Consider the following 57,671-nt stretch of genomic DNA (forward strand, 5'->3'; position numbering starts at 1 on the left):
TAGCTCTACTTGATGCACGATTAGATGTGCTTGATAAAAGAAATTTTGAGCAAGAGTAATGATAGCTAATAAGTAGTGTTTGTTGTTTGGTTGAGTAAAGGTAAAAGGCTTATCTATATTTTACTAATGAGATCTACTCTTTTTTTGTTTTTAAATTTTATTTAATGGCTTTATTTAAGCTAGAAATTGCACGCAACATACATTCATGACTACATATTACTTCTTTATATCCTACAATATGTAATATACTTGATTTAAACTTTCTTTGTGGTGTAATGAGATAAGCTATTTTTATGGGTTTGCTCAATAAAAGCAGTGCTTTTAAATATTAAGTTATTCTGCATAAGCAATAATTTAATCATATATGCAGTAATAAAGCCATAACTTGTTATTTAAAAACACAAGTAGATATTATGCAAAAGGTAAGATTTAAAATCTCAATAACTTTAATAGAGCTTAGAATTTATTGAAGGCTATTATATCAACAATACAATACGAGTCATATCTGTGTTAATACAGCTATCAACCTCTTGATATTATTGAAAAATGAAATAGAACAACTAATGCAACATATATATCCAAACAATGTTGCAGATCGGCCAGAACAGAAAGTAAATGAGAATTTTACAGCTTTTCTTTTTGCTTTTTATGATACAGGGCAATGTGGAGTTCCAACACCTCAAGACTTGCAGGAGTGATGCCACTAATTAACTTTGCTTCCTTGAGTGTTTTTGGTTTAGCACGTGTGAGTTTTTCTATTACTTCAAGGCTCAAGCCAGAAATGCCCTCATAATTAAAATCAGATGGGATCTCGATATATAGATTCCTCTCACTTCGTTTTATCTGTTCGCTTTGCTTCTCAATATAATTTTGATATTTTGCATGGATTTGAATCTGCTTTAGGGCTCTAGCACTCAATCCACTAAAACGAGAATCAAGTTTACGCATTTTTGCAGGTCTCATACTATCTCTACCAAGTATCAAACCAAAACGGCATTTATTCTGAAATCCCTCTTCACCTATACGTGTTAATCGTTCAAGATTTTGCTTATTAGGTGTATAATCCTCATTAAGCATTGGCAGACATTCTTCTATGTGTGCCAAATCTATTTCAAGCTGATTTAAAATCTCTTTACTAAGCAGTCCGAGCTCACGCGCATAAGGCAACATGCGAAAACACGCATTATCTTCACGTAAAAGCAATCTATATTCTGCTCTACTTGTAAAGACTCTATAGGGCTCATTTGTCCCTTTTGTTACTAAGTCATCAACCATAACACCAATATAACTCTCTTCTCTAGACAATACCAAAGATTCTCGTTTGCTTTTGCCTTGTGCATACAAAATACTTAATGCAGCATTAATCCCAGCCAAAATCCCTTGTGCAGCTGCTTCTTCATAACCTGTTGTTCCATTAATCTGCCCTGCTAGATAAAGACTTTTGACAATTTTAGATTCTAAAGTATGGAAGAGATTTGTAGGTTGGCTATAGTCATATTCGATCGCATAACCATAACGCGTAATAATGGCATTTTCTAAACCTTCAATAGAATGAATAACTTGCTCTTGTACTTCATAGGGTAAACTTGTTGAAAGCCCATTAACATAATATTCACCCGCACTATATGTTTGTGGCTCCAAAAAAAGCTGATGTCTTGGTTTATCTCGGAAGCGATTAATCTTATCCTCAATACTTGGACAATAACGCGGTCCAACACCTTGTATCTGTCCTGTAAAAAGTGGAGCACGATAAAAATTCTCTTCTATAATCTTATGCGTCGTCTCATTTGTGTATGTAACAAAACATGGCAGTTCTCTTGGGCGAAAATAGCCATACTTTATACGTTTTTCAAGAAATTTTGAAATAATACTCTCATGATTGTAGAGCAAATAATCATGTGTTAAAAGGCTAAAGTAAGGTGCTTCAGTATGATTTGTCGCAAATAGTTGTTTGAAATCAAGGCTGTCTTGCTCTCCTTGACTACTATCTTGTGAGACCTGTGTAAAATCTTGCTGCGAAATTGTATTAGAAAATTCGCTTGATTGGAAGCTAAGATTTTCTTGCACAAAATGCTGAAACTTATTCCATTCATGCAAATCACTATGTTTTAAGGCATTTCTAAAGAGCGAATCTTGCTTCTTTGATATATCATTTCGTTCCATATTTTGATTAGATTCTGTAGTATTTTGTTTGTTCATATTGCGATATTCATCAGTTAAAAGATTTGCTGTGTGTAAATCACTTAGGTTATGTATTTCATCATAATGTGCATCGCCATAATGCTTTTCAAGCGTTGTATGATTGATACTAGATCCAAGTATTCGCGGACAAGTCCCTGTTTTTAATCTTGAGAGTGGGATACCTAATTGTTTGAGGCTTTCGCTCAATTCATTGCTGCTTATCTCGCCAGCACGTCCGTTTTCACTTTGGTTTTCACCAATATGTATTAAACCTTTAAGAAAAGTGCCTGCTGTAATGACTACTTTTTTTGCAAAAAATTCCTTTTGTATGCTTAATCTTACACCTATGGCTTCTATCTTTTTTTCCCGCACTTCAGATAGAATTTTTATAACATTTCCTTGCATGACATGTAAATTCTTTGTGTTGAGTAAAATATCTCTTGCATGCTTACGATACAAATCCATGTCAATTTGTGCACGTGTACCACGTACCGCAGGACCCTTTGAGGCATTTAGGATTCTATATTGTAGCCCACTAATATCAGTGATTGCCCCCATGAGCCCACCAAGACTATCAACTTCTTTTGTAAGATGCCCTTTACCTAAGCCACCGATAGCAGGATTGCAACTTGCAAGAGCAATATTATCGATTAAATGAGTAATAAGTAGGGTTTGTAAACCCATTTTCGCACAGATATGGCTTGCTTCTACACCAGCATGACCGCCACCAACTACAATTATGTCGTAATTATTTCTCATTTTTTATCCTAATATATTTTTTTTTAGTAGAATTATAACACCAAGTTGTCAATATGGAGTGTCATTATGGTTGAGAAAGTTAAGGCTATTGTTATGCAAGATTTCAAGCGTTTTTGGAGTGGTGTTGCAATGATTGTTTGTCTTGCTGTTGTGTTTTTTATCAATAATACAACACTTACATGGGCACTTATGGGTGTATTATATCTCATTGCATTTTTTGAAAGCACAAGGCTTTATCAAATTAGTTTTCACCTATTGGGATTGTTACTTGCCATTTTAATTTGGATTGGCATTTATTACAGCCATGAGGCACTTGTTATTGCACTTTTTGGACTTTGCATTGCCTCATTAACTCTTATTGTAAGTGATGGGAATCCAAAATACACCCTTCCTTTTATTTACCCGACATTACCATTTGTATCACTTTTTGTATTATATACTGCATATGGAGTTGGCTATCTTATTTGGCTCATCTTAATTGTTGCTTTAGCTGATATTTTTGCTTATTATGGTGGTAGGCAATTTGGCAAAACAAAACTTTGTGCAGCTTCGCCAAAAAAGACTATAGAGGGGGCTTTGTGTGGGTTTATTGGTAGTGTTATGGTTGGTTCTGTGACAGGTATTGGAATTTTTGGCAATTTCTATCTTTCATTACTTGCGAGTGCTATCATTGTTGTCATTTCCATTATTGGTGATCTTTTTGAAAGTGCATTAAAACGCAAGGCGGATTTAAAAGATTCTGGTTCTATTTTGCCTGGACATGGTGGTATCCTAGATAGAATGGATGCAATTTTATTTGGTAGCATCGCTATGCTTATGTATCTGTCATTCCTTGAGATGTATCAGATCTAATTTGCTGTTTACATTGTTAGACAGATTGAGAGCTTATGTGTGTATCAGGCATATAATCTATCACAATAGCATCATAAAATACTAAGTGAGGATAGTAAGGCAGATATGAAATCTAAATATACAGATTCTAAGAAGATAGATGAAAAGGATTCTAGACAAAATATACTTTCCAATGCAACAACCAATCATATCAAATGTGATAGGGCACCAAACTTAGATTCTACGCACAATACAGATGGAACTCTCAAAGAGGCGGCTTGTGTAAAAAAAGATGAAATCTTTTTACAAGATTCTATGCAAATCATGCCAAAATTCGAATTCAATGAAATAGTGGCGAGTGTATTTGATGATATGCTAGAGCGTTCTATACCTTTTTATGATGAGGTGATGAATCTCTCAATTTTTTTTATACAACAATACTTACAAACATATACACAACAAGCAAAAGAGGAACCAGTGATCTATGATCTTGGCAGCTCAACTGGTAATCTTTTATTAAAACTTGCAGCAAGTTTAGAAAAGCAGAAGATATCAGCACATCTGTATGGTATAGATAGTGCTCTTGCAATGATTGAGCGTGCACAGCTAAAAAGTGCTGCTATGGGATTTAATATTGATTTTTTACAAGCAGATTTTCTTACATTTGATTTTAAGCCAACACATGTTTTCCTTGCGTTTTATACGATGCAGTTTGTGCGTCCATTACAAAGAAAAGACATGATACAAAAGATTTATGATTCACTCTATGATGATGGGATTTTTTTGTTTGCAGAAAAAGTGATTAGTGATGATTCTAGGCTTGAAGGGCAAATGATTGAGTGTTATTATGACTATAAAGCAAAGCAAGGTTACACACATAAAGAGATCTATAAAAAACGTGAAGCATTAGAAAATGTGCTTGTCCCTTATAGTGTGAAAGAAAATTATACAATGCTTCAATCTTGTGGTTTTAGGCATATTGAAATTCTCTTCAAATGGGTAAACTTTACACTTTTCCTAGCACGTAAATAATTTGTATTCTCTATTAAGAGAAAACACTACCTGTATAACACACTAATAATTTAAGCCATATTTGCAATGTTTTTTGGCTTTGTGATGTGCTTTAGTTTTTTTGATTCCTCTTACACACTATATATAAAAAATATTTGATAGCATGTTTTAGATTCTCTTGTCTTTTTTGGAATCCTTAAATGTTTTTTTGTGTAGTGAGTATATAAAAATGCGCACTATGTTATTTCAATTTATATCAAATGTTTAAGTCTAAATGTTGCATGTGATTATCTTTGTTGCTGTGGTGTGCATAAAGGATTAATACATGAAAGGCTTTGGGTTTGCAATCATTTAGCATGCTGCTAAATGACTTAGAGATTCTGCAAATATGAAGCAATGACAAACACTTAAACGAGTTGTCTTTGGAAGACATATTTAGCAAAAATCACTTTAGATTCTAAAAGAATAGAAGCCAAGTTATATCTAGCCTTATCTAAAAAAGATAAACTAGGCACAAGGATTAAATATTACAATGATGTAACTTCTGTTTTTACATTATTATCGATGACATCAAATATCACTTTACTTTGTTCATTTAACTCTTCATTAAGAATTAAGTCCGCAAGTCTATCTTCAACTTCTCTCTGCACTGCTCTTTTTAGAGGTCTTGCTCCAAATATAGGATCAAAGCCTATATCTGCTAAATAGTCTTTCATGGAATCTGTTAGAACAAGTGTGATATTTCTATCCTTGAGTTTTAGAGTAACTTGCTGTATCAAAATATCAATAATGTTTCGAATATCATCTTTATTTAGCGCATTAAAAATAATCTTGTCATCAAGTCTGTTTAAAAATTCTGGCCTAAAGAACTTCTTCAGCTCTTGCTCGATTTTTTCCATTTGACTAGCTTGTTGCACCTGCAATAAATTATTAAGAATCTCTTTTTCACTTGCTAATTTTGCTTCTTTTTGTGTTATTTCAGATTCACTCCCACTATTTTCTTTTATTGCTTTTTGCAGTGTAGCAATATCTTCTCGCTTCATTGCTATTTCCTTGGAATCTTCGCAAATAAATTCGCTTCCAATATTGCTTGTTAAAATAATAATTGTGTTTTTAAAATCTACAACCACACCCTTATTATCCGTTAATCTTCCATCATCTAATACTTGTAAAAGCACGTTAAATACTTTTGGGTGAGCCTTTTCAACCTCATCAAAAAGCACGACACTATAAGGTTTTCTTTTGATTGCTTCAGTCAAGATACCACCCTCTTCATAGCCAACATATCCTGGTGCTGCTCCTGTGAGTTTTGTGGCATCAATCTCTTGCATATACTCACTCATGTCAAGCCGCACAAGCTCTCTTTCGCTATCGAATAAAAACTTTGCCAAGGCTTTTGCACTCTGTGTTTTACCAACACCGCTTGAACCTAAGAATAAGAAACTTGCAATAGGGCGATTTGTATCATTTAATCCAGCTTTATTGCGTTTGATGGCACGGGCTATGCTTTCAATCGCTCTATCCTGTCCTACCACACTTGCTTTTAAATTCTCTTCAATATGCAAGATTCTGTGTTTTTCTGTTTCAAGCATTTTTCCTACTGGAATCTGCGTCCAACGTGATACGATTTCTGCAATACTTTCTTTGGTGACTGCATGTTTTAAAAGTGAACCTTGCTTTTGCAGCTCTTGCCACTTTGTCTCAAGCTTTTTTAGCTCATCTTGTGCTTTTGGAATTCTTCCATGTTCAATCTCACCTGCTTTTGCATAGTCACCACTGCGGCGTGCTACCTCACTTTCTCTACGCAAAGATTCTATATCATTTTTAACTTTTGCAATATCGCTAAAGATTGCCTTTTCATTTTCAAAGGCACTTTGCAATCCACCCAACTTTTCTTTAGAGTCTATAAGTTCTTTCTCTATTTCTTGCAAACGCACATTGTGTTGTTCATTTTTATCAAGGTTTAGAGCAACTTTTTCAACTTCTAGGGCTTCAATGTCGCGTTTTGCTTTTGCAATAGCTTTTGGTTCAGATTCTATTTGCATTTTAAGCTCTGCAGCTGCTTCATCAATTAAGTCAATAGCTTTATCAGGCAAGTAACGATTTGTAATATAGCGACTTGATAATTTCACACTTTCCACCAATGCACCATCAGTAATACTTACATTATGATGTGCTTCTAGGCTCTCTTTAATACCACGCATGATCTGCAAAGCCTCATTTTGACTTGGCTCATTGATATTAATTGGTTGAAATCTCCTTGCAAGTGCGGCATCTTTTTCAAAATATTTTCTATATTCTTTGAGTGTTGTAGCTCCTATTGTTCTTAGTTCTCCTCGTGCTAATGCTGGTTTTAGAATATTTGCCGCATCCATACCACCCTCGCTCGCACCTGCTCCAACAATGGTGTGAATCTCATCAATAAACAATATGATTTCATCATTATTTTTTACTTCATCAACAACTGCTTTTAATCGTTCCTCAAAATCACCACGATACTTTGCCCCAGCCATTAATGCTGTCATATCAAGAGCTATGACTTGCTTATTTTGCAAAGATAAAGGCACCTCTTTTTTTGCAATTTTAATAGCTAGTCCCTCTACAACTGCAGTTTTACCAACCCCTGGTTCTCCTAAAAGGATAGGATTATTTTTAGTTTTTCTAATTAGAATCTGCATCATGCGTTCAATCTCTTCATTCCTGCCAATTACTGGGTTTAGCTTATTTTGCGCAGCAAGTTTGCTAAGATTTATGCCATATTTATCCAATGTTTCAAGTATATCATCACTGCTTTGAGAATCTATCTTCATTCCTTTTCGCATATTTTTTAAGGTATTAATAAGCTCCAATCTATCAATATTTTTCAGTAAATCTTTGAAGTGAGAATCAAGGTTTGCTCTTACAAAACTATCTACACCAATAAAGCTATCACCTTCTGTCGTAGCAAGGCTAAATGCGTTTTGTAATGCTTCTTGCAATGATTTGCTAAGCGACATGTTTTGAGCATTTGCATTGCTTACCTTAGGTAGTTTATCAATTTCAAGTGTCAAGTTTTGAATCAAGGCATTAATGTCTTCATTATTTTTTTGCAACGCTTGATATAAAAGCATATTGGAATCTGCGAGCATAGCAAGCAGTGTATGGATAGGCTGTGTTTCATTATTTTTATGCGTAATTGCAAATTGCGCCGCATTATTTAATATCTCTCTCATTTGGTTTGTCAGTTTATCAAATATATTCATAAGAAACTCCTCATATAAGATATGCTGGAATCATAGCATAAATTTAGCAATATTTATAAACAAGTGCTAAATTTTTTATAATTTTATATTATTTATATAATAAAACTTTAGTCAATTTGTATAAATTTATATAAATATATGTTACTAAATTAATGCAAATTAATGCAATTCTTTCTTGCCATCATTCATCATTAAAAAATATAGAATCTCGCGAGATTAAAAAGTATGTGGGTAAATAAGAATTAACAAAATTTCAGCTTAAATATTATATGATTGTGATTATAAAATCATTTTGAAAACTCAAGGGATTGCCATGACTTTAGATGAATATAAACAACATATGGAAAAAGATCCTGATTACTCACCTGGTTGGGAAGCTATTGAAGATTCGTTTCGTATTATTTATGGTGATCAAAAACCACGTCATTATGCTACACACCTAACCTCTCGTGCAAATCTTGGTGGTGATCAATACCTTGATGGTTATAGTATTTATAGTTCTATGAATGAATATCAGCATATTGTTACCTATGGTATGAGCGAATTATATGCAAATGAAGAATCTTTTGGTGGTGAATGGAGCGGTTGGGGCTATGAGATGACATTTAAGCTTGTGGCAAATAAACCTGAAGAGTGTCTATGGGTATTAAATACACTTGCAAACCTCGCATTTTTCACAAACACACAAGAGAGTTATTTAGAAAATTTACAATTTATTGCGGGTGATGGCAAACCTCTTAACCGCGATGATAAATCCTTAATTACTGCTATGATTGTGACACATGACACTGAAATACAAAGCATTACAACCGCACACGGCAAGCTTCAATTCTTACAACTTATAGGCATTACACAAAAAGAGTTAGAGTGGATTATGCGATATGAAAATGTGGAAGACAGCAAAAAACACATACAAGAGCTCATTTATAAGATGCAAGATGATAATCCCTATCTTGCAACTGATATGAATAGGCAAAAAAACTATGTATAAATGTTTTTCAATGTTCTAAATATTAGTGAATAGCATTACACATATGAAGAAACAATTAAAGTAGTTATATGTAAAAATCTTGCATACATATTTGCCAAAGCAAACAAAAGAACGCATACGATTTAACATAGTCAGTTATATAAAGTATAAAAACATAGCAATAAAACTTACATATTTATATATTCCTTATACAAAAATATAAAAATATCTAAGACTTACTGAATGAACTTTATAACCTTCTTATGTATAAAAATTATTCGAACAACATAATCCCTTATAATATGCTTTATTAAATAGCTTTTTTATATGTAGTTTTGGAAGTTTCAAAAAGAAACTTTAACACAATCTACATTCATTCTTCTTTTTGCAAAATTAACTTTAAATAGCATAGAGATTATCTAGTGTGATCAATGTATCTTTATTACTTATGTAAATCCTGCAATAAAAATAAAACATTAATCTCTATTACAGCGACTATCTTATCTCTGCAAATAAAAAAGTCACAATACATCAAATCTCTACTTCATCACTTCTATTGCTTTTTTACATTCATTTATTAGTGAAAAAAGACTTTGCGAGTAAAGTGTCTTTAGTGCTTGTATAGGTATATTATTTTTATCTTGTTTAGAATACGACTTTTTAGATTCTGTGGTGTGTATAGTTTTTGCAAAAAGCTGTGCGAGTAAATGTGTATAGCTTAAGTGCATAATGCTACCCTCAAGCAAGATGATACTTTTACGCATAGTTCTATCATTAATGCTTTTTTGCAGTAGATTAAAAACATCTTGTGTGAGGTCAAAAATCTCTTGAATCGTGTGTATATTTTTTGCTAGAATATCTTGTAATGCCCTACAAAAAGCATTAAGTGAAATTATCATTTCCTGCGTATCTAAGGTAAGATTATAGGCGGTAAAATTCTCTTTAAAACGTGCAATCTCTTTTTGTTTATCAATAGGTTTTAGCATAAAGTCATCTTCATTAAGACTCATTGTATGTTGCAAACGCATTCCATAACCAAGATTAATAACACGATTGGGTTTATATAGCTTTATTGCTTGTTCGATATTTTTTGCACTTAAATAAAATAAATCGTTACTAAATACTTGTAGATTTTTATTACCCTCTACTTGAAAACAATCATTTGGGATTTGTGTATCCTCCTTGCCATAAAAACTATGTTGAGCATGCTTACTATAGCCTAAAATATAACCACAATCTACACCACATAATATCACATCACTTCCAAGCAGGGCTGCGATACTCACACCCGCATTGCCAACAAAAGGTGCACTAAACTCTAATGGTGTATATGTTGAATCTAAGTATGCACTACTACTCCCACCCCGCAAAAATCCATATCTTTCTTTGGCTAACTTACATGCTTTTATATCTGTAGTTTGTGCAAATAATAATGGAGTATCACCTAAGTTTGCCTCCTTTAAAACTTCTGCTAGATATGGTACTCTTTCAATCTCTATTTGAAAATCAGGGCTTATACCATGATGTCGCAATACCTTTAATGCTGTTCCACAACTAAGCAAAATCATAGAATCTTTATAGGCTTTCAAAAAATCGATACATAAATCAAGGCTAGCTCCATTGCCAATAACACAAATTGGTGCATTTACACGTTTTGGTTGCATACTCAATAATCTAGAATTCCTAAGATTCAAACAAGCATTTTTGAAACCTATAAGCTCATCTTCAAAACTACCCCAACCACGCATAATTGCCTTTTTTTCTTTATAGATAAAATCTTTTAATAAAGACACATTGCTTGTTGTGTAATGCGTAAGACTAAGACTTAAGAAATTATTTGTTAGCTTTTTTGTATGTAAAAAAGCACTCACGATTTCTAGCGATATGTCTTTTATGATAATAAAGCAAGATTGCTCTCCCACACATCTAAATAACTTTTCATAATCAACAAAATAAAGTGAAACACGAAATAAGTCAATGTGTTCTTCATAAATTAATAAAGAGTAAAAATGATAGCCCTCATCTATTAACTCTTGTAAAAACATACCACCTATCAGCCCATATATATTTGTTTGTGGGAGAAACTTGGAATCACAAAAAGATTCTATGAGATTTTGATAAAGTGTTAGTGTGCTTTGCTTTTGGATATCAATTTGTTCTAACCTATTGGTATCTATATGAGAATATGTTGTTTTTGCTTTATTGTTTAAATCTGATTGATCTTGGGCAAATAGGGTTTCGCAGTTTACATCACTAGAAACTTCTTCTACAGCAACTTTATTGCTGTCTTGTGTAGAATCTAGATCTCTGCTATATAAATCCGTTTTTAACAAGGAGACATTTGTATTTAAATCTTGTTTAGAATCAAATGTTTTGTTGCATTCAGTCTGGCATATCGTTTCACGGGTTTTAAGCCCTATTTTTACACTTTCTTTTAATAAGGTATTGCAAAGTTTGCCTGTAATGGCAAGTTTTTCTTCATTAATAAAATGTGCATTTGGGGTTAATGGATGATTGCTGAAAAGCTCCCATTGTGGATTTTTCATAGGATTTTTAGCAAGCTCTTTGTGTGTGTCTTGCATACTTGTCTTATGTGTTGGAGCATTTTTATCATCTGTGGTGTTAGCTATAAGCGGATATTGCATGGTTTGAGTTGGAAGATAGATAATATTGTATCCATAAGAATCGATATGCAGGTTATAAAGAGTGGGTGCTTTAGCGAGTGCATGAAAAAGCTTTGGATTAAAATCACGAAAAAACTCCATATTTTTATAGTAAGTAACTTGTAGTTGCCTTTCTCTCTCACCTGTAATATGTTGTGTTTGCACGAGTATCCTTACTCACTCTTTTGTGTGAAAAATTTATAGAATCCATTAGGATAATTTACCTGCTTACTTCTAGCAAGAGATAGACTACCTTCTTCTATATTTTTAGTAATAGTGCTACCTGCACCAATGAGAACATTATCTGCAATATTTACTGGTGCGACAAGTTGGCAATCACTCCCTATAAAAACATTTTTACCAATATGAGTTTTATGTTTTTTCATACCATCATAATTACAAGTAATCACACCTGCACCGACATTACTCCCACTGCCTATTACACAATCGCCAAGATAGCTTAGATGTCCCGCCTTGATTCCCTCTAAACTTGCATTTTTGCATTCGACAAAGTTTCCGATATGAGAATCTTTGATATTTGAATTGGGTCGTATATGTGCGTGTGGTCCAATATCACTTTGCGTAATCTCACTTTCTTCTACTACACTATGTGCCTTAATATGGCTATTTTTAATATAGCTTTTCCCTGTAATCCTTACTCCATTTTCAAGCACGCATTCTCCCTCAAAACACACATCAGATTCTATATAGATGCTCTCTGGAATCTGCATAATAACACCTTGCTCCATTGCCTTATTGCGTAGCCTAGTTAAAAGGATTTGCTCTGCTTGTGAAAGATGTAGTTTTGTATTGATACCAAGCATATTTTCCTCACAACACATAAAAGCAAAGATATCTCTAGAATCCGCATTTGACTTCAAATCTTTGTTTTCCCCAAAATCTCTACTTGCAAGTTCTATAACTTGTGTGAGATAATATTCTTGCTGTGCATTATTAGAATCTAGTTTTGGTATATAATCTTGTAAAATCTTCCTCTCAAAGCAATAAATTCCTGCATTCACAACATCAATCTGTTTTTGCGTTATATCGCAATCTTTCTCTTCAATAATGCCTTCTATTGCAAAACATTCTTCTTTAGAGCCTGTATTTTGTGTTTTCTTTATAATCCTGCCATAACCATAAGGATTTTGCGTTTGAAACACGCAAAGATTTATCGCTCCACCCCCATTTACTAACTTTTCTAAATCATTGCATGTTACCAAAGGAGTATCGCCACTAAGGATCAGCACTTTTGTGCCTTTTATATCAATTAATTGTTTATTTTCCTGCATTAAAGCCCCACCAGTGCCGGGATACTTATCATGCAATTGTGTATGAAAAGTGATTTTATCAGCAATATACCATGCGTATTTATCTTGCAAGAATGCTTGTATTTTCTCTTTTTGATTATAAAGCACAACATGCACATCAGAGCTTATTTGCAATGCAGTATCAATCACATACTCAATCATGCTTTTACCACACAATGTATGTAGGACTTTTGGTGTATCTGATTTCATCCTTGTGCCAAACCCAGCTGCTAAAATCACCACTGATACCATCTTTTTCCTTTACAACAATATAGATAGAACACTAGAATTATATATTAATTAGTGCGTATTTATGCAAAAAGTAATTAACTTCTCAAATATCATCAAGGCTATAAAACTCAAATAAATTTATTTGCCAAGATTTATTATTTATAAAATGATAAGTTCTTGTATCTAGGGCTTTTGCACTCAAATATTTCAATCCATAAGAAATCCTATGAATCTATTACTCTCAATTGGCAAGGTTTTATCCTTACTCGTATAAAAGTATACTTCTTTCTCCCAAATATGCAAAAATTATATTTATTTATCTAATCGTTTCAATAAAAACTTCAAGATATCGCTCTAATCCTTAAGGCAATCAAATAAAAAACAACGACAACTTTGCATTTTTATCATACAATGTAATAGCAGGGATGACAAAAGATAAAATTGATAAAAGACTTAATAGGTAGAATATGGCAGCATTACATAATATAAAACATAGTTTGTGTGATTATACACATACCAATCAAGCATTAAATCCTATAGGTTGCCTTAAGACACATATGCTTTTTTATATCATTTTATTATTAGATGTAGCTCTACTTTGCTTTATGGTTGATCAAACAAGCATATACATTAAGGAAGCATATATTTTTTTTGATAGAGATTCTCTACCAAGCTACCTTGCTAATTTTGCTGTATCTTGTGTGCAATATTTTTTTCATGATCCCTTATTAAATGATTATGGAATGCGTCTACCTTTTATATGCCTACACATACTTAACTGCATCTTGATGTATAATATTTCATTGCATATTTTGCGTAAAAATACTGATTCTATTTTGAGCGTCGTGCTCTTTATGGCAATACCTGGTGTATCCGCACAAGCCCTCGTTCTCTCTTATATGGGGATTTTAACATTTTTATGCTTACTTATTGTCTATATTCAAATACGTTATAAGCGTATTGCCTATGAATTATTTATTATTGCTGTGTTCTTAGATTCTGGGAGCGCTATTTTATGTTTAGCACTCTTTTTCTATGCATTGTTAAAGCGAAAAACCTATACAATTGTTTTTAGTATGGTGTGTTTTGGTATTAATATGTATCAGTTTTCGCCCATACATGGTGTTCCACATTCATACGTATTGGATACACTAGGACTTATGGCCTTAGTTTTTACACCTGTATTTTTTGTATATTACATTGCTGCTACTTACAGCTACACTTTCAAAAAATCTCCATTGTTACTAAATCTTATACCATTTGTTGGATTTTTATTTATTATGCTGTTTTCAACTAGACAAAAAATCGAAATTGAAAGCTTTTTGCCACCATTATGTGTTGGGATTCCATTTTTTATGCAAAAGATTCTCTTTGATGTACGTTCCCGTCTGCCACAATTTAGAATGCGATATAAAATTCGTATTTATGGACTTGTTTTATTTTTATTATTTGGAAATATAGTGCTTTTTGGTAATAAACTTACTTACTATGTGAGCGATGTGCAACATAACTTTGCATATTCTTTTTATGAAGCAAAAGACTTAGCAAAAGAACTATATAAGAGAAATATAACACATATTAATGTGTCAAATAGCGACTTGGCTTTGCGACTTAACTTTTATGGAATCAATACAAGCATAAAACCTACTTTGCCAAAATACGCATTGGTGGAAAGCAATAAAGGCTCGATTGTAATCACTTACGGCAATATTAAGGTTTCACAATATGCCATTATTTCTTATGATTATAATACCACCCACAATAAATAACACAACTTTTACTCTACAACATTACTTATGATTATCAAAATTATGGGTTAACTAGATAGTATCATATATCATATATCATATAACTATATGTATTCTTACTAAGTTATAGTCATATATGTAGAAAATTAGCCTAAACACATTTTAAAGATTCTTTTATACCTTAAGGATTATTCATAATACAATATTTGTAAGATTTTACCTTTCAAGTAACCATTTAGGTATTTCTATGGAGGATGCATACTTGCTCTTTATTGTTTCATTATTTAGATTCCGCACTTGTAATTGAAATTTAATATATAAAAACTTCATTAACACATTTTTTGGTATTAAGTTTAAGATATAGCTTAACTTCACTTTTTTCTGTATTGAGAATAGGTGTTAATTTATCAAAGTTTTATCAGCTTATTTTCAAGTTACACGCCCTCTAAAGTAAGATTAGAATCTAGCTCTTATAAAATCACATATAAAGTAAAAACAATACAGACAAAAGCTTTCAAATCAGCATTAATCTTGTGTGTTTATTTTACCAACAGCTTTAATGCTTGACATACCATAGATGTGATTTGCTGCACTGATAAGCTCTTTTGCTACATTATGAATAAAAGATAAGTCATTCAAAAGCGATGTGCCATTTGCAGCATTAATTGCCTTCTCTTGTATCAGCTTTTCTACTACATCAAAGGCATCTTTATCTTGTTGTTTAAAAAGCTTCTTTTGTTTTTTAAGATCATCTTTTAATGCTTCTAAACTCTCTTGTGGTGCATGTTTAATCTCTTCAATCATACGTAAAAGCTGTCCTAAATCTAAACGCATATCATCATATTCTTTTTGTAACGCAGGGTTATTGCCCATCGCATGTTTTTTCATATTGGCTTGCAATAAACCGATGTTCTTGGTTGCTTCTGCAATCTTTCTTGATGCAATTTGTAATGCAACAATACGCTCAACATATTGCGTTTCATCTACAAAAGTTTGTAATTTTGTAGAAAAATCCATAATCGCATTAAATAAGACTTTTATTTGTGTATTATAAAGCTCTGTAACATTGAAAGTTCGTTTAAACCAATCTTTATTATTTTTTATTTCATTAAACTCTTTTGCAGACCGAATGTCAGCCCTTGAGAATCCTATGGTATGTGAAATAATTGCAAATGCATTGTCATAGAGATGTCTGACTTCATTGTCAAGTGCTTCAAGTGCCGTATCTTTGTATGGCAATATGCTATCATTGATAAATAATGGCACACTTTCCCCTGTAGTATTCCCTTTCAGTGTTTTAGTGAGAAAATCAGCGATTTTTGGTATAAATGCAATAAGCAACACAACACCAAAGAGGTTAAACAATGTATGAAATACAGCAAGTCTTAAGATAGAATTTTGTCCCAATCCAATAACATCAGAAATCATATTATTTACTATGACAAAATAATCAAAAAATATTGCGACAATTAGCACGGTTGTAAAATTAAAAATACAATTTGCAACCGCCAATCTTCTCCCCTCTATATTTGTGCTAAGTGAAGCTACAAGAGCAGTTACTACTCCGCCAACGCTTGTGCCAAGTACAGCAGCTAAGGCTTGTTCATATCCTACCTGCTGCTCAAGATATGCGGTAATAATAATTGCAAGTGTAGCATGTGAGCTTTGGATAATAGAAGTAATCAATGCACCTATGAAAAGAAAACCAATAACTGCCTTATAACCCTCAAGTTGATACTGCGATAAATCCATGACATGCTTAAAGCCCTCAAAACCTGCTTTAATATAAAACACACCAAGGAAAAAGAAACCAAGTCCTGTTAGAATTTTACCCACACCTTTGTAAATTAAGTTATTCTGAAAATTAAAAAGTAAACCACCAACAATAAGTGGCAAGGCAAGAGATGAGATATTAATTGAGGATGCTCCAGCAATAAGCCATGAGCCCGTCGTATTGCCAAGATTTGCCCCAAACATTACGCCAATACCTTGCACTAATGTGATTAAAGAAGCACTAACAAATGAGATAGATAAAACAGAAACAAGGCTTGAAGACTGCATAAGAGTAGTAACAATCGTGCCAAACATGACACTGCGAAATGGAGTTTTTGTAGAATTTGTCAATGTTTTCTCTAAAAATCCACCAGAAAATGCCTTAAACCCATCACCTAAAAACAGCATACCAAAAAGCAAAATAGCAACCCCAGCACACAATTTCCCAAGTTGCTCATTCACAGAAAGCGCATAGATTACGACAATTACCATTATAGTTATAGAATATTGTCTTATTAAAGATTGAAATCTAGCCAACATAGCCATACCACCATTATTAAATCACATATAGTCATAAAGCCGTCATTATATCAAATTTTTTGTAATGATTACTTGAATCTCTTATTGGATTGCACTACATGTAACTTATAAATTCTATTTTACAATCCTTTGTCATTTGTCAAAATTTTATTACTATGCAAATATTACTAATGGAGTTCATAATATGATTTAGATATAAGTCTGCATTTGTAAATTTAAAAAAAAAATGGATATTATACGAAATTCGATAAAAGTGATATAATTTCATGGAATCTATAGAACTTAGCCAAAACTCTTCAAAAGAAAGAAGATGTAACTTTAAGGAAAAATATGAAAAAGTATGCAATATGTTTTATCGCATGTTGTGCTTTAATAAATAGTATAAATGCCCAAACACTCACATTTTTAGAACTTAATCCACAATATAAATCGTATATGGAACATGCAGTACTGCAAAATTATATGGAACATTCCATATTGCTAAAACAACTCAAGCATAAATGGAAAAGGCGAAAGGATTTGCGTATTCGTGTGTTTGGTGATTCTCATGTTGCTAGTGATTTTATCACAAATGAATTGCGAAATATATTGGGTAATATTAATGCAATAGGTTTTACTTATCCACTCATGCCCTCATATCATCAAACATTACTTTTAGAATATCAAAATGATGGTTTTTTAGTGCTAGATTCAAGAAAGCCTAGCGATTATGCAGACTATCCTATGGGCGGTGTGGTTGCTTATCCTGAAAGTCTCCCAGCAAGTATAAAGCTTAGTATAAATCCAAGGCAAATTCGTGCTTGGAATAACAACTTCATCATACAAATTGTGTTTAAAAACGATAATACAAAGGAGGCTTTAAGGATAGAAGATGCGGATTCTAAAAGTTACACATTGCATGCAAATAAAAGTGATGTTTGGGAGATTGTGAATTTAAAACTTAGATTCCCTATTACTATTCACGCTTTAAGCAAAGAAGTAAAGCTTGGTGGCTATTTCATCTATAAAGAGAAAGAAAGCAATATCGTTGAACATTTAGGGATCAATGGAGTGCGTTCTGACATTTGGAAAAAGTGGGATAAAGAGATTTTAGAGCAAGAACTCCAAGTGCTTGATTATGACATTATTATGCTTTGCTACGGATCAAATGATGCGATGTATGATGTGCTAAAAGAAGAACGCTTTATTGAAAATTACAGAGAATTTATTTCCACACTCAAACAATATAATCCAAACGCAATTATCATTTTAATGTCACCTCCGCCCGTCTTGCTTCCCGTTGATGCTTCAAAAAAACGATATGAAAATGCAAAAACCTTTAGACCAGTGAAAGAAGCAATACTAAAAGTTGCAAAATTAGAGAATATCATGCTTTTTGATATTGATGAATTCATTGAGAAAAATGGAACAAAACACGCATGGACAGAACTCAATCTCTCAAAAAAAGATGTGCATTTAACCCCACAAGGATATAAGCTCATCGCACACGGAATCTATCAGGCACTAATCAATGCGATGAAAGATATTAAATAAATTAGTTCAACTCATTAAGGAAGCAGAATGCAAAGTATTGACTACGATGTAAAAGCTATTATATCCCAACCACGTATGGCAAAACCACTAGAATCATTTAGCAAGATTCTACTGCAATGGGCAAAAATTCATAATCTAACCGCTATAAAAGATTCTAAAGCCCTATATCATCAAATAGTAGATAGCTTACTTCCTATATTTTTTTTAAAACCATTTCACACTTGCATTGATATAGGGAGTGGAGCGGGATTTCCAGCCTTAATACTTGCGTGTTATTATACTGAAAGCCAATTTTACTTACTTGAACCACGTAAAAAAAGAGTGTCATTTTTGGAAAATGCAATTGTTAGTATGGGTTTATCTCATGTTAAGGTGATCGCAGATTATTCATATAATGTGAGAGATCTGCAAGGAGATTTGATTAGCTCTCGTGCAGTATGTAGAAGTGACATTTTGGTGCATGATAGCAAACATTTATTGGAATCTAATGGTCATTATTTGCTATATAAAGGAACAAATACAGCACATGAAATAGACTTATTAAGCAATATGCAAACACAAACTTTCACAAGCACAAATCGCACATATATTTATGCAAAATTCTCTTAAAACTCCTTTTTTATAACTCACAAACATATAACTCAATCTATTGTCAAATAAGCGTATTTTTTGTATTTTTGTTCTTAATGATTAATAACAATAAGGTGTGATTTTTAAACGCAATTATGTTTAGAGACAAATGTATAGATTCTAATCCATAAAGTCATAACCTATTTCTTTTAACATTTCTTTGTTTGTATTCCAACCTTTTATAGTTTTTACAATGAGTTCTAAAAACACCTTTTGTTCGGCAAGATATTCACACTTTTTCCTTGCAATGCTTCCTAGTGATTTTATAGTCTCGCCATTCTTACCAATAATCATTGCTTTTTGGGAATCTTTTGCAACAATAATTTGTGCTTTTATATATAGAATTCTAGGCTTTTCGGTAATTTTTAAAATTTTTACATCACTTTCATAGGGAATCTCATCGCTAAATCTTTCAAATACAGTCTCTCTTATAGCTTCTTTATAAATATCACGCATGATGGTTGTGCTTATCATATCATTGTTGTAAAAATGTGGATGTAATGGTAGATTTTTTGCAAGTAAAGATAAGATTGTGTGCATTGTATATGTGTCAATATCCTTTGCTTTTACGGGAATGATACCTAAATTCTGATCTTGGTATTGCTTGTAAGATTCTAAACATTCTAAGAGCTCTTGTTTGCTTAAGGTATCTATTTTATTAAGTAAAACAATATGTCTTTTGTCGTGTTGCTCTAAAAAATTCCTATAATGCAAAATCTCATTTTCTTTTGTGCTAGCAACAGCCACAAAAACACTTAAATCAGAATCTCCAACTGCTTTATTGGCTTCTTGCAACATATATTCGTTTAATAATTTTTTACTTTCATGTAGGCCAGGTGTATCAATAAAAATCAATTGTGAGTTATATTGCTCATTTTCAAAAGGTATGATAATATCCATGCGTTTACGGGTAGCATTTACCTTTTTTGATACTAAAGCAACGGGACTTTTTACAAGATTATTTAGTAGCGTGGATTTACCAGCATTAGTGCGTCCAACAACACTAATAAAACCACTTGTAACATTTTTTTCTTTCATTTCAAACTCCATTAGTTGTGCAAAAAACACTTAATCATTTCTTGCATGAAAATTATGTTATGTAAAAACAACAAAAATTACAACAATAACGCACATTTTTTTGTATAATATTAGCCATTTTTGATAAATAGCAAAGGAGTTTTTTAAGTATGCATAAAGGTATGTCTCTTAGCTCAAAATTACGATACGTTATTGCAACGACCACCATTATTACAATCAGTGCTTTGTGTTATGCAATTTTAATTCAAATGAAACACAGAGAGATCCAGAACGCACAAAATGGCATGTTGCTTTCCGCAAAGTATAATTCTGGAAACATTGTCAGGGAACTTAACTCAAATTTGTATTCATTCAATATGTATAGCAGCGCATTGACACATAATCTTGCAAATAACAGACTTTCCTCGTATCAAGCAATAGTAAAACAAGTTGTCGACTTGACACGAGAAAACAAAGATACAATGTATGGTTTTTTATATTTAAACGATAAAGATTATTCAGCACTGCCTACACAATTTCGTGTTGATAGAGGTATGATGGTTATAGCAGATAAGCATGGCAAAGCATTGCAAGCAAACAAAGCCATACTTGATCTACCTGTAATACAAGAGACACTAGCTACAAAGAGGAGTCAATTAAGCACATTGCGAACAATCTCTGTTGATAACAAAGAAGTAAAGACTATGATATTTGTGTTCCCTGTGTTAAATTATGAAGGTGAAGTTGTCGGGGTGCTTGGAGGTATGATTGATATTGACTTAATTTCGGCTGATTTATTAGCGACAAAAAATAGTGCATATCCAAATGAAGCAAAGGTGCTTGCAATACAGGATGGCACAATAATCGCGGCGAACAACACAAAGATTGTTGGAGCAAAATTGCAAGACTTAGCCAAAATGCAACCACATTTAGCACCACTTGTAGCGCGTGTAATGCAGAATGAGGAACTAACAGCGGCAACGGTTGATACAAGTGGGCAAGAAACATTTGCAGCACATGCTGATGTCAATGTTTCATTGTTTCAGAATGTGCATTGGCATGTTGTTACATTAACACCTCGTAGCGATGTTTTAGCTGATTATTACGCATTGCGGACACAAACTATACTTTTATCATGTGTTGTGCAGATTATCCTTTTGGTTGTGTTGAGCCTATTTGCAAAATACCAAATTATTGATAGATTGCGTAATTTAAATGATTATCTTGAAGATTTCTTTAAATATATTAATCATGAAGGTAAGCAACCTCGCACACTCATCATAAAGGCAAATGACGAATTTGGTAATATGGCACGTGTTTTTACAGAAAATGTGCAAAAAACCCAGATTGGATTAGATAAAGATTCATTACTTGTAAGAGAAGCGGTGCAAACTGCTAAAGAGATAGAGCGTGGTCACTTTACTGCAAGAATCACTGAAGATTCTCATAATCCACAACTCCAAGAGTTAAAGAATGTGCTCAATCAGATGCTTTCAGTGTTGGAAGAGAAAATAGGCAAGGATATGAATGAGATTCAAAAAGTTTTTGATTCTTATACAAATCTTGATTTTACGATTGAGATAGCAAATGCAAGCGGTACGGTAGAAAAAGCGGCAAATACGCTTGGCATAGAAATTAAAGAAATGCTTGCAACCTCTGCTGAATTTGCGAAGAATCTTGCTGATCAGTGTAAAATTCTTGAAGATTCTGTATTGAAACTTACAGAATCTTCCAACTTGCAAGCAACAAGCCTTGAGCAAACTGCTACAGCAGTAGAAGAAATCACATCATCTATGCAAAATGTAAGTGGCAAAACAGGTGAGGTTATATCTCAAAGCGAAAATATAAAGGATGTTGCAGAAATTATCCGTGATATTGCAGATCAGATCAATTTGTTAGCCCTAAACGCAGCGATTGAGGCTGCAAGAGCAGGAGAGCATGGTAGAGGCTTTGCAGTTGTAGCTGATGAAGTAAGAAAACTAGCAGAGAGAACACAAAAATCTTTAGGTGAGATTGAAGCAAATACAAATATCTTGGCACAAAGCATTAATGACATGGCAGAATCTATTAAAGAACAAACTTCTGGTATAGCCCAAATCAATACAACACTCTCACAGCTTGAAGCAACTACACACAACAATGTTAGTATTGCTCAACAAGCCGAGACAATCAGTGTGAATGTTAATGAAATAGCAAATGATATTTTAAAGGATGTAAATACTAAGAAATTCTAAGTTGCAATGTGAAAATATTTAGTGCAAATTGATTGGTAATGATAAGTACAAATTTATACTCCATGGCATTTTGCAATAAGTTTGAAAGCTTCATGTTGAGGAGTTTTATGAGTTTGTGATAATTGCTTTCTTCAAGAATCACTAAAGCTCTCTGTTGGCATTTTTATTGATTAAAGTAAACCAATCCTAGATCATACCATTTTAAAACTTTAATTTCATAAGATAAAATTAGATATTCTTAAGACTCTAATATTTAGCATCAGTAATTTACATTGCTTTTTATCAAAGAAATATCTATTACATTTGTGTTATAAGGATACAATCTTGCATATATGACACTTGTAAGATTTTATAACATATGAGATTTTCTAAATAATTTTGGAATTAAAGATATCTTAAACGAAGGTTTTAAAAAAGATTTAATGCTATATAATCCAACAAAATAGAATCTGTGATGATAAGATATTGTGTTTTAATTTTGCAATCAAAGAACTTTATCTAAATTGTATTTTTTCTTAATTTCAAGCAAAAGGATATAAAAAGTCAGTTATCCGCCATGCGTTACAGGGATTTTAAGATTAAATATAAAATTAGTAGTTTATTTCCTAAAAGAATGTCTTATATGTTATATGAAAGAATGATAAGTTCAATCATATTTGGACTATACTGCACTAAATAGTAAGTATATTAATATCTTATTATTTATGGTTCAAAGACGTTTATAATTTTTAATTTAATGAGGTTTAATGATTACTATAAAAAGCATATATTATCTAACGCAAAATCTAATAAAGATTGATGTTTAGTTTTGATATAAAAGCTTTCTTATAAAATTATTTTAGATTCTAAGTTTTATATTCTAGCCTCTAATCCATACAAAATGATGGCATATATTTTATGCAATCTGTCAAGTATGTTTAGAATCTAAAATCTGCGATGCAATATCGTAGAAAAAAGTTTTGTTTTACCTTCTTTGATTTGTTATACTTCTAATTTTATTCATGATAAAGGTATGTTATGCAGGATAGTAAAACACCATCATTGTTGTATGTGCGTTGGCGTTCATTTTATGCACATAAACGTGCGAGATATTCGCTTTTTTGTTTTATTGCAATTTTTATTGTGAGTTTATTTGCACCATTTTTAGCTAACGATAAGCCTCTATTGATTTATAAAGATAACAAACTTTATTTTCCTGTTTTGGTTGATTATAGTGAGATTGAGTTTGGCGGAGATTTTTATACAACACCAGATTACAAAGATCCTTTTGTACGAAATCTTTTTGCAAATGATTTTGTGCTTTATCCTTTGATAGAGTATGCTGCTGATAGTATTGATTGGAATCTAAAAGGTATACCACCAACCCCACCAAATAAAGATCATATTTTAGGGACTGATGATCAAGGTAGAGATGTGTGTGCGAGATTATTATATGGACTACGGACATCATTACTTTTTGGGATTATATTAAGTGTGTGTAGCGTGTGTGTTGGTGTTATCATTGGTGGTGTGCAAGGATATTATGGAGGGATTATTGATTTATTTGGGCAAAGGGCTTTGGAGATTTGGAGTGGTATGCCTACACTTTTTGTGATTATTATTGTGTCAAGCTTTATATTACCCACATTTTGGATTATTTTAGGCATTGTGCTGCTTTTTAGTTGGACTAGCATTGTTGGCGTTGTGCGTGCAGAGTTTTTGCGCGCAAGAACACAAGATTATGTAAAGGTGTCAAAAGTGCTAGGCTTTAGCGACATGTATATTATGTTTATACATATTTTACCAAATGCACTTATTGCAACTATTACATATTTACCATTCATTACTATTGGCAGTATTACAACACTTGCAACACTTGATTTCTTAGGCTTTGGTATGCCACTTGGAAGTGCAAGTTTAGGTGAGTTGCTTAATCAGGGTAAAAACAACATACAAGCACCGCATTTAGGTATAGCAGGGTTTCTTGTTATGTCGATTGTGCTTTCTTTGCTTGTATTCATTGGAGAGGGGATAAGAGCAGCTTTTAGTGATAACAAACACTAAACATTGTGTTACCAAATGTTTTAGTATAAATAAGATTCCAAAAAACTTCACAAGTTTATGCTATCATAGGCGGCTATTATTTTATATCTTACATTCGAAGGATTTCATATGAAGTTATCAGAGATAAAGGAACTCATCCAACTCTTTAATGATTCAGATCTTGCCTCGCTTCGCTTGGAGCAAGAGAATTTCTTGCTAAAACTTAACAAAGAGGGTAAAAAAGTAAAAGTGGATAATGTGGCTCAAGTTACGCCTGTGCAAAAAACAGAAACTGCTCCCGCAATACAAGCAGTAGAGTCTGCTCCAAAATCTGTTAATGCAAGCAGTGCTGATTTTATTACTTCTCCAATGGTGGGCACATTTTATCGATCACCAAGTCCAGGTGCAGCACCTTATGTAAGTGTGGGTGATACAGTTAAAAAAGGGCAGACAATAGGTATTGTTGAAGCAATGAAGATTATGAATGAGATTGAAGCGGAATTTGACTGTAAAATCGTAGAGATAGAAGTAAATGATGCACAGCCTGTTGAATATGGCACAAAACTTGTTATGGTTGAAAGAATCTAGGGGTGTTTTATGGGTGGTGCAAAGACAACAGAGAGTAAGCAACAAGATATAAATGAAAGTAGTGGTGTTGTAAAAAAGAAATTACAACGCATTCTTATTGCAAATCGCGGTGAGATTGCCTTGCGTGCTATTCGCACGATTCAAGAGATGGGTAAACAAGCCATTGCAATCCATTCTATTGCTGATAAGGATACACATTATCTTGAAGTAGCTGACGCGAAAGTGTGTATTGGCGGGGAAAAAAGTAGTGAGAGTTACCTAAATATTCCAGCTATTATGAGTGCAGCGGATTTATTTGAAGCGGATGCAATATTTCCAGGATATGGATTTTTGAGCGAAAATCAAAACTTTGTTGAGATTTGTGAACATCATAATATTGAATTTATCGGTCCTAGTAAAGAAGTAATGATGATCATGAGTGATAAATCAAAGGCAAAGGACTGCATGAAAGAGGCGGGCGTACCTGTGATTGTGGGTAGCGATGGTGCTTTAAAAAGCTATAAAGAAGCTTTGGAAGTAGCTGATAGAATTGGTTATCCTGTTATACTTAAGGCAGCTGCTGGCGGTGGTGGTAGAGGTATGCGTGTCGTGCCAGATAAAGGGCTCTTAAAGAATTTATACCTAGCTGCCGAGAGTGAAGCATTAAGTGCATTTGGTGATGGTACGATTTATATGGAAAAGTTTATCAATAAGCCAAAGCATATTGAGGTGCAAATTCTAGCTGATAAGCATGGTAATGTTGTGCATATTGGTGAGAGGGATTGCTCTATGCAACGACGACAGCAAAAGCTTATTGAGGAAACCCCAGCAGTTGTTTTGAGTGATGAAGTTAGGCAAAACTTGCTTGATACTGCTATTAAGGCTGCTAAGCATATTAAATATGTTGGTGCTGGGACTTTTGAATTTCTTCTAGATTCTAATAATAAGGATTTCTATTTTATGGAAATGAATACTCGTTTGCAAGTAGAGCATACTGTGAGCGAAATGGTAAGTGGACTTGATCTAGTAGAGTGGATGATACGCATAGCAGAAGGCGAGAGACTTCCTAGCCAAGATTCTATTACATTTAAAGGACATAGCATAGAGTGTAGGATCACAGCAGAAGATCCAGAGAAATTTTATCCTTGTCCAGGAAAAATTACAGAGTGGATTGCTCCAGGTGGTGCAAACGTACGACTTGATACACATGCTTATGCGGGTTATGTCGTGCCTATGTTTTATGATTCTATGATTGGTAAACTGATTGTATGGGGTGCAACGAGGCAAGAGGCTATAAAACGCATGAAAAGAGCTTTAAAAGAGTTTAAAATTGCAGGGATTAAGACAACTATCCCATTTCATATTAAAATGATGGATAATAAGGATTTTGAAGATTCTGTAATCTATACAAAATACTTGGAGAATGAGTATAAACTCGGATAGTTTAGTGCTTGAATATTGTGTTAATTCAAGACATTGCAAATAATAGATAATAGCATTCTTGATTAGAATATTAATTGGGGCTATGTATCACAAAGGGAGTGGTGGCTAAGTTATGCTTAATGACAACTTTTCTTTGATGTGTAGCAAGATAGAGAATGATGTCAAATAGCAAAGATATTGCAATGGAGTTGTCATGATGTGTTGGTTGTGAGGCTAGATGATAGGATTTTTAGTAACTATGCATCTTACAAATTACCAACATATAAAATCCGTTTTTTTCGAATCTATGTATAAAATCATGCTTATATTTAGTTTTTGTCTGACTGCTATTGTGATTAATGATGTATAACTAGTCTATATGAACTCTTTGTTTAATTTAGTTCTTTATACAGCCCATCTTCATATTGCAAGATAAAATTTTTTTATAACATCGAGTTACTCCTTTGTTGCAATGAGCTTGGTTGTATATGAAATAATTACATAAGAATAAATTATGCTAATAATTATAACTCCTTTATATTGCAAGGAGATATTAAGAAACTAATTGAGTTTTACTTGTTTTGATTTTACAGATAGATTTGTGCCTCTTATATTAATGTGTTTTATCTCTGCAACTTGTGTGTTTTTTGCAGTTTTAAAGAGTGTTTACGATAAGTTCAATCTCTTTTTATATGATAGTTTATTTTATTCTTATGTGCTCTATAATTTTCAAACCCATACTTTTTTACATAACAAAGATTAGATTTTTTCACTTTGAAAGAAATTTGATTTTAAAAATAGAATGAGATGGCTTAAGAATCTATCTTGAATATTTTGCATATTTAAATACAACAAAATTTAGAACCCACAATTTTGTATTTTAAACATATTAAGCTAGATTTTTTCATATAAACTTGCTTTAACCTAGTTTGCATATTTTTATGCTACACTTAGCGAAGTTTGACTACAGATAAAAGGGGTTAGAATGCGAGTGATAGTCGTATTTTTGTATGTTATTTTTTCATATTTTATTATCGGTTGTGCTAAGCAAGAGGCACCAAAACCAATGTTGGAAGCAAAAGATATGAAGAGAATTCAGGATTATAACGCACTTGATAATCTAAAAGAGGGTGTATGGCGTGTTGATGAATGGAAGGAAATGGCAAAAAGAATGTGTGATCACTCAAAGGGAAGAGATTGTTCTGTATTAGCTGAAGTTTATCACGAACGCTTTTATGGTTATGGTTCGCGAGGAGATCGACAAAAAGCTATACAAATGCTTGTAAAAGGTTGTTCACTTAATGATAGTAAAAGCTGTTTTGATTTATCATCTCTTGCAGATCAGTCAGATTATCCTGTAGGTGAAAGTGAAATGTTTTTTAAAAAGGCACATGATCTTGCATTCAAAGGTTGCAATGCAAATTATGCATTAGATTGCTTTGCATTAGCTTTGGTTTATTTTGAGGGACTTGGTGAGTTTGAAAGAGATCGAGCAAAGTCAAAAGAATATGCACATAAAGCGTGTGACATGAAACATGCTGGTTCTTGTATTTTTATTGGTATCAATGGTGATACGCATGGAGAAGTAGTTGAGGCGCATAAAAAAGCTTGTGCATTAGGTATCAAAGCAATGTGTAAATAAATTTATGATTACACTCTAAGATAAGATTTATGTCTATTAGGGGTCTTTCTTTCTTAAAGGTGAATTTTACAGCAACAACTTTCATTCAAGCCTAGTGATAGATATTACTTATTAAACTTCCAAAATCATTTGGCAAACAATTGCTAAATGGTTGCAAACCAAGCTTTCAATATACATATATTACAGAAGTAACAATCATATGCAACACATGCAACATTTAAGCTTAAGCATTTGATACAAATAGAAATAACATAGTAAGCAAATCTTACATACTCACTACATATAACACCTTAAAGGAATTCACAAAAAGCAAAAGCCTTTAAAACATGCTTTACTAAAAATATTTTTGTGTATAGTTTGTAAGAGGTATCAAAGAAACCTAAAAGCACATCACAAGCTAAAAACCTTGCAAATGTGGATTAATTTGGTGCGTGTGTTTTTAGTTATATGTATTTTGTATCATCCCCATCCTATGCTATATATTTTTTGCTATAATAATCCATTTATTCTGCATAATTAAGCACCTTAAAGGCATACAATGGATTCTTATGAATACGGCGAGTTGTTAAAAACTCTGCAAAATAAAGCACAAAATATAGCAAAGATTCTCAATCCAGATGCATTGCAAAAGCGACTTGATGAAATTATGGAATTAGAATCACATCAGGAGTTTTGGAATGATGCAAAGAAAGCTGGTGAAATCGCAAAGGAAAAGCGAAAATGCGAACGAGTTTTGAGCACCTACACACAGATGCAAGCTGAATTAGATGATGCAAAGGAATTATTTGAAATTGCAGAGAGTGAGGGAGATTCGAGCACTTTGGGATTACTTTTTGAAGGTGTAGAGTCTTTGCAAAATCATATACAAAAAGTAGAAATTGAGGTGATGTTGAGCGGGGAACATGACTCTTCAAATGCTATTATCACTATTCAACCTGGAGCTGGTGGGACAGAAAGCCAAGATTGGGCAAGTATGCTTTATCGTATGTATTTACGTTGGAGTGAGAGGCGGGGTTTTAAAGTGGAATTACTAGATTATCAAGATGGTGAGGAAGCAGGGATTAAAGGGGCGGCTTTTATTGTTAAAGGTGAGAATGCTTATGGTTATGCCAAAAGTGAAAATGGTGTGCATAGACTTGTAAGAATCTCGCCCTTTGATGCTAATGCTAAGCGACATACAAGCTTTGCTAGTGTGCAAGTAAGCCCCGAACTAAGTGAGGATATTGATATTGAAATTTTGGATAAAGATATTCGTATTGATACTTATCGTGCAAGTGGTGCAGGGGGGCAGCATGTCAATAAGACAGAATCTGCTATTCGCATTACACATTTTCCAACGGGCATAGTTGTCCAGTGTCAAAATGATAGAAGCCAGCATAAAAATAAAGCCACAGCAATGAAAATGTTGCAAAGTAAGCTTTATGAGCTAGAACGTTTAAAGCAAAATGAAGGGATAACAAATACTGAAAAAAGTGAGATAGGCTGGGGACATCAAATCCGCAGTTATGTTTTAGCACCCTATCAGCAGGTAAAAGATTTAAGAAGTAATTATGCTACAAGCAACACAGATGGGGTTTTAGATGGTGATATTGATGGGTTGATAGAATCTGTACTTGTTTTAGGCGAGAATAAATAAAGATACTCATTTGAATATGTGTTTTTCAGAGTTTTGTATATATGGATTATAGAAAAGCTATAGAAACAATATCGTGTGAAATGTAGAGTGACATGGAAGCTAACCGCATATGATTAAAATAATATTTATCTAATCTGATGTTATTTGTTTCTGTATTGTATTCGCACAAAGTGATTGCATAGATCTATATTTGCTACGATTATAAACGTATAGAAAAATTAATTAAGAATCTCTTTTATAGAATGATTAATGATATCTAAAGTATTTTTTATGAGCATGTAAATATAATGAAATGAACTATTATATAAGTTCCTATTGTATATTTTGTAATGACTTGATAAAATAATTATATTTACATGGTTTTACATATTACTTTATTTATGGTTATAATTATAGAATTTATAAAACATAGTAATACACATAAAGGATAAACATGTCAAAAAAAGAATTTGTAGTAGGTATTGTAGGTGTTACAGGTGCAGTTGGTGAGGAGTTGTTGCGGATTTTAGATGAGAGGGATTTTCCAGTAAAAAAGCTTGTCCCACTTGCTAGTGCACGTAGTGCTGGAGATACGATAGAATTTAAAGATAAAAAAATCAAGGTTTTGGAGACAACAGATTCTGTATTTAAAGATGAGGGAGTTGAGATTGCATTTTTTAGTGCAGGTGGAAGCGTGAGTGAAAGATTTGCTCCAAGTGCAGTAAAAGCTGGGGCGGTTGTGATTGATAATACAAGCTTTTTCCGTATGCAAGATTCCATTCCTCTTGTTGTGCCCGAAGTAAATCCAGAAGATATTAAAAAAGATTCTACAATTATTGCAAACCCTAATTGCTCCACTATACAAATGGTGCATGTATTAGCTCCTTTGCATAAAGCATTTGGTATTGAACGGGTCGATGTTAGCACTTATCAGGCGGTGAGTGGTGCGGGTAAAAAGGGTATGGAAGAGCTTATTATGCAAATGCAAAAGTTCTTTGCATTTGAGCTTGATTCTGTTATCCCAAAAGCTTTTCAACACAGAATTGCTCTAAACCTTATCCCTCATATTGATACATTTCTTGATAATGGCTTTACAAAGGAAGAAATGAAAATGATCAATGAAAGTCAAAAAATTATGCATGCTGCATTTGAGATTTCTGCGACTTGCGTTCGAGTGCCAATTTTGCGTAGTCATAGTGAAACTTTGAGTATTCGCTTTAAAAATGAAGTGAGTGCAGATAAAGCAAGAGAGATTCTAAGAAGCGCAGAAAGCGTAGTTGTGATAGATAATCCAAATAGTAATGAATATCCTATGCCACTTATTGCCACAGATACAGATGAAACTTTTGTTGGTAGAATACGCGAAGATAATTATGACAAACGCATTTTGCATTTATTTTGCGTGGCTGATCAAGTGCGTGTTGGTGCTGCGACAAATGCTGTGCGTATTGCTGAAAAGTGGATTGCATTGCATTGAAATTATACTTAATGATATATGTTTTGGTATATAAGCTTTGACTTACACTGCAAATTGCATGTTAGCAACTGTATTACTCGCTACTGGGTTAAGTATGATTTGCAGCGACAAAATTGAGTAAATATTTTTCTTCATCTTAGAATCTTTTATAAGCTTTTATATAGATTCTCACTAAGCTTTACCATGCCTTTAAAATATATAAAATAACTTTTATGCCCCAAAAAACCCTAAAATATGGGATTACGCAAAATAACTTGATTTGTTTTTTGTAGGATAGCACATATTATAACTCGATAGATATACTACATTTAAAGGAAAACTATGAGATATTTTATACATCTTGCCCTAAGAGGTTTCTAACTTACTCAAAACTACAATATTAACTTTTGATTCAATATTTCATTTTCCCATACACAAGATAATAATCATAGTCTTCTTTATTGAAATTTGTTGTATCATATATACCATATCCAATATATACCGATATATACCAATATATATCATAATATACCATATACATTATGTTTAGAATGTTAAATCTTATGATTAAGGAAACATTATGCTATCCTGTAGCACAAGGTTCTATATATATATCATACCCTATTGCTTTTTGTGTTTTTGTGCTCCACTCCATGCAGATACAAGCACGCTCATGCAAAATAATCCTAGCCAAGAAATATTGAATACACAAGATTCACTATACAACTCATTGCCAACAGATAGTCTAAAAGAAGCTCCATTGCCAAAAGATCCAAGCCTATTGCAAATGCAGCAAGATCAAATGGATTTAATGCGTAAGGAATTCCATGGTAATCCTGCACAAACTGATTTGATCTATTACAAACAAAACGAGGCACAAAAAGAAATACAAAAAGATAGCACGCTAAAGATTAAACCAGAATACAGCACATATCAAGATAGCATAGCGCAAACAGAGCAGCATGAGTTTATTATGCAATATTTTTTTAAAATCGTTGATGAAATACCTTATGGTGAAGATTATAAAATCTCTGTGCCATTACATATGTTAGGATTACAACGCATGAAGACACCATCACGCACTTGTGAGATAAATACAAAAGAGCATTCACTCCCCATCACGCATTATAATCACTACACAAAAGCAGAAATGCAAGCAAGTATCAGAAAACAAACGCAATATTTATTGTATAATTTACTCCAAGAATATAAAGCAGAAGTATTAGAATGCCTTATGCTCAATCAAGCATATCTTGATGATACGAATACCGCTTTGAATCTAGAGTCTCGCACCAAAACGATTACAAGTGTGCGTTCTTATGTGCTTGTGGATTTTCATGGAGGTATACTGACTTTGCAAGTCTTTAATCCACCAAATAAAAAACATTGAAAAGGAATATCATGAAAATAGCCATTGTTGAAGATGACATTAATATGCGAAAAAGCCTTGAATTCTTTTTTTCAGACTATAAAGACCTCAATATTGTAAGCTTTAAAAATCCAAAAGATGCACTAAAATCCCTTGATGATAGCTTTGATTTAGTGATTACAGATATTAACATGCCACAAATGGATGGATTAGAGTTTCTTAATAAATTAAATGGACGATATGAAGCTATTGTTATTACTGGTAATGCTACACTGAATAAAGCTATAGAATCTATTCGTATTGGTGTCAAAGACTTTTTTCAAAAACCATTTGAACCACAAGAGCTGCTTGAAGCTATTTATCGCACAAAAAAGGTTGTTGAATTCAATAAAACCCATCAGCAAACACAACAGAGTCCAAAAAAGACATTAAGCAAAGAAAAACTCTTTGGATCAAGCTCCAAGAAGCTTGAAGAAGCAAAAACCCTAGCACTTCGTGCTGCCCCAACAGATGCTAGTGTCTTATTGCTTGGTGCAAGTGGTGTAGGTAAAGAAGTTTTTGCACGTTTTATCCATGAAAATTCAAAACGCAAAGATGCACCATTTCTTGCATTAAATATGGCTGCGATACCAGAAAATCTTTTAGAATCTGAATTGTTTGGTTATGAAAAAGGTGCATTCACAGATGCTACAGCACCAAAGCCTGGTCTTTTGGAATCTGCACAAGGTGGAAGTATCTTTTTAGATGAGATTGGGGAGATGCCAATGGCATTGCAAGCAAAACTGCTTCGTGCTTTGCAAGAAAAAGAAATTATGCGTTTGGGGAGTGCAAAACCAATAAAGATTGATGTACGATTTATTGCTGCTACAAATGCAAATATACAAGAAAAAATTGCTAATCAAGAGTTTAGAGAAGATCTTTTCTTTAGGTTGCAAACAGTGCCTATTAAGATACCACCTTTAAAAGAACGCACAGAAGAGATTCTGCCACTTGCCACAAGCCATATCCAAGAGGTTTGTGCACATTATGGTTTCAAGCAAAAAACTTTTAGTAAGAGTGCACAAGACAAAATGTTGGCATACGCATGGCCTGGCAACATACGAGAGCTTTTAAGTGTTGTTGAGCGTTCATGTATCTTAAGTGAAGGTGATATTATAGAAGCAAATGATTTGTATCTTGATGAAAGAGAGAAGGGCTTGTTTAACTAAATATTACTTTATCGTTCAATCTTTTTTGAAGGTTAAGGGTTGCTGTTTGTCTTGCGTTTCAATGATCTTTTAAGGTGATATATATCTTTACATATAGGAAGGAATAATCCCACAAAGCAATCACGATATAAAATCATAAGTATGGTTATAGCGGTTATATATAGGTTTAGCTTCAGATTCACCCTTAGCTAAGGAGGAACAACCACATAAAGCTAGTTTAATATAGTTTTCAAATCAAACAAACCCCTTATCATTCTTCATACAAAAGGATAGTTTTTACTAGAAAGCCTTACCAATACAACACGCACCAAATTAAGCATATTTTGCAAGGTTTTTAGCTTGTGATGTGTTTTAGGTTTCTTTGATACTTCTTACAAACTATACACAAAAAACATTTAGTAAAGTATGTTTTAAAGGCTTTTGCTTTTTGTGAATTCCTTTAAGGTGTTATGTGTTGTGAGTATGTAAGATTTGCTTACTATGTTATTTCTATTTGTATCAAATGCTTAAGCTTAAATGTTGCGTGTGATTGTTGCTTTTGTTGTGATATATGTATGTTAAGGCTTAATACATTTAACGCCTTGTAGCTTTAGGGTATGTTTGTTAATGCTAAAAGGCGTTTTTTGGATTTTACAAATGTGCAGTAATAAAAAACACTTACTTGATACCCTTTGGAAGATAATAACTATTTTTGTATGATTCTATATATCTATATCACAAAACCTCATTTGCTAAAAATTGTGCTGTATAACTTCCACTCTTATCTTTATTTTTTATGATATCAGCCACACTACCGCAATCTACAATCTTACCGCCACCACTACCACCATCTGGTCCTATGTCAATAATGTAGTCTGCATTTTTAATTACATCTAGGTTATGTTCAATCACAACAACAGAATTACCAAGGCTAACGAGATGATGAAGCACTCCTGTAAGTTTATCTACATCAGCAAAGTGTAATCCTGTTGTTGGTTCATCTAAGATATAGAGCGTTTTACCTGTGTCTTTACGACTTAATTCTTTGCTAAGTTTAATTCTTTGTGCTTCTCCACCACTAAGCGTAAGAGAGCTTTGTCCAAGTGTAATATAACCTAACCCTACTGCCTGCAAAGTTTTAAGTCGATTAAAAATCTTTGGAATCTTGCTAAAAAAGTTGCATGCTTCATCGACACTCATGGCAAGCACTTCTGCTATATTTTTATGATTATAGGTGATCTCTAAAGTTTGAGGGTTATATTTTGCACCCTTGCATACATCGCACTGCACCATCACATCAGGTAAAAAATGCATCTCAATCTTTATTTCACCCTCACCCTGACATTTTTCGCATCTACCACCTTTGACGTTAAAACTGAAACGTCCAACGCTATAGCCGCGTATTTTTGCTTCCTTTGTTTCTGCAAAAAGATGGCGAATATCATCCATGAGTCCAGTATAAGTGCTTGGGTTACTACGAGGAGTTCTACCTATTGGGCTTTGGTCAAGATAAATTACTTTATCAAGATTCTCTAAACCCTCAATCATTACGCCGCTATTTGCTTGGATACGCTTTGAATGATTAAGTAACTCTTGTGCAGTGGGTAAAAGAGTCTGCAATATCAGTGAGCTTTTACCGCTACCGCTCACACCTGTTACACACACAAAGTTAGCCAATGGAATCTTTACACTTACATTACGGAGATTATGCAATGTAACATTGCTCATGCTTAACCATTTTTCTTGTTTTCTCTCGTATTTGTAGTCGATTTTTTTTGTGCCATTTAGATATTGTGCTGATAGTGTTTTGCTTTTAAGTAGATCTTTGACTTTACCGCTAAAGACTACTTCACCACCATATATCCCAGCACCAGGTCCAATATCTACTATAAAATCTGCCCGCATAATCGTTTCTTTATCATGCTCCACAACAATGACGCTATTACCTTTTTCTTGCAATGACTTTAGTGTTTTGATAAGCTTTAGCGTGTCTCTCTCATGCAATCCTATGCTTGGCTCATCAAGCACATACATAACGCCAGTCAATCCGCTACCAATCTGACTTGCAATGCGTATCCGTTGGCTCTCTCCACCGCTAATACTTCGTGCATCGCGATGTAGGGTGAGATAACCTAAACCAACATCATAAAGAAAGAAGAGCCTTTCTCTTATCTCCTTTAATATAGAATCTGAAATTTGTTTTTGTTGTGTGCTGAGATAGGAAAAATTCTCTTTTGTATCAAAAAAATGATAACAATGTTCAATTGGCATATTAATTACTTCTGCAATGCTTTTATCTGCTACCTTTACACTTAAAGATTGTGGATTAAGTCTATTGCCATTGCAGCCGCTACAAGTTTTTTCTACCATATAATCTGTTGCATCATCTTTTAGCACATCAAGGGCTATTTGCATAACACCCCGCCAAGTCTGTTTTATTGTGCTATTTTTCCAAGTTATCATGATGTCTTTTGTGCTACCATATAAGAGTGCATTTTGTTTATCCTTAGGGAGTTCAGCAAAGGTGCTACTCGATTCTATTTCATATGTATTACAAAAACCCTCAAAAAGTGCATAATAATAACTTTTATTGAAGCCAAAAATAAATTTTATACCACCTTTATTTAATGGCTCATGCTGCGTAATAATACTATTTACATCAAGAGCATATTTTACACCCAAACCACCACATTCTTTACATGCACCTTTTGGTGAATTGAAAGAAAAACTTACAGGCTCTAGTTCTTCAAAGCTTACCTTACATTGAAAACATGCTAAATGTTCGCTAAAGTGGATTGTTTCATTGTGCTCTTTTTGTTCATTTAGAATCTCAACTTCGATTTCACCATAGGATTCTTTTAAACCAGATTCTATAGCATAGGCAATCCTTGCATGACTCTCTTCGTTTAATACTACTCTATCCATAACAATACTAATGCTGTGTTTTTTTGTCTTTGCTAGTGTAATTTCAGAATCAAGTCGCGTCATTACACCATTAATCTTTGCTCTTACATAGCCTTTTGCCCTTAATGATTCTAATTTATCTTGAAAACTCCCCTTTTTTTCTTTAACAATTGGAGCATAAATAATAAGCTTTGAATCCTTTGGTAGCTTTAAAACTTCATTAATAATATCTGTTGATGACATGGAGCTAATTTTTTCTCCACATAAATGACAATGTTGTATGCCAACTCTAGCATACAAAAGTCGTAAATAATCATAAATTTCTGTAATAGTTCCAACCGTTGAACGTGGATTTTTTGAAGTCGTTTTTTGATCGATCGCAATAGCAGGGGTTAATCCATCTATTTTTTCTACATTTGGTTTGCCAACTTTATCAAGGAATTGTCGTACATAGCTTGAAAGAGATTCTATATATCGTCTTTGTCCTTCTGCATATAGGGTGTCAAATGCAAGCGTGCTTTTACCGCTTCCGCTTACGCCCGTAAAAACGACTAATTGATTTTTTGGAATAGAGAGGTTTATATTCTTGAGATTATTTTCTTTTGCACCTGTGATTGTAATCTTATCATTTTGTCCCATGTTTTGCCTTTTGACTACCAAAAATTACATAATTAAAAAGGCTTGTATTTTATCAAAAATACACAAATATATATTACGAAAGCACCAATGTAATTGCTATTGTGGCTTAAAGCAGACATGAGTATATCAAGTTATTACAATACTGCTTTGATAGTGAGTATATATATCTTCATGGTGTCGTATAAAATATTGGTTTTACAAATTCTTATTGTTTTAATATTAGACCGCACCTATTTGTGACTGATGAATGACAAGTTAACGCTAATTCAAAAAGCAATTAGGGTATAATAATGAGAATGCTTTGTGCCATTTTTACGTCTTAAGGAAAGTTTTATGGATATTAAAAATATTAAAAAGATTGAGAATGCTGCATCATTTGGACAAAGGGATATTGTAAAAATTGGCATTGTGCTTGCATTTTTTATTCTTATTGCTGGTATTGCGATTACATTTGGTTATCCTGTGAGTAGCCCTGTTGTGCTCATTTTTGCCGCAGTTGTTGGAGGCTATATGGCACTTAATATCGGTGCCAATGATGTGGCAAACAATGTTGGTCCAGCGGTTGGTTCACACGCTATCACACTTGTTGGTGCGATAATTATTGCTGCTATTGCAGAGGCTTCTGGGGCAATTATTGCTGGAAAGGATGTTGTTGATACCATTAAGTCTGGCATTATCAATCCAACCAGTTTGCAAGATAGCGCAACTTTTATTTATGTTATGCTTGCTGCTCTTACTTCTGGAGCGATTTGGTTGCATGTTGCTACTGCACTTGGTGCACCTGTATCTACAACGCATTCGCTTGTTGGGGGCGTGCTTGGGGCTGGTATTATGGCAGGTGGATTTGGTATAGCAAACTGGGGCGCTATGGGGGAGATTGCATTAAGTTGGGTTGTGTCTCCTTGTCTTGGCGGCTTAATTGCTATGATATTTTTATTTATTATTAAGAGATCTATTACTTATCAAAGTGATAAAAAAACTGCTGCAAAACGTGTTGTGCCACTGTTGATTCTTATTATGTCATGGTCATTTAGCGTGTATTTGGTGCAAAAAACTGGTATGATTAAGCTTAGTTTTGGTGCCGCATTACTTGCTGGATTGGGCATTGCTATTGTTGTTTTCTTTATTTCTCGTCCATTTATTATCAGAAAAGCAGATACGCTTTCAAATACCAAAGAAGATATTAATGAACTTTTTACACTTCCTTTAATCTTTTCTGCTGCTCTGCTTAGCTTTGCTCATGGTGCAAATGATGTGGCAAATGCTATTGGACCTTTGGCTGGAATCTATGAGGCAATTCGCGAGACTGCTGTAGAGTCTTTTGGTGGTAAGGCACAGGTACCATTTTGGATTATGCTTATAGGTGGACTTGGAATATCACTAGGGTTAGCTCTTTATGGACCAAAACTAATCAAAACCGTTGGTAGTGAAATTACAGATCTTGACAAAATGCGTGCATTTTGTGTAGCACTTTCTGCTGCTATTACCGTGCTTATTGCTTCGCAATTAGGTTTGCCTGTAAGTTCTACTCATATTGCCATTGGTGCAATCTTTGGTGTCGGATTTTTACGTGAGTATCTTAAAAAGCGTTACTATACTATGCAGCAAGAAATTATTGAAGCATATAAAGGGAGAAATGAGGAGGCAGTGCAGAAATTCTTGACAAAATTTGATCGTGCAAATATTCGACAGAAACAAGAGATGTTGCAGTCTCTCAAAGCAAATGCTGCAAAAGCTGATAGAAAGAATAATGATTTGCCAGTGTTAAGAAAAAAAGAACGTAAAAGTTTGAAAAAAGCATATAAACAAGAGTTGGTAAGACGAAGCGCGATTAATAGAATTATTGCTTCATGGCTTATTACCGTGCCGCTATCAGCTATATTTGGTGCAGTTGCTTTTTATCTTATATCAAAGATTAATCTCCCATTATAGGATTATATATCTTGATATACATGAGTTTATATTCTAGAAGAATAGAAATGTATTGTTTTATAGTATTGATCTCATGCTTATATCTGTTCTAGAGTTAATTGAATGTAGGAATGTAGTTATGCAGACTTTCTTATTTGGTTTTAAATCTATCAATCAAAAATACAACGTAGTTTCCTTAATGAAAATAGCAGCGTATTAAGGTTTTGTAATCTCTCAAGGACTAAAGGAATAAATTTTTTATAAATCTTTCTAAAAAAGATTTTAATTTCTTTATAGAGAGGCTTCACTTTAAATGTTAAATCTAAGTTTGCTTGATGAAATAAAGTGCCTTAAATATCATATGAGCTTGTGTAAAAGATTAGATTCTGAAAATATAAAAAGAGCTTAAATAGTCTACACTTCATTCAAATATATAAAATCAAAAAGAAGTTTTATATTTTTACAAGACGAGTTTCCATGACTTTTAGAATCTTTTTTAGTCTTTTAAAATAATCAAGTTTATAATAATCATTTGATGAAATCCTGCCAATAAGAACAAAAAGAAGTAAAAGTAGAATATCTTATAGGAATATTGAATATGAGATTAAAACAATATAGGAAGGATTTTAGTTTTATTGTAAAGACATCTAAGGTTTCATGAACAAGTATAAGAAGATTTGTTGTGTTGAATGTGAATTATAATTAAACAATTAAGAATAACTTATATAAATATAGATCATTTATTTTTTGCACTTATAGGGTGCATATATTGCACAAGGAATTACTAAAAAAGCCAATTTAAAAAAGCAATATAAGGATATATATTCTACATTTAAGATTTTAAGTAAATCAAGCCTTTATTTGATTTAGAGAATGCTAGTACAACACATTAGGATAAGAAGTAGCAAAATATTTCATGAAGATTTGGGTAATTCAAATAGTGCAATTTGACATATAGCTGTAAGCTTACATGTTTGTTTTTTATTGATTTAGTGGATATAATGGCTTTTACTTTAAGAATAGAATCTATTATAATAGTTCACTAATTCATCTAAAAATATTTTTAGATGAATTAGTGATGAGTTTTCATTGATTTTTGAGGTTGTTTGTCATTTTACATTTAGTTTATAATAAGGTAGATTTTATTACAAACACATTTTATAGTATTATATCGCAAAAATTTGTATAAATTAGGCACTCTATGTTGTTATATATTTTTAAAAGAATATTGTTGGTTATACCCACATTGCTTGGCATTATTACACTTAATTTTTTTATTATTCAGTTGGCACCTGGTGGTCCCGTTGAACAAATGAGTGCAAAGCTTACAAATACTTTGCGGGGTGAGAGTAATGCTGGAAGCATAAGATTGCAAAGCTATCAGAGTGCAAAAGGGCTTGATTCTGAGTTTATTGCGCAACTAAAAGAAATGTATGGGTTTGATAAGCCTATTTTAGAGAGATTTTTTATTATGTTGCGTAATTACATGCAGTTTGACTTTGGACAGAGCTTTTATAGAGAAGCAAGTGTGCTTGATATTATTAAGGAAAAACTGCCTGTATCAATTACGCTTGGAATCTTTAGCACATTAATTATTTATATTATAAGTATTCCGCTTGGCATCATGAAAGCAGTGTATAACAATAGTGTATTTGATACATTTACAAGTATTTGTATTACATTTCTATATTCTATCCCATCATTTTTATTTGCTATTTTGCTTATTGTTTTGTTTGCTGGTGGAAGCTTTTGGGACATATTTCCGCTCAAAGATTTAGTGAGTCAGGATTTTGATACTATGAGTTTGTGGGAGAAAATCAAAGATCTTTTATGGCATATTACCTTGCCACTTATATGTATTTGTGTTGGTGGTTTTGCAAGTCTTACATTACTTGTTAAGAATTCATTTCTTGATGAGATACATAAAGGCTATGTGTTGCTTGCAAGGAGTAAGGGGGCAAGCAACATACGCGTACTTTATTTACATATATTTCGCAATGCAATGCTCTTATTAATTACGCTATTTCCTGCAACTTTTATTGGTATGTTTTTTAGTTCTAATCTTTTGATAGAGATTATTTTTAATCTTGATGGGCTTGGGTTGCTTGGCTATGATAGCGTGATTACTAGGGATTATCCTATTGTGTTTGGCACACTTTTTATTTTTACACTTATTGGTTTATTTGCAAATATTATTGGTGATTTGCTTTATATGATTGTTGATCCACGCATAGATTTTGACAAATCAAAATAGTTTTATATGATTGTATCACATCAAGGTTTGCAAGGATAACTTAGAATAAAGGATTAGCAATGCAGTATTTTGTTTATCAAGACAATACAATAACTCCCAAAGAAGATGTGGTTTTTGAATGTAAGGGATCGAAATTTATAGCCTTGCTTTTTCCACTCAGTACATCTTCAAACAATATAAACACTAAAGACAAAGATCTAGATTCTTGTCATTTAATGCGAAATGAAATATTAGCACAGCTTCAATCATCACATAAAAAAGCAGCACATTTTGTATGGGCGTTTAGAATCTTTAATGAATATCATCAAGTCATAGAAGGCAGCAGTGATGATGGTGAGCCAAAAGGCAGTTCTGGTGCACCCATGCTTGAAGTGCTGCGTGGTAAATGCCTAATTAATGTTTTTTGTGTTTGTATACGTTATTTTGGTGGTACAAAGCTTGGTATAGGTGGGTTGGTTAGAGCTTATACACAAGCAACACTCCAAGCAATTGCTTATGCCGAAGGGTGTGGGCAATTTATCCCATATCAACGGCAAGATATCACAACTATCCATGCAAAAAGTAGTGCATATAATAAAATTCTGCACTTAGCGACACAACATAAGCTTGGGGTTGTCAATAGAGAATTCTTGCAATCTCACATCACTTTGCAACTGCAAGGAAGTGCCAAGGATTTGGAAAGCTTTCTTCAAGCTTATAAGAATCTTTATTATGATAGTAATATTTCATAATTATATAAAATATTATTAGAATAGTTTTTTGAAATACATTAGATTAGGAAATTAATCTAAATGCCTATTTATGCAATGCTTGTAGTCAAATGAACTATTGTTGTAAAAGTTGCAATACGTTTAAGGGCAAGACAAATAACACCTATATTTGATAATAATAATCACGTGATTATGGCAAAATATTCCCACTATTTTATTCATAGCTTTTAGATATTTCTTTGAAAATAGATTCTAAATTTGCAATATAATCGACACTCATCGGATTTATTAACACAACCTCGGCTTGCATGGTTTTTGCAAGTGTTGTTATATCTTTGTTGTCATGTTCAGCAAATACTTTTTTAATCCCTGCTTTTTTGCCAAAATCAGCAAGAAATAAAATCTCCTTCATTCCATAAGTTTTTCCATGTTGTTCTAAGGCATATTCTTTCAATCCATACTCAATACTTGCTTCATCAAATAATGGGTGATAGATGATGAAATCTTTGCGTGGCATTTGTTGTACATATGCTTTGATTTTTTGTTGCAATGTATCGAGTTTGCGGTACAGCTCTTTTGCATTTTCACTATAAAAATGTGCATTTTGTGGATCTTTTGAGGCGAGTGCAATAGTTATAATGTTGGTAATCTCTACCGCATTTTCGATACTAAGCCATAAGTGCATTTGATCCGTTTTTTCTAAAATTTCATGCAACAATATTGTGTCTAATGTATGTTGTTGTTTGTTTGCTTGTAAAATCTTTGGGAGCCATATTTTTTCAAAGGGCATACCTATACCTATAAATATATCACTATTGGCTAGTGCTTGCATATCTTTAAAGGTGGGTTCATAAGTCTCTGGATTTTTATTTTGTGGTACTATGATAACAATATCTGCTTTTGATTTGGCAATTTCTTGCACAAAAAAATAAAGGGGAGGGATACTGACACTTACTTGCAACCTTTTTTCTGCATGTGCTGAGTTATACAAACAGCATATTAGCATAACAAAAATCTGTAAAAACTTTCTCATAAAAAACCTTTATGTTAAATATACTAGCTTTATTGCATAAATGGAATCTGCTATAATACTACAAAATACAAGGTTTTATGTAAGAAAGGGAGAATTATATGAATATAGCAATTACTGGGGGTGGTACAGGTGGGCACTTGGCAATTGCAAGAGCATTGGGAGAAGAGTGTAAAAAGCAAGGCATTACTACGCTATATATAGGTGGAACAAAAGGGCAAGATAAACAATGGTTTGATAACGCACATACTCCCTTTACTCATGTAGCATTTTTAGATTCCACGCCAGTTGTTAATCAAGGTTTTTTAGGTAAATGGAGTGCATTGACAAAAAATATTACAGAATCTTTAAAGGCAAAAAAACTTTTAAAAGCACATAATATAGATGCGTGTATCAGTGTTGGGGGATTTAGTGCTGCAACAGGAAGTTTTGGGGCAATTTTTAGTGGAATCCCATTTTTTATACATGAGCAAAATGCGTGTATGGGATCGCTCAATAAGCTTTTGAAGCCTTTTGCAAAAAAGTTTTTTTCAAGCTTTGAATACCCTCATGCAACTATTACGCCATATCCCATTAATAACAACTTTTTTATGAAACAAAGAGAGAGAACCTCGCTTAAAGTCATTGCATTTTTTGGTGGTTCTCAGGGTGCAAAGGCGATTAATGAAATCGCGATTAGACTTGCTCCCTTGCTTAAAAAGCATGGTATTAGAATCTTACATCAAGCTGGAAAGATAGATTATGAAAACACCTATAAGACATATGTAGAACAAGGCTTTTGTCTTGCAGATTCTATACAAGATTTTAAAGAGAGTAATAAAGATATATTTGTGTTTGATTTTAATATGCAGATGGCAGAGCTAATGAGCATGGCTGATTTTTGCATTAGTCGATCTGGGGCATCAAGCCTTTGGGAGCTTGTGAGTAATGGTTTGCCAACACTTTTTATCCCTTACCCACACGCTGCCAAAAATCATCAATATTTTAACGCAAAGAGTCTTATTGATCAAAACTTAGCTTTGCTTTATACGCAAGAGGAAATACTACATCTTGAGAGTAATGACTTGATGAATACAATATTGCAGGTCAATCTCTCTGAAATCTCTCAATCACTTATGCGTATGGCACAGCAAGATGGTGCGAAATGCATTATTGATAATATCAGTCAATATTTTATACAGAAGTAACATGAATAATAATTTGCTTATTATCTGTAATGCGATAGATAAATTTGTATAACTATGTATGTTTTGATAATCTTGTCGCATGTGAAAGATGAATAAAAGTTTATGTATTTGTGCAATCATCTGTTTGAAATGCTATAGTTTTGCATATAGTATCTTACAATTTATCTTTGCTATAATTGTGAGATATGGTAGCCTTGAATGCTATTTTAGAATCTTTTAATGCAAACAAAAACTATGTATTGCATTTGATAATAGCTACATAACTTCAACTTTAGTAGGCGTAGAAAATCGATTGTATAGATTGATATAAAAGAAGTTGAGTTACATCACGGATAAATTTCCCATCATGCCTAAACTTTCATGTTCTAAAATATGACAATGAAACATATAAATTCCTTTGAAGCTTTGCTTCATTCTGAGCCTTATGCTTTCATTTGGACGCACATTAATGCTATCTTGCAATGCTCTAAATTCTATCTTTTCATTTGTAGTTCCCACTTTTTTTTCAATAACTTCAAATTGTGTGCCATGTATGTGAAAAGGGTGATCCATGTGCGATTTGTTTGTAACGACAATATCATATATTGCCCCCATTTTTACATGAAAATCAATACGATTCATATCAAACACCTTATTATTGATTAGGAACATGGTGGCTAGATTCTTTTTTAATTCTTCTTTGTTTTGTGTGCTAAGATTATGCATTTTTGAATGGTCTTCACTCATAGTTATTTCAATTTGTTGTGTTGGGGGTTGTAATTTAGGCAATAAACGTAAGCTTTTTGGCAATTTTGATTCATTATACTCTGCATTTAGTTTAATATTGGCAAGCTCTAATATTTTTGGTTCATTCTTTGGTATCATTTTATCTCTATCATAAAAATGGCTTATTAACTTAAAATCCCCTTTCTTAACATTTTTGATAAATACCTCAACTCTTGATGCTGGACTTATAAGTAGCTGTTTTCTTTCAATTGGTTTTTCTATTAATCCACCATCCGTGCCTACAAGTATAAAACTTGAACCTTGCAATTCTAGATTCAGATATCTTGCAGAGCAAGCATTATAAATGCGGATTCGTTGCATAGAATCTATTGTAATTTGTGGTTTATATTCCCCATTAATAAGCACAAACTCACCCTCTCTACCATCAAGCCAATCGCTTAATGCGTTTGCTGGAATTTGTGCGTTAGAATCAAGTCGTAAATCAGTGATAAACCAATCAGATTCCACAAACTCCTTCAAAGGATTGTTGTGAGATTTTACGACAAATGCTCCTGCTAATCCCATATAAACTTGTTGTGCAGTGGTATTGTGTGGGTGTGGATGATACCAGTAAGTCCCTGCACAATCATTTGGCAACTTAAACTCATATGTTCTGTATCCATTTGCAGGTATTATATCCATAGGATTACCATCTTGACTTGGTGGGATAGGAAGACCATGCCAATGGATTGTAGTTGGTTCGTTTAAACTATTTTTTACCTCTATCTTGACCACATCATTTTCATATACCTCAATTTTTGGTGCAACCATGCTTTGTGTTTTTGCGTGCATGTCTTTATATGTATAACATCTTGTCTTTTTCCCTTTGATTAATTCTACTTTTGTTTCCTTTATTTCAAGTTTTGCATGAAAGAAACCCTTTTTATTGCTTGTATTAGATAATAAGGCTAATGGTTTGTGTATGTTGTGTTGAGGAAAATATGTTTCTTCAAGTAGGGCTAGTTTTTCATCCTCAAGTGTGATAAATGATGTATTAAGATGTTCTTCATTCGTATTGCTACTCATTGCGTGATGATTGTGGTGATCATGTGGGTTTGCAAAAAGCGGTATAAAACCCAAGGTAGCTAACGCATTGTATTTAATAAATGTTCTTCTTTGCATAAAATATCCTTTATTGTTAATGATAACTATTGTATTTTGCGAGATTAAATCAAAAATAAATATTCAATCTTTGTGATATTGCGGTGAATTCATGGGTTTAAGACTAGATGTGTTACAAAATCACTAAAAGATTAGCATTGTGTTTCTTTTTGTTTATTTGATGTATAATATTGTCAATTTGTATTTATATTTTAGTTTTGGAGTTTATAGATATGACAAAAAAGCAAATAAGTGCAGTTGCATTGTTTAGTGGTGGATTAGATTCTATGATTTCTATGCAATTACTACATGAGCAAGGCATTAAGGTGTATGCACTCAATTTTAATATAGGATTTGGCAGCAATAAGGATAAAAGTGAGTATTTCTATAATGCTGCTAAGCAGGTTGGTGCAGAACTTGTCCAAATCAATATTGCAAAGCAATTCTTTGATAATATTTTATTTAAACCGCAATATGGCTATGGTAAATATTTTAATCCATGTATTGATTGCCATGCTAATATGTTTTCACACGCGTTTGCTAAGATGGTAGAGCTTAAAGCAGATTTTGCCATTAGCGGTGAGGTTTTAGGGCAGCGTCCAAAAAGTCAGAGAAGAGAAGCAATGGATCAAGTGAAAAAACTTGTAAGAAAAATTGGAGAAAATCCATTATATGATTCTATATTAAGTCGAGATGGAAGTGATTCAAGTAAGCCACGAACTCTTGATGAGCTTATATTGCGTCCTATGAGTGCAAAACTCATGCCAGAAACTTTTCCTGAAAAAATGGGATGGGTTGATAGAGAAAAATTACTTGATGTAAGCGGTAGGGGTAGGCAAAGGCAGCTTGACTTGCTTAAAAAATATGGGTGGAAATATCATGAAAAGCCAGGTGGTGGTTGTTTATTGACGGATACTTCAGTTGCCTTAAAAATTAAAGATATGCAGGCACATCGAAAAGTGGTATTTGAAGATGTCGCATTATTTAAAGTTGGTCGCTACATGGTTTTAGAAAATGGTGCGAGATGTGTTATATCACGTAATGAAGAAGAGGGCAAAAAGCTGAATATGCAACATGAGTTTATGGATAGAATAGAGCTGCAAGGTATACAAGGTCCTATGGCTTTAGTAGAAAAAAACGCACACAAAGATGATAGAATCTTGGCTGCAAGAATAGTGCTTGGTTACGCAAAAACAGAGCTTGATAAGCTTTATAATGTGCGTATTGGAGATGAAGTATTAGAGCTTACGCCTTATGCAAAAGAGGATGCAAGTAGATTTTTACTTTTACAATCTTAAATCCAATTATTAAGGGGACATGATGACTGCATATGTGTTTTATGATGATACAGATTGTGGCGGTATTGTGTATCATGCAAATTATCTCATTTTTTGCGAACGAGCACGATCTTTACTCTTTTTTGAGAAAGGTATGCTTCCGCATAACGCAAAACATGGCTTTGTAGTAAAGGATATTGAATCTAGCTTTATAAAATCATTGCAATTAGGCGATAGATATAAGGTGCATACTATCCCATTAGAGATAAAAAGTGCTTCACTTACCCTACAACAAGAGATATATAAAATTGCAACATTTAACACTATACTAGATGCTCCAGAAATCGTTTTTAGTCTGAAAGTCAAACTAGCACACATTGATGTTGAAACAAAAAAGCCATGCAAAATCTCGGGTTCTATACATGATGTGGCAGAATTTTTTACTCGCAAATGACTATATGATAAGCTTACTTTGCAATATCAAGTGAAGTATCATTTATTTCTTATGTAGTTATTATTGCATACCATCATATCTTTACAATGATTTCATTCTGCAAATAATGTTGTCTAGAAGTCTGCTTGATTTATATGGTCAGCTATATCCATTAAACTCTATGATAATTTCCCTATAAAGTAAAAATAAATCATAAAATTTAGATTACATATTGTATTTGTTACTTTTTGTATCTTCATAGAAGTCCCTTGTCATGCGTTATCGCATTATTTTTTATGTAAAATAAATAATTTTTATACAAAAAATTAAAATTACATATTGTATTTATAAATTTTTATGTCATAATTTCACTATAACATTACAGAAAAGGAAACATAATGGGCAGTATTTTAGGATTTCCACGAGTTGGACAAAACAGAGAGCTGAAAAAGGCATTGGAGAGTTTTTGGGGTAATAAGAGCACACAAAATGATTTGGAGTCTGTGGCAAAAGATTTGCGAGCAAAGCACTGGGCAGAGCAAAAAGGCTTAGATTATGTATGTGTGAATGATTTTAGTTTGTATGATAATGTATTGGATTTAGCCTATGCATTAAATGCAAAGCCAGAAAGATTTAAAAATTTAAGTGGATTAGAGGGCTATTTTGCAATGGCTAGGGGACATAACAATGGTGTTGCATGTGAAATGACAAAGTGGTTTAACACAAATTATCATTATGTTGTGCCAGAGCTTAGCGAAAGCGATGACTACAAGGCAGATGTTAGCCTTATTAGAGCTTATTATAATGAAGCGAAAGCATTGGGTTACACACCTAAAATCTCGCTTATAGGGCTATTTACATTCTTTGGACTAAGTAAGGTTGTAAGTGGGAATCCTGTAAACATTTTCAAAAAACTTAAAGTTGCATATTTGGAATTAATAGCAGAGATAGTAAAGCTAGATTCTAAGGTTGTAGTCGAGTTTAGTGAGCCGATTTTTGTGCGTGGGATTTGCAAGGAAATTTTTGAAGGCATTGATGTAGAATCTGAAATTTTAAATGTCTATAATACTATTTCAGAAAGTGGAGTGCAAGCGATTGTAAGCACATTTTTTGAACATAGTAAAGAACTCACAGAGATTCTTGTTAAGTCAAAGATCGCAGGTATTGGACTTGATTTCCTTTATGGAGAGAGAAATAAAGAAAGTTTGCAAATTATTGCAGAGAGCGATAAGATTCTTTACGCTGGAGTTATTGATGGGCGAAATATTTGGGTAGCTGATATTGAGTCTAAACTTAAACTTTTAGAATCTATTGGTAGTGTTGTGCCAAAGGATAGGATTGTAGTAAGTGCATCTTGTTCACTCTTACATCTACCTTTTAGTAAAGAGGGTGAGAATAAGATCGAGGGTGAGATCCTTTCTTGGCTTAGTTTTGCACGAGAGAAAATCGCAGAGATTTGTGCTATAGATAAGGCTTATAGAGGGCAAATAGATTCTCAAGTAGAAGAATTTTTAGAGCAAAATAAAGCAGTTAATCTATCTCGCAAAAATTCTACTAAAACATATAATAAAGCCATACGTGAAAGAGTGGAATCTTATAATATTAAAGACAGGAGTTTACCATTCAAAGAACGTATTAAGCTTCAAAAAGAGGCATTTAATTTTCCAGTTTTACCGACTACAACTATTGGTTCATTTCCACAGACAAGCGAGATTAGAGCATTGCGTTTGGGATATAAAAAAGGTGAAATTAATAAAGCAGAGTATGAGAAAGGCATACAAGCATATATCAAAGACTGCGTAGAATTTCAAGATTCTATTGGGCTTGATGTATTAGTGCATGGAGAGCCAGAGAGAAATGATATGGTGGAATATTTTGGAGAACAGCTAAGCGGTTTTGTATTTAGCTCAAACGCATGGGTGCAAAGCTATGGTAGCCGCTGTGTGAAACCACCTATTATTTATGGTGATGTGGAACGACCAAAAGCAATGACTGTTGAGTGGATTACTTATGCACAGAGTTTAACAAAAAAGATAATGAAAGGAATGCTAACAGGTCCTGTAACAATTTTGAATTGGAGTTTTGTTAGAGATGACTTGAGCAGACAAGAAGTGTGTGAGCAGTTAGCATTATGTATTGCTGATGAAATTGATGATTTGCAAAAGTCAGGAATTAAAGTTATCCAAGTTGATGAGGCAGCATTTAAAGAGGGCTATCCTTTAAGAGTTGAAAATATTAAAGCATATGAAACTTGGGCGTTATCTTGCTTTAAGACTTCTGTGGCAATTGCAGAGCCAAAAACACAGATTCACACACATATGTGTTATAGCGAGTTTAACGACATTATTAAAACCATTGAAGCTCTTGATGCCGATGTGATTAGTATTGAGACTGCACGAAGTGGAAATGAGCTTCTTAAAGTCTTTAAAGAAGTAGGCTATACAAATGAAGTTGGACCAGGTGTATATGATATACATAGTCCTAGAATCCCAAGTGTTGAAGAGTTGGTAGCACAGATTAAAGCCTTGCTTGAAGTTTTACCAAAAGAGCAATTATGGATAAATCCAGATTGTGGACTTAAGACTAGAAAATGGGAAGAGGTAAAACCAAGCCTTATTAATATAGTAGAAGCGGTAAAACAAGTTCGCTAAACTATAAGTTTCTTTGGTGTTTTTAGTGGATTATTTATCCCAAATTGATTGCTATTGTTTGGGCGATTTGCGTATCTTTGAGTATCGCTAATTTTGGTTTAATCAGAATTATTGCTATGCTCTAAGAGTTTTATGAGTATTGTTATGATTTGTTTTGATAGCAAGATTTTGTTTGTGAAATCTGCACAAAAATGTTTCGTATCTATTCTAAATACAGCTGTTATTCTAGAATAGGGTGTGTTGCAGGGTTGACAAGCTATAACTATCAAAGTTGAATATTATTGATCGCAACTAAGTTTATGAACTGCATATCTGTATGATGGCAAGATTTAAACTTGGTTTCTTATCTTTTTTAAGAAAGATTTTGTTATTGAAAGCAACAGAATTTTTCTTAAAAAAGATAAGAGGTTTTTAATTTTATTGGATGCAATAAATAAGGAATCTAGGTTATATAAATATAGATAGAGTTATTTGCAGGAGTGTTTTTAAAGAGGATTTGGGTTATGAGGAATATTATACAAGAGAGATTACGTAGCAAGGAAATATTTAAGTGTGCAAGAAGTAGGCTTTTGTATCAAAGAACTTGTGGTGTGATACTTGCACAAGTTAATCAGTGAGGTAAGATATTCTAGTTAATGTAGGTATTTAAAATGATGATGATTTTTAAGATTTGATTAAAGCATCTACTTAGAATCTAAGTCTCCAAACTAAAATGAAAGAAAGGATAGCACGATGTTAGAATCTCTTGTAGCTAAACTAAGAAGCAATGAATCATTTTTGAGCGTAGAGGTCTCACCGAGACTAAGTGCTACAATTGGGCAAAATGTGATAGATGAACTAGAATCTTTAGAACAAGCAGATTGTTTTGTCTGCACAGATTCTCCACTTGCACGGCTTAAGCCCTCATCAATTCTTAGTTCAATCAAATTACAAAATGCTCTCAATAAGCCACTTATTTGTACGCTTTCAATGAGAGATAGGAACTCTATTGCTTTATGTGGAGATATTTTGGCAGCAAATGAGTTTGGATTGCGTGCCTTTCTTAGCCTTAGTGGTGATAGTGTGAAGAATGGGGATTGTGCTGGGGCTAAGGGTGTATTTGAAGAAAGTTCTTTAAAACTTGGCAGAATCATAGAGGACTTAAATCAAGGCGTGGCAGCAAATGGTAAGGCTTTAAAGGATGGGGTAAAGCCTATTTACAATTTTTCTGTTATTAATTCTCATGCCAACAACACAGAATCTCTAAAAAAGAAAATGCTTAAAAAGCTTAGTAATTCAAAGGTTGAAGGACTTTTTACGCAACCTGTGTTTTCACTCCAAAGTGCACAATTCTTGCTTGAAAGTTTGGAAGAAATAAATGAAAACTTGGAGCAAAAATGTGTTATGATTTTGGGATTTTTTCCTGTGTTAAATTACAAAGTGGCGTTATTTTTGCGTGATAAATTGCCTGGCGTGTATATTCCAAACGAATGGGTTGAGAGACTAGAAAAGGCAAGTATACGCAGCAAGGAAGAAGAGCAGAAAGTGGGCTTAGAGCTTTCAAGAGAGCTTTTTTTTGGTTTGCAGACACTACATAATAAATTCCATTTTATGAGCGCTAATAAACCAAGCTTATTGAAAGAGTTTGTAAGAGGCTGAATCTTTTGTGTGTATTGTTGGATAGTCTGCTTTTCTTATTATTTGATTCTAATCTTTTAACCTTTCTAGGCTAATTTTACAGACTCACATGAATGGCTAATTATGTTGGCATTTATAATGATTTGGAATCTAGATCAAACAAAGTTACTCGTTTCCTATCGATCACATGATAAACTCATCATTTTCTTAGCGGATTTTAGCTTACTAGAAGTTGCATGTATAAAGACTTGCTAAGCTTTTTGATATTTGAGTTATCTGCTCAATTATCTTGTGAAACATCTTTTAGATTTATTGCTTTAAATCTTTTACCCATAAAAGAATATGTGCAAACAACTTTATAATATAAATATATGAGTTTTAGATGATTATAGAGTGGTTTAAGACATCTTTGTTTAATAAATCTTTATAGGATATATACAATAAAAACTACCACATACTTTTTGTATAACAATCTAAAATGTTATTCAAAAACAAGATTATTAAAACATATTGTATTAAATAATTTTCATGTGGTTCTTTAAGGATCAAAGAATCTTTAAAATATTTTAAAAGTTAAATCCCTATGAATTTGACTGAAGTCTGTGTGGCGAGTGTAGTAAAATTTATGAGTTTATGTTAGGCGGCAATATGTTTAGAATTTCATAGATGTGTGATTGCAATTTATAATCAGACATATTATATATTATGTGAAAAGCAATAAAGAAGCAAAGGGGTATAAAATATAGAACACTTTAAGATAGCTTTTATATGACAAGATAGAGCTAATCTTGATTGCATATATCAGCAATGTTAAGTATTGTGTGCCAATTGCGTATTTGAGTGGTTGTTAATAATTTTTGATTATCGCAAACACCAGAGATTGCCACACCATCTTGATAGATGATTGATAACAAATGTTTCCCATTTTTATAGTAGTAGTTTTCGCTACCATGTATTGTGTCATGTATATATGGGGTTTCGGCCTTTAAATTCCCATTTGAAAAATAGTGTTTTACGACACCATGTATTTCATCGCCTCTATAAGGTGTTTCAGATTTCAACTTCCCATTTTTAAAATATATTTTTGCAGTACCATATAATTCTCCATTTTTGTATGATGTTTCAGATTTTATATTTCCATTTGCATAATATGTTTTTTTGATACAAGCTTCTAGCCTGTCTTTTTTACTTTTACATTCTTTTAATACTTCTGCTTGCATATATATAAAGCAGCTTAAAAAAACAAAAAATAATTTTTTCATACACTTATATCCTTTTGGAACTTTGTTTTTTATTAGATCTTTGTAAATATACTATTGTATCATGTCTTAACAAGACTGATTAAGTTTAACTTTAAATAAAATTGAGATATTATGTTGTAGAGAAAAATAAGTAATAGATGCAACAAGGGTGTATCTTATCTTGCGGTTTTATGCAACAATAATGCGGGATATAAAAATATAATTTATAATCGATTTTTTTACATAAAGAGGCTGCAATATATAAGCAGGGTTGTATGCGAGATTGTAGGATTAAAATTTTAATTTGTAGCGAAGTGATATAAAACTTATAATTAAGTATTTATCTAGCTAGTAATTTACAATTTATGTTTAATTAGCACAAAATACCATCATTGCTATTATATCTGGTTTGCCTCTTTGAATAAGTTGTGTTATTGTGCAGCAATGCAAAAGTAAGTGTATCAATATTTGAATTATCTATCATAGTTCATGTCTAAAGAATATGTATGTTAATGACTAATTACTAAGGTTAAGCCTTATAATTTTCCTCCGTAAATGAAGGTTTAATTACTGATAAAATTAAAAAGCTTTAAGTAGATTCTGATCGATGTTTTATTATCATGAAGTATGTGTCAAACTCTTATAAAGCTTTACGATAAGATGTGACATAGATTGTGATCTTTATAGATTTATATCATCCATGATATTCATGTGTTTATTATTGCAAGAATGCATAGCCAGTGCTTGGTTCAATAGCAATGACAATATTGCCCACAAGCACTTTTTGTAAATTATTTGGCATGTGCAGATTCTGACCACACAGCACTTTGCCAAAATCATCAAAATAAAAGCGGAAAGTATCTCTTTCTTGACAAGTAGTGGGAATTTGCAATGCGAGTGTTTGTAGCTTGGTGCTTTCATGTAGCCTAAAGTCAAATAATGCATTATCCTTGCAAAATCCTGTAATATTTGTATTGTTATAACCACTTAGACATTGCGTTGTGCCAATATGCAATGCAACAATATCTCCTGCGAGTGGACGCCTATCAAAATCAGTCGTATGCGCAAAACGCGGAGTGTCTCTATAAATTGATAGACTATTTTTTGTGTAAATTCCACTTGTATGAAATTGCAGTTGCCAATGAAAAGGCATGTTATTTTGCAATAATCGTCTTGAATCCACACGAGCAAATGAGTAAATATCGCCAAATCCAATATAGCCTAATTTTGAGTGATCTATCAAAGATAGCATTCTTGTATGCTTCATTGCATAAAGTGTTGTTAAGGCAGCTCTCGTATTATTTGGTAGCGAAAAGGAGTAGGCAAACCAAGCTGTCGTGGCAAGTATGCTTATGATAAGCAATGAATATAAGATTTCTATGAGTTTCATGAAAGATTGCATCCTTCCATCATAAAATCACAACATTCACACTATAAAAAATAAAATCAAATTATCTTGTAATCTGCAAATAGTTTGATAATATTAATATACAAACCATTCTCTTTTTAATTTATTTAATACATCAATTTCTTTTTTCAGTGCCATAACTTGCTCATCAACTGTTGCAAACAAGCTCATATTTAAGTGTTCTGGCATATCCAAACTACCACGTTTAATCATGATATAATCCTCAAGACTAATCTTTGCCATGTTTAACGAGATTGTGATTTCATCTTGAATATTTTCAATATTTTTTATAATCTGATTAATGCGTTCAAACATGTTTTATCCTTTTTTATACAATAAACTTTGTATTATTGTAACAAGTTTTTGTCAAATAAATATTGCATATAGATATTGCATAATTCCATATCATTAGTCATCATATCTTATTAATTTTAATATATACATAAGTATGCTGAATTGAATCTTGTATAATAATTGCCGATTATGGTTACTAGATTCTTTGTGTGTTTGAAGAGATAGTAAAATTTTAGAATCTAGATTCTAAAAACATTGCAGAAAGGGGTAAAACTATGAAAGACATCTTAAAATGTTTGATTACAAGCGTAATAGTATGGAGCGGTGTTTTGCATGCAGAGTCGCCTTATGCCCCAGACTTTTCATTAAAAACCCATGTTTTACAGGAGCCACCAGCCCTAATGCAAAACTATAATACGGGTTTGCCAGAAAGTTGGGAATATTATGCCACAAAAGCACCAAGGCAGAATGTGCTTATACCTACCATGCCTGTCATTATGGAGATTTGTGCGATCATGGAAACACCATTGCAAGTTTATCTTACAAAAGAATCTCTGATGCAGGGGTGTCGCATGGGTGATAAGGGACTATTACATCTTATACTCCAACCTTATCAGTATCTACCCTCATTGCATACTCTAGAGAACACATCGCTTATAGCTAACACAGGGCAAACTTATAATTATCCACAAATAGTTATCTATTATAAGATTGATGAGAAGACACAAGATATTCTTACAAGCATAGAGTTAGGTGATTTTTATGATGAAAATGGCAGTATTATTGTGAATGGAGAATCTTTTTGGTATAACAAAGATGTTATGCTGACATTTCATAAGCTTATCCGTGAAATAAGTGATGAGGTTATTTATTGATAAATTATAATCAATGATTATTGCCATATGTAACCAGTATTTTCTAAAGTATTAGATATTAGGAATAAGTTTTGCTTTGATAAATGAGAAATTAAAAATGGAGTTTATCATGGCTATCAATGTGAATGCGGTGCCTATTGCATTGCAAAAAATACCGACAGCAAATGATTCTTTAAAGCTTGTGGATATGCAAAAAACTTTTAGCATCATTGATGAAGTTCCCGCTGCTGATGCTATAGCCACAGATGAAAATCCAGAATATGATGCACAAATTAATGATATGCTAAATACTCTGAAAGCCCTGCAGGTAGCAAAAAAAAGTTTGAGTGATGTGCAAAGTATCACAAAAGATATCAAAAGCAATTATAAAACTGAAAAAAACGATGCTTGGGCACCAGTTGATGACACAATGTTGCGACAACGTTACGAGGCTACACTACAGATTAAAGATATTTTAAGCAAAGCAACACTAAACCACAAGAATGTCTTTACAATGGATTACGCAAAAGATGGGATTACCCTTGATTTGGGACGGAAAGATATGAGTGCACTTAACTTGCGAGATGAGCACTCTATTAATATATTTTCTGATAATATCGATCGCTTAAGTCAGCAGATTGAAGAGAATGTGCAAAAACTACAGCAAAAAATTGACAAAATCAATAAAAGTAGATGGTTGTCTATGGAGAATTTGCGTAATGTGCGTTTACAGCAAAAAGAGGTAAATGCAGCACTTAAAGCAGCACAACCAGCACCCAACCTAGCAAGTGCTCTTGCTCAAATATCTCAAGAGCAACCCGCTTTGAGCGCATCAATAGATTCTACAACACAAGATGTATCAGCAAAATCGAATACTCCAACAATAAGCAAAGATCAAGAAAATTCAATACAGCAGAATCTAAATACTCAAGAGAGTGCAAAATCTCAAGTTGAAAATAATGCAGAGAAGGTTGCAGCATCTAGTGATTCTAAACTCAAGACAGCAGATTCTACTACAAAATCTAATATAGATGATAAAAATATAGAATCTAATACAACAAAGTCTAACCCTGTGGGCTTGAATACAGAATCAAAAAAAGAAGATTCTACAAGCTCTAATGAAAAAAGTAGTGATAATAAATATAAAGGGCAAATGAATACTGCAAATGTATCCACACAGGGCACTAAAGCTAAAGATCCTAAAGATGAAGTAAGTATAAAAGTAGATGATGCCAGTGTGGATAAAACAAATAATATGAAAGAAAGCAATGATAGTGTAGATAAGAAGGCAACACAAGATTCTGCAAAAATGGATACAAAGCAAACAAATAATTCTATAGAAAATGCAAGTAAAGATAATAGTGAGATAAAAGGGGAGGGTACTAATACAGATACAAAAAGCACCGCTGCGTTAAATAATGCTTCATCGCAAAAAGAGAATG

Annotated in this window: 38 protein-coding genes (1 of these 38 running past the window's edge); 25 read left to right on the plus strand and 13 right to left on the minus strand. The window is 33.0% G+C overall.

Annotated features, from left to right (window positions below):
- Positions 1-157 precede the first annotated feature (157 nt).
- Positions 158-307 (minus strand): hypothetical protein, encoded by a 150-nt coding sequence (locus LS81_RS11235; protein WP_161976744.1) that lies wholly within the window; start codon positions 305-307, stop codon positions 158-160.
- Between the two features lie 317 nt (positions 308-624).
- On the minus strand, positions 625-2,940 hold the full coding sequence (locus tag LS81_RS04210) for a tRNA uridine-5-carboxymethylaminomethyl modification enzyme MnmG/GidA (protein ID WP_034344927.1): 2,316 nt from the start codon (positions 2,938-2,940) through the stop codon (positions 625-627).
- A gap of 66 nt (positions 2,941-3,006) precedes the next feature.
- Here LS81_RS04210 and LS81_RS04215 point away from each other — a divergent pair, with 66 nt between their 5' ends.
- Entirely contained in the window at positions 3,007-3,792 is a 786-nt protein-coding gene (locus LS81_RS04215) for a phosphatidate cytidylyltransferase (RefSeq protein ID WP_034344925.1), read from the plus strand.
- A 105-nt stretch (positions 3,793-3,897) separates the two neighbouring features.
- The gene (gene cmoA, locus LS81_RS04220) at positions 3,898-4,803 is read left to right on the plus strand and encodes a carboxy-S-adenosyl-L-methionine synthase CmoA (RefSeq protein WP_081955885.1); all 906 of its coding nucleotides are present in this window, start codon (positions 3,898-3,900) and stop codon (positions 4,801-4,803) included.
- Positions 4,804-5,309: 506 nt separating this feature from the next.
- Here the strand turns inward: cmoA and LS81_RS04225 are convergent.
- The gene (locus LS81_RS04225) at positions 5,310-8,024 is read right to left on the minus strand and encodes an ATP-dependent Clp protease ATP-binding subunit (RefSeq protein ID WP_034344923.1); all 2,715 of its coding nucleotides are present in this window, start codon (positions 8,022-8,024) and stop codon (positions 5,310-5,312) included.
- A 313-nt stretch (positions 8,025-8,337) separates the two neighbouring features.
- Here LS81_RS04225 and LS81_RS04230 point away from each other — a divergent pair, with 313 nt between their 5' ends.
- Complete coding sequence (locus LS81_RS04230; RefSeq protein WP_034344921.1) at positions 8,338-9,015, plus strand: suppressor of fused domain protein; 678 nt, start codon at positions 8,338-8,340, stop codon at positions 9,013-9,015.
- A 518-nt stretch (positions 9,016-9,533) separates the two neighbouring features.
- On the opposite strand, the gene LS81_RS04235 is transcribed toward LS81_RS04230, so the two are convergent.
- A complete protein-coding gene (locus LS81_RS04235) occupies positions 9,534-11,822 on the minus strand; it encodes a motility associated factor glycosyltransferase family protein (RefSeq protein ID WP_052096466.1) in 2,289 nt (762 codons plus the stop codon).
- 8 nt (positions 11,823-11,830) lie between these two features.
- Positions 11,831-13,219 carry a bifunctional UDP-N-acetylglucosamine diphosphorylase/glucosamine-1-phosphate N-acetyltransferase GlmU gene (gene glmU, locus LS81_RS04240; protein WP_034344919.1) on the minus strand — a complete coding sequence of 463 codons (1,389 nt, stop codon included), beginning with the start codon at positions 13,217-13,219 and terminating at the stop codon, positions 11,831-11,833.
- Positions 13,220-13,665: 446 nt separating this feature from the next.
- Here glmU and LS81_RS04245 point away from each other — a divergent pair, with 446 nt between their 5' ends.
- Positions 13,666-14,967, plus strand: a complete 1,302-nt coding sequence (locus LS81_RS04245; RefSeq protein ID WP_034344917.1) for a hypothetical protein — start codon at positions 13,666-13,668, stop codon at positions 14,965-14,967.
- Positions 14,968-15,471: 504 nt separating this feature from the next.
- Here the strand turns inward: LS81_RS04245 and LS81_RS04250 are convergent.
- Positions 15,472-17,265, minus strand: coding sequence for a Na/Pi cotransporter family protein (locus tag LS81_RS04250; protein WP_081955884.1), 1,794 nt, complete (start codon positions 17,263-17,265; stop codon positions 15,472-15,474).
- Positions 17,266-17,589: 324 nt separating this feature from the next.
- Between LS81_RS04250 and LS81_RS04255 the strand changes: the two genes are divergently transcribed.
- Both LS81_RS04255 and rsmG read left to right on the plus strand, forming a co-directional pair.
- Positions 17,590-18,792 (plus strand): GDSL-type esterase/lipase family protein, encoded by a 1,203-nt coding sequence (locus LS81_RS04255; RefSeq protein ID WP_034344913.1) that lies wholly within the window; start codon positions 17,590-17,592, stop codon positions 18,790-18,792.
- Positions 18,793-18,819: 27 nt separating this feature from the next.
- A complete protein-coding gene (rsmG, locus tag LS81_RS04260) occupies positions 18,820-19,401 on the plus strand; it encodes a 16S rRNA (guanine(527)-N(7))-methyltransferase RsmG (protein WP_081955883.1) in 582 nt (193 codons plus the stop codon).
- A gap of 141 nt (positions 19,402-19,542) precedes the next feature.
- On the opposite strand, the gene era is transcribed toward rsmG, so the two are convergent.
- Positions 19,543-20,460 carry a GTPase Era gene (gene era, locus LS81_RS04265; protein WP_034344911.1) on the minus strand — a complete coding sequence of 306 codons (918 nt, stop codon included), beginning with the start codon at positions 20,458-20,460 and terminating at the stop codon, positions 19,543-19,545.
- 149 nt (positions 20,461-20,609) lie between these two features.
- Here era and LS81_RS12315 point away from each other — a divergent pair, with 149 nt between their 5' ends.
- From LS81_RS12315 to LS81_RS04310, 9 genes are all read left to right on the plus strand, one after another.
- Positions 20,610-22,673, plus strand: coding sequence for a methyl-accepting chemotaxis protein (locus tag LS81_RS12315; RefSeq protein WP_034344909.1), 2,064 nt, complete (start codon positions 20,610-20,612; stop codon positions 22,671-22,673).
- Between the two features lie 1,017 nt (positions 22,674-23,690).
- Entirely contained in the window at positions 23,691-24,716 is a 1,026-nt protein-coding gene (locus tag LS81_RS04275; protein WP_034344907.1) for an ABC transporter permease, read from the plus strand.
- A 108-nt stretch (positions 24,717-24,824) separates the two neighbouring features.
- The gene (gene accB / locus LS81_RS04280) at positions 24,825-25,283 is read left to right on the plus strand and encodes an acetyl-CoA carboxylase biotin carboxyl carrier protein (RefSeq protein ID WP_034344906.1); all 459 of its coding nucleotides are present in this window, start codon (positions 24,825-24,827) and stop codon (positions 25,281-25,283) included.
- A gap of 9 nt (positions 25,284-25,292) precedes the next feature.
- Positions 25,293-26,705 carry an acetyl-CoA carboxylase biotin carboxylase subunit gene (locus tag LS81_RS04285; protein WP_052096465.1) on the plus strand — a complete coding sequence of 471 codons (1,413 nt, stop codon included), beginning with the start codon at positions 25,293-25,295 and terminating at the stop codon, positions 26,703-26,705.
- Between the two features lie 964 nt (positions 26,706-27,669).
- A complete protein-coding gene (locus LS81_RS04290) occupies positions 27,670-28,326 on the plus strand; it encodes an SEL1-like repeat protein (protein WP_034344903.1) in 657 nt (218 codons plus the stop codon).
- Positions 28,327-28,864: 538 nt separating this feature from the next.
- Positions 28,865-29,962, plus strand: coding sequence for a peptide chain release factor 2 (gene prfB / locus LS81_RS04295; RefSeq protein ID WP_034344901.1), 1,098 nt, complete (start codon positions 28,865-28,867; stop codon positions 29,960-29,962).
- A gap of 433 nt (positions 29,963-30,395) precedes the next feature.
- Positions 30,396-31,418: an aspartate-semialdehyde dehydrogenase gene (locus tag LS81_RS04300; RefSeq protein WP_034344899.1), complete on the plus strand. Its 1,023-nt coding sequence runs from the start codon at positions 30,396-30,398 to the stop codon at positions 31,416-31,418.
- Positions 31,419-32,070: 652 nt separating this feature from the next.
- On the plus strand, positions 32,071-32,787 hold the full coding sequence (locus LS81_RS04305; RefSeq protein ID WP_233715900.1) for a hypothetical protein: 717 nt from the start codon (positions 32,071-32,073) through the stop codon (positions 32,785-32,787).
- 11 nt (positions 32,788-32,798) lie between these two features.
- Positions 32,799-33,974, plus strand: a complete 1,176-nt coding sequence (locus LS81_RS04310; RefSeq protein WP_034320187.1) for a sigma-54-dependent transcriptional regulator — start codon at positions 32,799-32,801, stop codon at positions 33,972-33,974.
- Positions 33,975-34,688: 714 nt separating this feature from the next.
- On the opposite strand, the gene uvrA is transcribed toward LS81_RS04310, so the two are convergent.
- Positions 34,689-37,496: an excinuclease ABC subunit UvrA gene (uvrA, locus tag LS81_RS04315; RefSeq protein ID WP_034344895.1), complete on the minus strand. Its 2,808-nt coding sequence runs from the start codon at positions 37,494-37,496 to the stop codon at positions 34,689-34,691.
- A gap of 333 nt (positions 37,497-37,829) precedes the next feature.
- Here uvrA and LS81_RS04320 point away from each other — a divergent pair, with 333 nt between their 5' ends.
- The 3 genes from LS81_RS04320 (at position 37,830) to LS81_RS04330 (ending at position 42,392) form a co-directional block, all read left to right on the plus strand.
- Positions 37,830-39,428: an inorganic phosphate transporter gene (locus LS81_RS04320; protein WP_034344893.1), complete on the plus strand. Its 1,599-nt coding sequence runs from the start codon at positions 37,830-37,832 to the stop codon at positions 39,426-39,428.
- Between the two features lie 1,180 nt (positions 39,429-40,608).
- The gene (gene yejB / locus LS81_RS04325; RefSeq protein ID WP_034344891.1) at positions 40,609-41,661 is read left to right on the plus strand and encodes a microcin C ABC transporter permease YejB; all 1,053 of its coding nucleotides are present in this window, start codon (positions 40,609-40,611) and stop codon (positions 41,659-41,661) included.
- Between the two features lie 59 nt (positions 41,662-41,720).
- Positions 41,721-42,392, plus strand: a complete 672-nt coding sequence (locus LS81_RS04330) for an IMPACT family protein (protein WP_034344889.1) — start codon at positions 41,721-41,723, stop codon at positions 42,390-42,392.
- 193 nt (positions 42,393-42,585) lie between these two features.
- On the opposite strand, the gene LS81_RS04335 is transcribed toward LS81_RS04330, so the two are convergent.
- On the minus strand, positions 42,586-43,404 hold the full coding sequence (locus LS81_RS04335; protein ID WP_034344887.1) for a metal ABC transporter substrate-binding protein: 819 nt from the start codon (positions 43,402-43,404) through the stop codon (positions 42,586-42,588).
- A gap of 98 nt (positions 43,405-43,502) precedes the next feature.
- On the opposite strand from LS81_RS04335, the gene LS81_RS04340 reads away from it, so the two are divergent.
- Positions 43,503-44,588, plus strand: a complete 1,086-nt coding sequence (locus LS81_RS04340; RefSeq protein ID WP_034344885.1) for a UDP-N-acetylglucosamine--N-acetylmuramyl-(pentapeptide) pyrophosphoryl-undecaprenol N-acetylglucosamine transferase — start codon at positions 43,503-43,505, stop codon at positions 44,586-44,588.
- 321 nt (positions 44,589-44,909) lie between these two features.
- Here the strand turns inward: LS81_RS04340 and LS81_RS04345 are convergent, their stop codons facing one another.
- Entirely contained in the window at positions 44,910-46,475 is a 1,566-nt protein-coding gene (locus LS81_RS04345; RefSeq protein ID WP_034344883.1) for a multicopper oxidase family protein, read from the minus strand.
- Between the two features lie 212 nt (positions 46,476-46,687).
- Between LS81_RS04345 and LS81_RS04350 the strand changes: the two genes are divergently transcribed.
- The 4 genes from LS81_RS04350 to LS81_RS04365 all read left to right on the plus strand — a co-directional run bounded on the left by LS81_RS04350 (position 46,688) and on the right by LS81_RS04365 (position 52,453).
- Positions 46,688-47,752, plus strand: coding sequence for a 7-cyano-7-deazaguanine synthase (locus LS81_RS04350; protein WP_034344881.1), 1,065 nt, complete (start codon positions 46,688-46,690; stop codon positions 47,750-47,752).
- Positions 47,753-47,774: 22 nt separating this feature from the next.
- The gene (locus LS81_RS04355) at positions 47,775-48,185 is read left to right on the plus strand and encodes an acyl-CoA thioesterase (RefSeq protein WP_034344879.1); all 411 of its coding nucleotides are present in this window, start codon (positions 47,775-47,777) and stop codon (positions 48,183-48,185) included.
- 377 nt (positions 48,186-48,562) lie between these two features.
- A complete protein-coding gene (metE, locus tag LS81_RS04360) occupies positions 48,563-50,815 on the plus strand; it encodes a 5-methyltetrahydropteroyltriglutamate--homocysteine S-methyltransferase (protein ID WP_034344876.1) in 2,253 nt (750 codons plus the stop codon).
- A 732-nt stretch (positions 50,816-51,547) separates the two neighbouring features.
- On the plus strand, positions 51,548-52,453 hold the full coding sequence (locus LS81_RS04365; protein ID WP_034344873.1) for a methylenetetrahydrofolate reductase: 906 nt from the start codon (positions 51,548-51,550) through the stop codon (positions 52,451-52,453).
- A 761-nt stretch (positions 52,454-53,214) separates the two neighbouring features.
- Here the strand turns inward: LS81_RS04365 and LS81_RS04370 are convergent.
- From LS81_RS04370 to LS81_RS04380, 3 genes are all read right to left on the minus strand, one after another.
- Positions 53,215-53,694 carry a toxin-antitoxin system YwqK family antitoxin gene (locus LS81_RS04370; protein WP_052096464.1) on the minus strand — a complete coding sequence of 160 codons (480 nt, stop codon included), beginning with the start codon at positions 53,692-53,694 and terminating at the stop codon, positions 53,215-53,217.
- 697 nt (positions 53,695-54,391) lie between these two features.
- Positions 54,392-55,063, minus strand: a complete 672-nt coding sequence (locus LS81_RS04375) for a hypothetical protein (RefSeq protein WP_034344871.1) — start codon at positions 55,061-55,063, stop codon at positions 54,392-54,394.
- A 93-nt stretch (positions 55,064-55,156) separates the two neighbouring features.
- Entirely contained in the window at positions 55,157-55,396 is a 240-nt protein-coding gene (locus LS81_RS04380; RefSeq protein ID WP_034319108.1) for a DUF2443 family protein, read from the minus strand.
- Between the two features lie 254 nt (positions 55,397-55,650).
- On the opposite strand from LS81_RS04380, the gene LS81_RS04385 reads away from it, so the two are divergent.
- Both LS81_RS04385 and LS81_RS04390 read left to right on the plus strand, forming a co-directional pair.
- Positions 55,651-56,250 (plus strand): hypothetical protein, encoded by a 600-nt coding sequence (locus LS81_RS04385; RefSeq protein WP_052089123.1) that lies wholly within the window; start codon positions 55,651-55,653, stop codon positions 56,248-56,250.
- A 109-nt stretch (positions 56,251-56,359) separates the two neighbouring features.
- A protein-coding gene (locus LS81_RS04390; RefSeq protein ID WP_034344869.1) for a hypothetical protein crosses the window boundary here: on the plus strand, positions 56,360-57,671 show its 5' portion. Its footprint extends 29 nt past the window's final position; only the first 1,312 of its 1,341 coding nucleotides appear in the window; its start codon is at positions 56,360-56,362; its stop codon lies beyond the right edge, outside the window.

Origin of the sequence: Helicobacter trogontum (genome assembly GCF_000765905.2) — a bacterium.
Taxonomy (GTDB): domain Bacteria; phylum Campylobacterota; class Campylobacteria; order Campylobacterales; family Helicobacteraceae; genus Helicobacter_A; species Helicobacter_A trogontum.

Bases quoted from the DNA above. Each gene is read 5' to 3' on its own strand.
- LS81_RS04230 (WP_034344921.1), top strand. From the start codon at position 8,338: ATGACTTTAGATGAATATAAACAACATATGGAAAAAGATCCTGATTAC.
- LS81_RS04290 (WP_034344903.1), top strand. From the start codon at position 27,670: ATGCGAGTGATAGTCGTATTTTTGTATGTTATTTTTTCATATTTTATT.
- LS81_RS04245 (WP_034344917.1), top strand. From the start codon at position 13,666: ATGGCAGCATTACATAATATAAAACATAGTTTGTGTGATTATACACAT.
- LS81_RS04370 (WP_052096464.1), bottom strand. From the start codon at position 53,694: ATGAAAAAATTATTTTTTGTTTTTTTAAGCTGCTTTATATATATGCAA.
- LS81_RS04345 (WP_034344883.1), bottom strand. From the start codon at position 46,475: ATGCAAAGAAGAACATTTATTAAATACAATGCGTTAGCTACCTTGGGT.
- LS81_RS04350 (WP_034344881.1), top strand. From the start codon at position 46,688: ATGACAAAAAAGCAAATAAGTGCAGTTGCATTGTTTAGTGGTGGATTA.
- accB (WP_034344906.1), top strand. From the start codon at position 24,825: ATGAAGTTATCAGAGATAAAGGAACTCATCCAACTCTTTAATGATTCA.
- era (WP_034344911.1), bottom strand. From the start codon at position 20,460: ATGAAAGAAAAAAATGTTACAAGTGGTTTTATTAGTGTTGTTGGACGC.
- LS81_RS12315 (WP_034344909.1), top strand. From the start codon at position 20,610: ATGCATAAAGGTATGTCTCTTAGCTCAAAATTACGATACGTTATTGCA.
- LS81_RS04275 (WP_034344907.1), top strand. From the start codon at position 23,691: ATGCAGGATAGTAAAACACCATCATTGTTGTATGTGCGTTGGCGTTCA.
- LS81_RS04320 (WP_034344893.1), top strand. From the start codon at position 37,830: ATGGATATTAAAAATATTAAAAAGATTGAGAATGCTGCATCATTTGGA.
- LS81_RS04355 (WP_034344879.1), top strand. From the start codon at position 47,775: ATGACTGCATATGTGTTTTATGATGATACAGATTGTGGCGGTATTGTG.
- LS81_RS04335 (WP_034344887.1), bottom strand. From the start codon at position 43,404: ATGAGAAAGTTTTTACAGATTTTTGTTATGCTAATATGCTGTTTGTAT.
- LS81_RS04285 (WP_052096465.1), top strand. From the start codon at position 25,293: ATGGGTGGTGCAAAGACAACAGAGAGTAAGCAACAAGATATAAATGAA.
- LS81_RS04210 (WP_034344927.1), bottom strand. From the start codon at position 2,940: ATGAGAAATAATTACGACATAATTGTAGTTGGTGGCGGTCATGCTGGT.
- prfB (WP_034344901.1), top strand. From the start codon at position 28,865: ATGGATTCTTATGAATACGGCGAGTTGTTAAAAACTCTGCAAAATAAA.
- LS81_RS04250 (WP_081955884.1), bottom strand. From the start codon at position 17,265: ATGGCTATGTTGGCTAGATTTCAATCTTTAATAAGACAATATTCTATA.
- glmU (WP_034344919.1), bottom strand. From the start codon at position 13,219: ATGGTATCAGTGGTGATTTTAGCAGCTGGGTTTGGCACAAGGATGAAA.
- LS81_RS04300 (WP_034344899.1), top strand. From the start codon at position 30,396: ATGTCAAAAAAAGAATTTGTAGTAGGTATTGTAGGTGTTACAGGTGCA.
- LS81_RS04365 (WP_034344873.1), top strand. From the start codon at position 51,548: ATGTTAGAATCTCTTGTAGCTAAACTAAGAAGCAATGAATCATTTTTG.
- yejB (WP_034344891.1), top strand. From the start codon at position 40,609: ATGTTGTTATATATTTTTAAAAGAATATTGTTGGTTATACCCACATTG.
- cmoA (WP_081955885.1), top strand. From the start codon at position 3,898: ATGAAATCTAAATATACAGATTCTAAGAAGATAGATGAAAAGGATTCT.
- uvrA (WP_034344895.1), bottom strand. From the start codon at position 37,496: ATGGGACAAAATGATAAGATTACAATCACAGGTGCAAAAGAAAATAAT.
- LS81_RS04380 (WP_034319108.1), bottom strand. From the start codon at position 55,396: ATGTTTGAACGCATTAATCAGATTATAAAAAATATTGAAAATATTCAA.
- LS81_RS04310 (WP_034320187.1), top strand. From the start codon at position 32,799: ATGAAAATAGCCATTGTTGAAGATGACATTAATATGCGAAAAAGCCTT.
- LS81_RS04225 (WP_034344923.1), bottom strand. From the start codon at position 8,024: ATGAATATATTTGATAAACTGACAAACCAAATGAGAGAGATATTAAAT.
- LS81_RS04340 (WP_034344885.1), top strand. From the start codon at position 43,503: ATGAATATAGCAATTACTGGGGGTGGTACAGGTGGGCACTTGGCAATT.
- rsmG (WP_081955883.1), top strand. From the start codon at position 18,820: ATGCAAAGTATTGACTACGATGTAAAAGCTATTATATCCCAACCACGT.
- metE (WP_034344876.1), top strand. From the start codon at position 48,563: ATGGGCAGTATTTTAGGATTTCCACGAGTTGGACAAAACAGAGAGCTG.
- LS81_RS04215 (WP_034344925.1), top strand. From the start codon at position 3,007: ATGGTTGAGAAAGTTAAGGCTATTGTTATGCAAGATTTCAAGCGTTTT.
- LS81_RS04255 (WP_034344913.1), top strand. From the start codon at position 17,590: ATGAAAAAGTATGCAATATGTTTTATCGCATGTTGTGCTTTAATAAAT.
- LS81_RS04385 (WP_052089123.1), top strand. From the start codon at position 55,651: ATGAAAGACATCTTAAAATGTTTGATTACAAGCGTAATAGTATGGAGC.
- LS81_RS04375 (WP_034344871.1), bottom strand. From the start codon at position 55,063: ATGAAACTCATAGAAATCTTATATTCATTGCTTATCATAAGCATACTT.
- LS81_RS04305 (WP_233715900.1), top strand. From the start codon at position 32,071: ATGCAAAATAATCCTAGCCAAGAAATATTGAATACACAAGATTCACTA.
- LS81_RS04330 (WP_034344889.1), top strand. From the start codon at position 41,721: ATGCAGTATTTTGTTTATCAAGACAATACAATAACTCCCAAAGAAGAT.